The organism is Bacillus sp. ABR (assembly GCF_056172715.1).
Genome location: NZ_JAOYSL010000001.1, coordinates 807116 through 862204, shown reverse-complemented (window position 1 = coordinate 862204; position 55089 = coordinate 807116). Strand labels below are relative to the sequence as shown.

Below are 55089 nucleotides of genomic sequence, written 5' to 3'. Positions count from 1 at the left end.
GTATGATATAACCATAGCTTCTGCAGCATGTTGATCTCTCCCTCAAGTTGTCACTGACCGTCTCATTCAGGTTGAAAGCTTCAGTCAGCTCTCGGTTAACTAAATAAATCTAACTGCTTCGGAGACAGGCTTGAATACGTGATATCCAGCAAATCAATCATCTGCTGTCCATTTGCTGCTGCATCTCCGCCGGAGTTATTATTAAACACGACATAGACATCTTTCGATTGCTGATGCAGGATGTCGAGATTCTTTTTCCACTCTTTTAATTCAGCTTCATTATATAAATATAAATATCTCACTTCACGCCAATTCTCATGGTCTGCTGGGTGAAGCCAGCCCTGTTTATTCCTTCCGTGAAATCGGACCAATGTTTTATCACGGTGTGTAGCTTGTATGACTGGCGGAATGGAGCCTTCTCCGACTTGCGGTTCATCACAGACGGAATGAATCCATCCTTCCTTTTCCATAAAGGATAAAGTCTGCTCATAAAATTCTTCTGAAAACCATGTACGGTTTCGGAATTCGAGAGCACATGGAATATCGCCCATCTTCTCCTTACACCATCTTAAATAGTGGACGTGCTCTTTTTTGCAATCAAACCATGGGGGAAATTGAAATAGGACCATGGCTAGTTTCCCTTCACGAATGAGCGGAGTCAATGAAAGAATAAACGCGTCAAACATTTCTTCCTTCGAAGCAAACGGAATCTCGCCCCTTTGATGTCCAGTCATTCCTTGGTATGCTTTTACAACAAATTGAAAGTCATCCGGAGTATCCTTTATCCACTTTTCATGATTACGCTCAGGCTGAACCGCATAAAAGCTGGCATCTAGTTCCACAATGGGAAACGTTGATGCGTAGTGAAACAGCTTTTGCGTGCTGCCAATTTTCGGCGGATAAAGACTGTCATGATCTCCCCAGCCAGTTAATCCGATATAAATCATGTTTCTCACCTCTTGCCACTTTCATGTATAGACGGCTTCCTCATTCGAAGCCTTGTCTTTTGTGATCCCCATATTTCTGAAAGAAATTCTTCTGTTTACAACATATCATATTTGCTCGTAATTCTGAATGAAGATGACTGGTGGCACGTGATTTTGTCCTGACGCTCTGTTTGTTTGTCATATTAATTAACAACTTTCTATCTAAAATGATTTTAGCTGATAACATAAAATGCATATCAGAGATGTTGACAGTGATTGTCCATTTTTTTATTCATCTTCACCAATAAAGGAGATTGAGTGGATATGAACATAGACGATAACCAGTTTGACATATTACAAAAAATAGCCAGAAATATTCACGAGCCTGTCTATTTGTTTAACCAGTATGGACGTATACTGTATACCTCGAACTCCATGATGACGAGTCCAGAATGGATGCACATTCTCCCCTTTTTTCGAAGCAGGACAACTCATTCTTTTTCGATGATACATGCTAAACAAACCTTTTCCATCTTTCCGATTGATTTAAACGAACAAACATGTGATTACCTGGTCATCCTTTCTTTCATTCACCCGCAGAATAAAGCATTGCATGGGATGATTGCAAAAGCATTGAACGAAATGTCGATTGCTCGTATGAGACAATATGCCGCCCTGCAAACGGCCAAGCGAGCTAGAAATGAGGGTTTTCGCAGATGGATAGAGAGGGCATCGTTTTCCCAGCAAGATCATTTACATTTCGCTCAATCGTTTGGATTAAGTGCCGAATGTCACTATCTATGTATGATCTGTCAGCTTGACCAGCGTAGTGATACCACATGTTTTATGAAGCAGCAAATGGTTTTAGATCAAGTGATTGATCTGCTCGAAAGTGCACTTCCAAATTGCCCATTTCCTGCCTTTCTGTTTGTCAAAGGTGATATGGGTGTTGTATTGATGGAGGAGACTGGCAGTTTGCCTGAGGTTAGCGGCAGTCTCAGCTCTTTTTTAAAACAATTGCAGAAGCTTGTTAAACTGCAAGTGAATCACACCATCTCATTTGGGGTGAGTTTGACCGCCTGCCTAATCCCCCATCTGTCTGAGGGCTACAATGAAGCATTAGAGGCTCTTCAAACCGGACATCTCTCATCGCGGACTGAATATATTCAATTTTATCAGGCGAAGGATGTACCAGATTTACTAAAGCTCATTCCAATAAAGGATATGATCACGTTTCACCAGCTGCACCTACACCCGTTATCTGAACCATCACAAGCAGACCAAAGCCTTCTTCACACCTTATCTGTCTATTTAGAAACCCATTGCCACATTTCAGAAACAGCCAAACGATTGTCGATTCATCGCAACACGGTCATTTATCGCCTTGAGAAGTGTGAAGAATTGCTTCGAATCAGCTTAAAAGATCCTGACGCAACATTGCGGCTGCGCTTAGCCTTCCGTATTCAAAGGTTTCTCACATCCCATCCTGATTGAATTTTTTCTTCCGAAGCTTCATATAGTTTGGAAGAGAAAAATGAGTCTCGAGGAGGGATGACAAATGGATGATGAGCTCCGTCACATCCCGCAGCCCATTCGAAAGGATGGCGCGGGTGCCACCGACTTAGGCCCGCGTGATGTCCTTCGAGATATAGAGAACCCAGATATGCTCGTTCCCCCTAAAACCGATGCCGGAACAATTCCTAATTTAAAATTTTCATTTTCTGATACACACATGCATTTGAATCACGGCGGCTGGTCGAGGGAAATTACGAAGCGGGAGCTGCCTGTTTCAACAACGATTGCAGGTGTCAACATGCGGCTCACACGCGGAGGTGTTCGTGAGCTTCATTGGCATAAACAGGCGGAATGGGCGTATATGATTTTAGGCAAAGCCCGCATCACATCTGTAGATGCAGAAGGGCGAAATATGATCGCTGATATAGAAGAAGGCGATTTGTGGTATTTTCCACCTGGTATCCCGCACTCCATTCAAGGACTTGAGGATGGATGTGAGTTCCTTCTTGTATTTGATGATGGCGATTTTTCTGAATTTGATACATTCACGATCACAGACTGGTTTGCCCATACACCAAAAGATATTCTATCCGCCAATTTTGGTGTTCCTAAGAAATTGTTTGACCGTATTCCGAATAAGCAGCGCTATATGTTTCAAGGCTCACCGCCGGCATCTTTAGAAAGCCAAATGGTATCTGATCCATACGGGAGCATTAAGCCGCCATTTACGCACCAGCTTCTTCGTCAAAAGCCGCTAACGACCTCAGGCGGAACCGTCCGAATTGTCGATTCACAGAATTTCCCGATTTCAAAAACGATTGCGGCTGCACTTGTCGAAGTAAAACCTGGCGGCATGAGAGAAATGCACTGGCACCCTAATAATGATGAGTGGCAATACTATTTAACCGGCACGGCCAAAATGACGGTCTTTGGAGCAGGAGGTACTGCCCGCACCTTTAATTACAGAGCAGGTGATGTTGGATATGTTCCTTTTGGTATGGGGCATTACATCCAAAATATCGGCCAAACGAGCCTTTGGTTTTTAGAAATTTTTAAAAGTGATCGGTTTGCAGATATTTCGTTGAATCAGTGGATGGCCCTAACCCCGCCTCAATTAGTGAAAGAGCATTTACACGTAGATGATGCAATGATTCGTGCGCTTCATAAAGAAAAATCACCTGTCGTGAAATATGAGAGATGATGCGATTTTATTGATAAAAAACCGATCATTTTTTAGATGATCGGTTTTATCATGGTTAACTCTTATCGATACCAAGCTTTTGCTAAATTGTTTTTAAAGTTACTGTCCTTGAATGGTACGTTGGCACTACCAAAGTCTGTTGTATTCAATGCATGTCTTGCTGCCGGCGTTAGATCATCCCAGCCAATTAAAGGCTGCATCCCTTTACCGCTCACATTGCCGCTTACATCCAGCTCGTGGTTCAATGGCCAATTGCTATCATAACCAACCAAAGGATTTGTTCCTAAAATACTTGCGGCACTCGGTGCTGCTTTCTTATATTGCCCATGACCTGAGTAAGCAATCGATTGAACACGCGGGTTGGCTACAGCTGGGTTGTCAATCCAAACGACAATGGATTCCCAGTCATGACGATGACCAAAGCCCGGTGAAGGATTATCTTTTGGGAAATACCAAGCATACATAATTGCCCAGCTGCCATTGTACCAATCTGAACGTGAATATACTTGACCGATATTACTGCTGCATCCACCATTATGTGAACCGCTCGTTTTTAACCCTCTGCTTGTGTTTCCAGTAGCATCTACAGCTGGGAATGGTACACATCCATGCCATACTTTCAAATAAGGCTGAAATTTTTTCGCTGCTTTTTGTGTAACAGTTGTTGGATTGACTTCTCTAAAACCAACTACCTTGTCATGATCAATTTCTGCCGCATGAACTGCTGATGGCACTGCTGTACTAAACATGGTGACGATAAAAAATATAATGGCAAACATAAACTTCTTCATTTTCTATCCCCTTTTCTCTTGATTATCTCAGTTACCTCATGCTGTCGAGATTGATGTTACCATTGTGGAAAAAGCCAATCAATCACTTTTTACACAAAATGTATGTTTTAGTATTTTATTAACAAGTTTTTATTAATCTCAAAGACCTAAATTTATGGATTTCATCTCAGTAAAAGGTGTAAATATTGATAAACTATACTATTCATTTAGATAAAATATAAAACATATACTATTTCTAATTGGAATTTTTCTAGATGTATTTCATTCAATAAAAAAAGATTGTAGATCAACTACAATCTTCCTTGCGCTGCATGAGCATGCTGCACTTTTTTCCCCCACACGATGGATGCAGCGAAACTGACGCAAAGCACCAGTGTTCCAAACATAAAAGGAAACTCAATATTCACATCAAATAATATACCAGCAAGACTCGGTCCGACGATATTGGCAAGGCTCATAAAGGATGTATTGAGACCGCCTGCCACCCCTTGCTGATTGCCTGCCATCTTGGACAGCAATGTATTGAGGGCTGGACGGACAAATGACGTAGCCGATAAAAATAAAATCGAACCTGTAAAGATCAACCAAAAGGACGGCGCAAAACGGCAGGCGATCAGCATGAAAGCCGCACCTAACAGCGCATAACGCACGACTCTCATCTCTCCAAATCGTTTCACACAGGCATTCACTAACGCACCTTGGACAAGCACCCCAGCGAGACCCGCAACCGTAATCACAAAGGCAATATCTTTCGGTGAAAATCCGTGTTTTTGGTCTACATATAAGCCGAAAATCGATTCAAAGTGAATGATCCCGAAATTGAGGACAAAGGCCAATATAAACAAAAAGCCGTACGATGTCTTTAGGGCCTCGATCATTTGTACAAAAGGATTGAAATGAATGTCCTTGTTGAGCCGCGCCTCTTCCTGCTTTTCCTTTGTTAATGTTTCAGGTAAGAATAGCATGGATAACAAAGTAGAAAGGGCGGCAAAGGAACCAGCAATGAGAAATGGAAAAGCGATCCCGTACTCAGCCAAATAGCCGCCTACGCCCGGCCCAATGACAAAACCTAGTGTCATCGCTGCACTGAATAGACCCATTCCTTTCCCTCGGTCCTTTTCACTTGTGATATCAGCGATGTATGCAAACATAGCCGGCATGAGCAAAGCCCCGGCAGCACCGCCTAAAAAGCGAGACACAAACAGCATCCAAAGCTGATCAGCAAAAGCAAAAATAAACTGAGCAATCGTAAAGCCGGCAATCCCGGCAATGATCAATTTCCTTCGTCCAAACCGATCGGTCAGTGCGCCGGCGATCGGCGATAACGCGAATTGTGTGAGGCCTGTTGCAGCGACAAGAAAACCGAGTGTTTTTCCTGTTGCGCCAAAGGCTTCGATGTAACTCGGCATAACAGGTACAATGAGGCCAAAGCCAAGCATGGCAATAAAAATATTGAGCATCAAAATGTATAATCTGCCCATCTTCTTCATACAAAAAACCTCTTTCTGCAAAATAAATGAAAATGATGACAAAAAGGATGAGAACTTCTCCAGTATAGCGATAACCTTATCTATAAGTCTAGTTTTTCAAAAATTAGCGTTCTTTTCCAAATAAAAAAATACCCGCCAGTGGCGAGTATGATGTATCTATTCAGCTTGTTCATAGATAGAAAGAGCCGCCTGAAGCCCTGCTCCGCAATGGATAGACGCACCGTGTTTGATGAGGATCGCTTCCAGACCCGCTAACACAAACAGCACATTTTCCTTTCGGCAGCTGTAGCCCATTGCCCCAATTCTCCATATACGGCCGGCAAGCGGTCCAAAGGAGCTTGCAATCTCAATTCCAAAATGATGGAGCAGGTCGAAACGGACCGCTTCTCCGTCAATACCCTTTGGAATGACAACACAGGTCACAACCGGCATTTTACAATCTGGATCACCAAACAATTCAAGCCCCATCGCTTCAAGACCTTTCATCAAGGCTTTTTCATGATACGCGTGTCTTTGAAAACGTTCAGACAGCCCTTCTTCCAGCACAAGACGAACCCCTTCTCGCAGTGCATAGAGCATCGTTGTCGCTTCTGTATGATGATTTAATCTTCTTGGGCTCCAATAATCCTGAAGCTGGCTTAAATCAAAATAATTGCTTTTGATTGGAGAAATATCGATCTGTTTTTGTAATTCATCCTGTGTCGCAATCCCTTTTTCTACTTTCTTCCTCGATTCAATGACAGCTGCGAGACGGTCATTATATGTAATAGGTGACATGCCTGATGGAACAGATAAACATTTCTGCGTGCCGCCAATCGCCGCATCAATTTTCCATTCGTCCACTTTTACCTCGACACCGCCAATGGTCGCCACAGCGTCTACAATGAACAGCACATCAAGAGCCCGGCATGCTTCACCAATTTGCTTGAGCGGCTGCAATCGTCCGGTGGATGTTTCACCATGAACCATGGCAACGATTTTAGGCTTGACCTGCTTTATTTCTTGGATGATGTCGGCAGGATCAAAAACCGTCCCCCATTCACATTCCATTGTATGTACTTCAGCACCGTAGCGCTGTCCTATTTCAATGAGCAGGTGACCGAAGCGGCCAAAGACAGGCACAAGCATTGAATCTCCCGGCTCAATCACACTGGCGAGCACAGCTTCAAGCCCTGAACGGGACGTACCGTCAATTGGATAAGCCCATTTGTTTTCTGTTTGAAAAAGTGATCGCAATAAGGTCATTGTTTCGTTCATTATGTGTGTAAATGCTGGATCAAATTGACCGAGAATAGGGGTGCTCATCACACGGAGCACTCTCGGGTCTACTTCTACGGGCCCCGGTGTCATTATCGTTCTCGAAGGTGTTTGCAGTTCTTTCACGTTATCAATCCTCTCTCTCCCTTGCTGTCCATCCTTATAAGCCCACTTATACAGGAATGCTCCTAAAATAGCAATCTCTTTTCCTACGAACTCATTACATAAAATTTACGAGAAATCCATTTATTTCTTCATGACAATATGATAGAAATAAAGAGAATACATTCCCTATCGAGGAGGAAATCGAATGAAAAGAACTTTATTTGGAGCTGTGGCCGCCGGAATCATGATATTCGGCACATTCGCCGCTCCTCTGCCTTCAGCTGCAAACGCTCAAGGTTTCAATCTGAATGAACCTAGTCAAACGATCACCTTTTCCCCGTTACAGCTTCAAAACGAAACATCTGCACAACAAACGCAAACTGCCGCCACAAGTCAAATCGATTCCTATTACCAATCTGCTACTGGCAAATCAGGACCCACTCTTAAAAAAGCTTTACACGATATCATTGATGATCATACGCAGCTATCCTACAGCCAGGTTTGGGATGCATTAAAGAAAACAGATGAAGACCCCAATAACCCAAACAATGTGCTGCTGCTTTATAGTGGTGCCTCCCGCTCAAAGCAAGCGAATGGCGGGAATGTCGGCCAGTGGAACAGAGAGCATGTCTGGGCCAAGTCTCATGGCAATTTTGGGACAAGCCAGGGGCCTGGGACAGATCTCCACCACCTTCGTGCGACAGATGTGCAAACGAACAGCACACGTGGAAATTTAGATTTTGATACAGGCGGTAATGAATACAAAGGGGCGCCGGGCAATTTCTACGATAGCGACTCCTTCGAACCTCACAGCCGGGTCAAAGGAGATGTTGCGAGAATGCTCTTTTATATGGCGGTTCGCTACGAAGGTGATGACCGCTTTCCAGATTTAGAATTAAACGACAAAGTGAATAATGGAAGCTCGCCTCTTCACGGCAAAATGTCTGTGCTTCTCAAATGGCACAAGCAGGACCCAGTCGATCAAATCGAACGGAACCGCAATGAGATCATATATCAAACGTATCAGCACAACCGCAATCCTTTTATTGATCATCCTGAATGGGCAAGTGGGATTTGGGAATAAAAAAAGGCACTGCTATGCTACGAGCAAGCAGTGCCTTTCTTTTGTTCAAGAGGACAAACAAGACAATAATCAAGACTCTCTGATTTTTTCTCAAGCTTATAATACATACAGCAGGTTTTCCGGTTGGATGTTTCAAGTAAGCTGTCGTCTAGGTTTAAACTGTGCTGAAATGGATTTTGCTGAGCTCCAAATACATCTCCAGCCGCCTGCTTTAGATACAGATAATCCTCCCGCACGCGCTGCTTCACCGCAGGTTCTTCCGCTTCCCGCATCATGCTTCGATAAAGAGAGTTGATTCGAACCGCTACATTTTCCCATAAAATACGAGAAGAGAGTTTTGATGTGCGGTTCAGCACGTCTAAAAGAGGCGTGACACACTCCGTAAACAGCGCACGTACAACCTTCTCTCTCCACTCATGCCGATCTCCTTCTAGTGGAACAAATGAACACGCCGCCTCATCCACTTCAATTTTCCGATCCTCTCTAAATGCACATGCTGCTGGTGAAAACTGATAGACACCGTCATACAGCGTCATCAAATACAAAGAGGAACTGACGGCTAAATAGGCATACCGCTTTGAAAACATAGAAGCTGCTACCGCAAGATTGGGTGCATGCATCGCTTCCTTTTCAGCTTCTAATAAACGTATGACGGCTGCTTCTGAAAAAAGCGCAGCAAGTGTGCGATCAGATGTCATTGGTCCATTTGTGATGTGTACCCCGAAATCAAGTAATTCTCTCTCAACCCACTCTGGCCTCATATCAAAACCCCCATCTTCTGTTTATCGATTGCGCTGTTGATATAACAAATAAATAAAGAACGGTGCACCAATAGCTGCCGTAAATACACCTGCTGGGACATCTAACGGTAGAAATGCGGTTCTAGCCACAAGATCAGCCAGCATCACAAGAATACTTCCAACAAGCGCAGATGCTGGGACAAGTGCTATGAATGAACGTCCAATGATCATCCGTGCAACGTGCGGCGCCATGAGTCCAACAAATTCAATGCCGCCTGCAAATGCGACTGCAACACCAGCCAATGTCACACTCATCAGGAGAAAGAATAATCGTTTCGCCTGCACTTTTACCCCGAGACCTGTTGCAAGATCATCTCCAAGTTCTTTTACATTCATCGTTCTTGCTAACACCATGACAATCGGTAAAATAATCATCACCCAAGGAAGCATCGCCGTGACGTCTTTCATCGTAGAACCATATAAGCTGCCCGTCAGCCAGATATATGACTTTGTCGTTGTCATCGTATCACTAAGAACAAGCGTAAACGTCACACATGCCTTCATAATGGCAGAAATCCCAATTCCCATTAGGACAAGTGTGATCGGTTTGACCCCTTTTTTCCATGACAGCAAATAGATTAGGCACGATACCGCAAAAGCACCGGCAATCGCCCATAAGGATTGATAAGCAATAGGCACAGTGCCCATCCAAAAGACGATGAACATAATCGCACCAAACGAAGCACCACTCGTAATCCCAATGATGTCAGGAGATGCCAGCGGGTTGCGGATCAATCCTTGCAAAATAAGCCCTGATACCGCAAGGGAGGCTCCGACTAAGACAGCCAGCAGCGTTCGTGGAATCCTCAGCGTATTTAACACAAAGGAATTGCCCTCTCCCTGACCGATTAAATGAAGCAGCACATCCACCGGCTGAATGAACCGGCTTCCCATACTGAGACTGAGAATAAATAAACCAAAGGCAATGGCCGTCAATAAAAGTAAAATCAAAAATGTTCGCTTTGAAAATTGAAATGAAATGCGCCCGCCTTTAGAACGCACTGTATATGTTTTAGCCACCTGTCTTCAACCCCTTGCGCACGAGATAAACAAATAGAGGCGCTCCTGCTACCGCCGTCATGACACCAATCGGCACTTCCTGCGGCATGATCAGAAAACGAGCCGCCAGATCCGCGGCAAGTAAAAGCGACGCCCCCACAACGGCACAATACGGCAGTACCCAGCGGTGGTCAGGTCCGACAAGCTTTTTCACAATATGCGGCACAAGAAAACCAACAAAACCAATTGAACCGGCAACAGCGACCGAACCACCTGCTAAAAAGACGACGAGTACACCCATCGTGATTTTCAGCAGCAATGTACGCTGTCCAAGTCCTTTGGCAATATCATCTCCTGACAAAAGAACATTAATAGAACGTCCTAGAAGCAGCGCCACAATAGTCGCACCGAGAATATAAGGTAACACAGGGATTAACATATCAATGCTTCTTCCAGACACTGAACCAGCCATCCAGAACAAAATACTTTGAATCGACTGTTCATTCACGATTAAAAGACCTTGTGTAAAAGACGCAAACAGTGCAGATATCGCCGCACCTGCAAGGACAATTTTGACCGGCGTCAATCCATCTCTTCCAATGGAACCCAATAGAAAAACGAGCATCCCTGCAATCGCTGCGCCTAGAAAGGCTGTCCACATATAGCCTGTTAACGACTCTGTTGAAAAGAAAACAATCGAAATCACGATAAAAAAGAGTCCACCTGCATTAATTCCTAATAAATCAGGCGCCGCAAGCGGATTTCTCGTCAATGCCTGCATGAGTGCACCTGAAATCGCCAGGCTAGATCCAACGACCGTTGCGATTAATGCTCTTGATAATCTGGATGTCATGACAATCACACTGTTTGGATCCGATTCATCAAATTGAAGAAAAGCATGGATGGTGGCTTTGAGGGAAATTGAGGTTTGCCCAAGGGAAATACTGAGCATAAAAAAGACCAACATCAACACAATGAATCCAGCAAAAAGCAGTGCCTTGCTTGAATCCTTTTTTAATAAACTTCTCATCTAATTCCCGCTTTCAATCTGTTATGGAAAAAAGGAGAAAATGGTATGTTCACATTTTCTCCTCTGTTATGACTTATTTATCAATTCCTAGACGATCGTAAATATCATCAAGCATCATGTTTGCAGCGATAATACCGCCGCCCATGTTCCAAGTGATTTCATCTACTTTATGCACTTGTTTCGCTTTCACTGCATCAAGCTGCTTCCATAAAGGATGACTCGTCCACTCTTTATATGCTTTCTCAACCGCCTTATCTTGATCATCCATGAAGTAATAGATCACATCTGCATCCATTTGCGGAATGCTCTCTTTGTCTGTCAGTGTAATAATGTCTTGCTTTTTATCTTTGACATTCTTAGGTCCTTTAAAGCCTAACTCTGTTAAAATCGACCCTGCGAAACCAGTTTGATAGATTCTAGCATGGTCTGCACGGAAGTTGACCACAGACACACTCATTGGCCAGTTTTTGATGTCTTTTTTCGCTTTTTCTTTGAAGTCAGCGACGCGGTCATCCCACTTCGTCAGCAATTCTTTTGATTTGTCTTCCTGATTTAACGCTTCACCCATCAACTTCACTGTATCTTTAAAGGTGAACACTGTTTCTGTTGCAACAGTTGGAGCGATCTCTTGCAGCTGATCAAAAATTTGCTCGTGGCGGATTTTTGATGCAATGATCAAATCAGGCTTGAGCTTTTCAATTTCCTCTAAGTTTGGCTGTGTTTCCTGCCCAACAATTTTAACATCCTTTAAGTCATCTCTTAAATATTTATACGTAGGTGCTTCAAGCCATGATTCAACAACACCCACTGGTTTAATGCCCATAGCGACTGCTGCATCCGTTGCTCCTTGGTACAGCGTCACAATACGCTTTGGTTTATCCTTAATATTGTCAGTTGAACCGATAGCGCTTTCAACAGTCCTTGTTTTCTCTTTATTACCTGACTTGCCGTCACTGCTATTGCTGCCGCAAGCTGCAAGTAAAACGATGGAGAGCACAACTAATAGCGACCAAAAAGATTTCTTGAACATGTACCTCACCTATCCATTCTATATGTAGTCATTTCGTTTGATAACGATTCTCATTATCACATTATGATTTTATCATAGAAAAGGATGGTGTCAATGTAAATTTTTAATTAAATGGGAGAGTATTGACTAGTTGTTCATACTAAATAGAAGGATTCCACATTTGGATCGTCCTGCCAATCTGTTTTCCCGATTCTAGTAAAATCGACAAATGGGTATGTCCTTCCAGCACTTGATAGACTGATTGTTTTTTGATTGGTTCTTTCGGCAGCTCATGATAGGGGAGAAATGTCTCGACGTCATACAGCTCATCCTTGCTGCCTACAAACATGCCATACGGCCGATCCATCTTCGCAAATTGTTTCTTAGGTGCAGATGGTGTTAAGGCAAGAGATAGATTGACGGTGATAGTCGTTAACAGAAGCGGATCCTGCTCAACTGCCCATGCAGGATAATGAAAACGTACCGCTTCAGAATGACTCATTAGACTCCCTTTTGTCATCGCAGACAGAATGAACTTCCATACTTGAACGGTGGCAAAGGGAATTTGATCAGCCCTTGCAGTACCTGATTTATAGCCAAATTCAGGTGCAATAAAAAAATAACCGTCTACTTCTCTCTTTTTTGGCCAAGACAAGTAGTTAAGCAGCAGGCCCGCTCCCGAAGAATGGCCACAAAGGTAGATGGCACCTTTATGATCCTGTTTAATGGCATCCACAACCTGCGACATATCTTGCCATACATCCGTGACACTAGGTGTATCCCCTTTTTTTCCTTGTGAATGGCCATGGCCTCTTAGATCAAGTAAAAATACATTTACGTGAAAATCATGTTGCAGTGTGTAAGCGATATGCTCATAACCAGCCAAACTATGAGCACCACCGCCATGAATCAAGATCACATTGGCCTGCGTGTTCTTTTCTGATAAAAATGGATAATACGCAAGGCTTGTACCATCATGTGATGAAATGAATTGTCTTTCTGGAATATGTACAGAGGCTGCTTGTTGCATACTTGTAAACGAGAATGGTTCTGTCTTGGTGTGTGTCAATTGATTTCGCTCCTTTAGCCAGAAATGAGAATGACTAAGCCGAATTAGTCATCCTCCTTCCTGCATCCTATTCATTCATATCCTGCAGAGGGAAGGTCTTACTTTTTCTAAAGCATACCATAAGAACATGTCAATAAAGTCGGTGCTTTGTCAAACGCCTTTCATCATACTGTACATCTCTTTATGAATGCACAAAAGACGAACGTCCATCGTTCGTCTTCTTTCCTTACTTCACTTCCTCATGCTCTTGAGCAGCATCTCTTTTGCTCGCGATAAAGAGTGCACAGGTCATAGCAAGAATGGCCAGCGCCCACCAGAAGGTCGATACCGCCTCTTCATGATCAATGATAATTAAACGGATGACTGCTGTGATCCCTATATAAATAAAATAGCGAAGCGGAAAATGAAAGTTGGATTTAAAGTATTTAATAATTAAGGCAATAAACTCAAAGTACATAAAGAAGATCAGCAGTTCCCCAAGCATTCCATAATAGCTTTCTCCTTTGTTGAACAGTGTTTTATAAACAAATTGGACAATGTACCATGTTTCACTGATTAAGAGAACACTTAAAGCGATGGCCAAAAAGAACAGACAGATATTGAGAAGGCCTTGTAAGAGATCAGGTATCTTTTGGAAGTTGTTGAATCGTTTCATTGAGTTGTCTCTCCATTCCAGTATATTCATTGGTTTTCTACATTTTGATGTTCCAAAATCGCAGCACGATGTAGTAAACATCGTTCCTTTCTATCCTTTCAAACTGCCCGTGCATGCGGGTCATCATTCGTTTGATGCTTCGTTCACCAAGTCCATTGCTTTCCGGCGTGACCTTTGTCTCTTTTATCGCATTGCTGACATGAATCTCAAAGATTTCTTGATTCGATAAAAACGTGAGATTGATATCCTTTTTGGGATCTGCGTATTTCCGTAAATTGGACATCACATTATCAAATACTCGGCCAAGCAGCTCGACATTCACATTGATATAGTTGTCAGGCAGTTCTCCTAAAAGATGAACCTTAAAGTTCTCTTGATGCAGAATGGCCACCTGATCTGACAGGAGATCATAAATCACCTCTTTGACTGCAACGGTCTCAAGCTCAAATTCATGTTCTTTATCCAACAGAAAATAGGCAAACAGATTGTCAGACAGATTTTTTAATTGCAGTGCTTTCCCGTAGGCACTCGCTATATATTGATCTTTACGGGTATCCGCTCCAGTCTCTTCTTTTTTCGCAAACTCCAGATTCATCATCAACGACGTCAGCGGTGTCCTCATATCATGGGACATTTCGGTGACCAAGCTGCGGCTCTCTTCTTGCAGCACATCAATGGCTTGAAGCTTGTCTAAAAAGGCTTTTCGCAGATCCTCAATACTTTTGGCAATCATCGCTAATTCATCATGCCCTTTTACCGTCATCTCATAGTCCAGCTCTCCGCCTTCAAGAATATGAATCTCTTGATGAATCGTTTGCAGGTAGCGCAGACTTTTGCGAATGCCAAGAAGAACTATGAGGAGAAATATAAGCGTCGCCCCGAGCAGCTCGAGTGTAAAGGCAAGATCGTGGTAACGAGATGAATAGAAACCATCCACCATGACGCGGCCATTACCGTCGCTAAACTGAACCCGATACGAATGGTGTTCAGCGTACTGGGTCATCCTTTCTTTTCCGTACGCCGATTCATCGGCAGCGGAATAAATAGAGTCATATTGCAGCACTTGATCCTTGAAAATGGTCAAATTAATGTAATTCTCTTTTTTCACCCACTCACCAAACGCTTTTCGATCCGTTGAAGACAGCTCATTCTCAGACACGTAGCGGCTGAATTTTTGTATATACTTGGCTGACTCCTGCTCGTAATACTCGTCTGAACTCAAATATCCATCGATCAAATCATTGGTGATCTTTTGCAGTGTCAAAAAGACAATACCACTTACGATTGCAGCCGCCAAAATCAACAGTGCCAGCTTTTTGGCCAGTGTATATTTACGATGTGGATGTGCCAAATCGATATCCTCTTCCCCATTCAGTTTTGATATATTCAGGACGTGCAGGATCATCTTCAATTTTGGCTCGAAGCTTTCGAATATGCACCATCACCGTATTATTGGAACAATAGAAATAGGGCTGCCCCCACACGCTTTCATAAATATTTTGAGCAGAAAATATTTTGTTTCGCCTGCTCATGAGCAGCTTTAACATCCGATATTCTAGATCAGACAGCTTAATTTGCTGGTTTTCTTTCCATACTTCATTAAATTCTTCACTTACCTTCAGCTTGCCCCCAACAAGAAAGGTCTCTTCCTGCTCCTTTTTTTCCTGATAGACGGTATACCTGCGTAATTGTGCAATGACTCTAGCATGAAGCTCCTCTTCTGAGAAGGGCTTTGTCATATAATCATCCCCACCGGCAAGTAATCCTTCAGTTTTATCGAATGTGCTCGACTTGGCTGTCAGAAATAGAATCGGAACGTTAGATGAGGCTCTTATGTGCTGGCACGTTTCGATGCCTGAGAGCCCAGGCATCATCACATCTAAAATCACCAAATCGAGCGAATCATCCACAAACTTCAATGCTTGCTCGCCATTCATCGCTCTTAGCACCTCATATCCTGCACGTGAAAGGGATTCCTGCAGAAGGTCACCAATATCCTGATCATCTTCTACGACTAATATTCGATGGGTCATGTCTCTCACCTCATGTAATGTGATGCTCTTTCTTTTATGTCTTTACTATATATCATCTAGCTATGTGAAAAGATACAGCATAAACCTTAACAGTTTATGAAGTTGAGCATACGCCATCAATTTGTCACATTTATTTTCAAAAAATTGGATCTTCATAAATTGTTAAGAATTGAGCCGTATATTGATTCATTGTAAGGATCAATGAATTGATCCGAATGACATTTATCATAACAAGAAAAGGAGCATGGATATGAATGCAAACAAAGTAGCACACGGACAACCGATGAGTCTGCGAGAAAGGGTTCATTTCTTGGACATCGTACGAGGATTCGCCTTAATGGGGATTATTCTAGTCAATTACTTTTTGATCGTGGATTCGGCCAAGGGATTTGACATGCAGTCAAATGATGTCTTTCACAATGTGGTGAATTGGTTTGCCTCGGGGAAATTCATTACACTGTTTTCCTTTCTATTCGGGGTTGGTTTTATGATTTTTATGGACCGAGCTGCTCAGAAGGTAGACAGTCCGAACAAGCTGTTTGCCCGCAGATTAACCATTCTCTTAGGATTTGGCCTTCTGCATTTGACCTTTGTTTGGATTGGTGACATTTTGGCCTATTATGCAGTCGCTGGCTTTTTATTGCTTTTCTTTTACAAACGAACAGCCAAAACCATCCTATACTGGCTGATCACACTCTTTGTGATTCAATTGCTCACACCTATTTTCACGATGCTGTTCAATACCATGAACACAGCATCAGGCAAGCCGGATTTTGCTGATTTCGAGCTGACCAGCCACAACAGTCTGACTTATTTAGCATCTATTGGTGATCGGTGGACAGACATGGTCACAATGGCTTCCAGTTCTTTTTCCACCGTCTATTCTATGTTCTTCATGTTTTTACTTGGTGTGTATTTTGTGAGAATGAAGTTTTTCAAAAACATGAAGGCGAAAAAAGCGATTTGGAATCGCATTTGGGTCATCTGTACAATCGCGTTTCTCATCACACAAAGCAGTACGATCATTCTAGCGGTCAATCCTTTTGAAAATACACTCTGGGTGAACATTGCCACTGCTCTGGAACAAAACGGGGGATTCACTGGCAGTATGTTTTATATGAGTACACTTGCGATGCTGTTTCTGCACGTTCCTCAGCTGCGAGGTGCTTTGATGGTCTTTACCAAAGTCGGACGCATGTCACTGACCTGTTATTTGTTTCACTCCATCATTGGCACAATGCTATTTCTGAAATATGGAGCCGGACTTGCCAATCATCTTCAGCCAGCTGGCACGTTCATGATTGGGCTGGGGGTTTATGTATTCCTAGTGCTCTTCAGTACACTATGGTTAAAGCGGTTTAAATATGGTCCGATGGAGTTTATTTGGCGTCAGCTGACGTATGGGAAGGTCGATGATAAATCGAAAACAAGCACAATGCATGTGGCGAAGTAACTGACATCATAGTAGTTAAAAGGAGTGAGAAAAGGCGAACTTTAATGGTTCGCCTTTTCTGTAGTATATTAGTTTTTTGTGATTCAATACTGGTCAATCACTTCTCGCAATTGATTCAAATAACTTTCTTTCAATTCATCTGGGTATTCAATTTTCACATGTTTCCCGAATGACATCAAATAGTGTGTCATATATGATAATTCTTCTTGATTGTACCCACCCACAATATAAGGAATCTGATCAACGATCTCCAATTTCATATTTGGGTAATGATGCTTCAAAAACTTTTCTTTTCCTTGTTCCGTTAATCGACATTTAAATGAGATATCATGATAATTTTTTTCATATTCGAGTTGCAGTTCTTTTAATTCTTCCTTTGTAAATGTGTCTCTGATTTCTTCTTCAATCACCATGTCCTTCATAAAGTCACATCTATAGATGCCCCACTTTTTATTTTGAACATCATATGCTTGAGTAAACCAAATGCCATTTCGATAAAACAACTCAAGAAATTGCAGCCTCATCCATTTATTTTCATATTGAGTGTACGTCAGCTTCACTATTTGATCTTCCATCATCGCCTGTAAAATCAATTCCAAATGATTTTGTTCACTAACTGGTGCGACATTATAATAATGAATCACATCCAAAGTCTCCGTAATCATTTGCTTTCTCTCATCAGACATTGTGGCAAACAGCTTTTGCCGAATTTGTGAGTAGGATTTTTTAAATGGTGTTGCTGACACCAGGTCTAGCGCTTTAAGAGCGAAAAAAATAGCTTGGACTTCTTCTATATTGAAATAAATAGGAACCAATGGAGATTGATTAACCAATCGATATCCTCCGTGTCTGCCATTTTCAACGTAAAAAGCTAAGCCCATTGACTCTAGCTCTTCTATATCCCTTAAAGCCGTCCTTTTAGAAATGCCAAATTCGCATTGTAAATCCTTTAACTGAAAAAAGTGTTTATCATTTAAAAAAATAAGTTCTTGGTTTAATCGTTCTGATTTTTTCATTTGTTTTCCCTCTTAAAAAGGTGACTTCTTTTGTCACCTTTATCATTTATACTCAGCTTATCAAAAGAAAAGGAGCATGTACATGCAAACATTAATTATTAACGCGCACCCAGATTTCACTCATCGAGAAAGTTATTCAAACAAACTGCAAACACTATTTTTAAAACAGTTTAAAGAAAGGTTTCCTCATGAAGAACCAACCATTTTGCATTTATATGGAACTGAAATTCCTCGTATCGAAAAAGAACAGCTGCTAGGAATTTGGGATAAGCAAGCATCCAAACAAGCATTAACGGCTGCCGAAGAAAAAATCGCCGCTGCGTCATCTGCTTTATTGGCTCAATTCAAAGCACATCATCGAATTGTGATCGTGTCACCTGTTCATAATTTCAATGTGACTTCACGAATGAAAGATTATATAGATAATGTCTTTATTGCGAGAGAAACGTTCAAATATACAGAAAATGGTTCTGTTGGTCTGATGACTAACGATTATCGTGTACTTTTGCTTCAAGCAAGCGGCTCAATTTTCACAAATAACGATCGATATACATCTCTGGAATTTTCGCATCATTACCTAAAAGAAATATTCCAAAACTTGATGGGCTTTCAACAATTTCATATTGTCCGAGCACAAGGAACAGCGATTTTAGAGCAAGATGCCATCTTACAATCCGCATCTGATGATATGACGAAAACCTTAGAGGAGTTTTATGCACCTAGTTAACTTCTATTTAATCAAAAAGACCCAAAACGAAAAATCGTGCATTTTTTGATAAAAATCACCTTTTTCGTTTTAGGGTGCTATAAAATCTTTCAGTTGATGTACATCGGCGAGACCCCAAGCACTGCGACTTCATTTCAATTACGACATACTTTATTTATGCCACATTCTCAACTGCTAGTAAGACTATTATTTATAACCAATACTGCCGTTTCACGCGGATGGCTAAGAGGAAAATGATGGCCATACGGAACTAAATCAACCTTACCAAGATGCGATGGAGCAGAATAGCCTTTGTCATACTCCCCCCAAATCATGTGAAGATTATGCTTTGTTGCTTCATTGAAATCACCGTGATCGTTTTTCAATAGTAAATGGCTAAGCTGAACCGTCGTATTTAAAATTCTAGGAGAAGTAAAGCTGTTTCTGATTTTTTCAATATAATGTTCAGGGATGCTCTCCGTCCTTTCAAACAAACCATTACTTAATAAATAACGCTCTATCATTTTAGAAGTTGCTAATTTTAATGTCCATTTGTTCATCCATTGTGGAACATTTAGCGATTTAGCATTTTCTTTAGCAACAGGCGGCTGAAGTAAAGTGATTGAATACTTCTTATCTATGTACCCTTGTCCCAATGCTTCAAGTAAGATAAATGCACCGAATGAATGACCAATGAGATGTGCACCATTTGTCGCTTTCTCAAATAACTTTTTCACTACATTCAAGTAGATATCTAGAAGGTTTTTCTCTCGTTTAAAAGGAGATCGTCCCAAGCCAGGAAGATCCAAGATCCATACAGGTTGACCCGTTTTTTCATGAAGCTCTTGCGCTAAAGGAAATAAATCCTCTCCATCACTCAATAAACCATGTAATAAAATAAACGGTTTCCCTTCTCCTTGTAATTGGTAAAGGGTGTTGTTATCGCATAATGTTCGCTCAAATACATGATAATGCTCACCATGTTGATCCATCATTCGATAATCCAGATCAGCTACTACGGCAGGGATAAAGTTCATGACACTCGTCTTCTTAAACCAATACCCTCCCATTATGTTTTTCACTGAAGCATTTGAAAATGTTCGTTTAGTCATAAAATTGAGTCCATCAGAAGGAATGTTTGTTATTTTACTTACTCCACTTTTCATTATTGTTTTCATAAGCGGCATTGGGACAGAGATTTTGGGTGCCCTCATATTCATACTTTCCGACATCACACTTAATAATTCAGCAATGTTCGGATCGTTCTCTTTGTCTTCAACAAGTGTATATGTTTGAATAGCCGGCTGTTCGATCCTGAGAACCTGCACAATAAATTTTGCAAACTCATCGTTTGAAATCAGTGGCAGCCTATATCCCTTACCTCCAGGAATCACCGGCATGAGCCCTCTTCGTATACTCGTCACAAGCAAACCTAATCCTGCTATCTGCTCTGTACTCCCTGTTTTACTACTGCCGACTATAGTTGGCGGATTAATGACAGACAGCGGATAACCTAGTGCTGTGGCCTGTTGACGGATATAAAGGTCTGCTAAAAATTTTGTTCTCTCATATGGATTTTTGATTTTCAAATAATTGTTTCCTTCTTTAAACACATCAATGGCAATCCTGCTATTTTCATCATCAAAGGGACTCATATAACCGACAACATGAATAAAATGCTGCAAGCCCTTCAATTGATGAATACTTTTAGCTAATTCACCAATATATTTGGCGCCATTTAAAAAGACGGAAGCTGCCTCGTTACTTGTCGCTTGAATATCCATGGGGCCTCCTGCGTGAATCAGCACATCCGTTTTCAACACCATCTCCATATCTTTAGCACTTAGACCTAAATCTACTTTCGTTAAATCACCTTCAATAAAGTGCATCACTTCCTGTTTTAAAATGCCTCTTTCTTGAAAAATACGTGTTGCTTTACTTTTCGACCTCACTAAAAGAAGAATGTTCACATCCTCTTTGGCTAATTCTTCGACTAATTGCTTTCCAATAAAGCCTGTTCCACCTGTTAAAAATACTGTTTTCATATAAAGTCTCCTTTTTAGTACTACTTAGTACTAATTTGATGTAAAAAAAATGCTTCTTTATCGAAGCAAGTTAAATAAATGATCTGCTGTTTTTGTGATGACAGTGGCATCCTTCAATGTTTCTGAAATAAATAACGCTCCTTCAAGATTTGTAATAAAAAGTGATGCCACCTCATCAATATGAATCGTATTTCGGAATTCCCCGCTCTCTACACCTTGTTTCAGTAATAGAGAAACTTTCTTTTGTAATCCTGTGAAAAAAAGACCTATTTTTTCTTTTATTTGCGTGGCCTGTGCAGGACTTTGAATATAAAGAGTAATAAATGGACAGCCGCCCTTATACTCTCTCGACTGAACGCCTTGTGATAATTGCTTTAAAAACAGTTGGATACGATCTTCAACTGAAAATTGGGTCTGAGAAATTACGTCGTCTATTGCAGCTTGATACATGTCAATCCAATAATCAACGACCCCTGCTAATAATTCCTCCTTATTAGAAAAGTGATAATACACATTAGACTTTGACACTTTGCTTACACGTACCAATTCATCCATACTTGTATAAGCAAACCCTTTTTCCAAAAATAATGTTGCAGCTACTTCAAGCACACGTTTTTGATTCATTAATTTTACCTTTGTCATAATTAGAACTATACAGTACTAATTTAAATGTTGCAAGTATTTATGTTCATTTAGAAATAAGTTTGATTCCACAGAAAAATATGATGGCTTTAATGATGATGATATTGGAGGGATGGATCTGACTTCACGAACTAAATACATCTGTCGTTTCATCATGAATGTGAATAAGAGCCATTTGTTGAGGATGAACACTGTATATCTCTCCACATTCACATAAAAAAACACAACGCCATGAAGGCTTAATTAACAAGTGGTATCACTCGAAATTAAATGCCTTCAAAAAGCGTTGTGCATCAATATTCTTTATTAACCAATAGAGCCTTCCATTTCAAACTTAATTATTTTTGGGAATCACACGAAAACATACGTTCTCTTGTTGGTGTGATTCCTGCGGTTTATATTTGTTTTACGTCATATAAAATAATAAGCCGTCATATGTTTGTGGGTGTTTTGTGGGTGTACCCACATAAATATATATTAACGAAGGAAGTGAAATCCATGAACATAAATAAAATAAGATCATTCCTTTATAAAACATCAAAATACTTGGGTGACGTCAATGCCGTTCAAAAAGGGACTATCGGGAAACGTATCATGCGACGTGCTGCGGGTAAAGCATCCGGCAAGCTAATGAAAAAGATATTCAAATAAGATAGTCCGAGGTGGTGATTTCATGAATGATCTTGAGAGGAAGCTATACAGGATCATCTATAATATGAGCCGTTTTAGACGAAACCCAACAATACAGGACCTGAAAAGGAAAACGGGGAAAGATGAAGCATCTATAAGAAAAGCCGTTGAAAATCTAATGTCCCGAAAAGAGCTTACTTGGGATAAAGAGAAAAGAGAATGGCGGTTCTGATTATATTGCTTTTTATGGAATATTAAGTAAAATAAATTTATTATATTGCGGAAACAGGAGGAGAAAACATGATTAGTGTAAAACCATGTGGAGACAACACATTTTCGTATATCCTAGAATCACTCGATAAAGCAACAGGGAAAAGAAAAAGGATTGTTCGAAAAGGGTTCAAAACAAAAAACGAGGCAATGAAAGCAGCAGAAGCAAAATTAAAAGAAATGTAGATTCTGAAAATAATGTTCAAATAAAAAAGAAGCCCCCAAATGGGCTTTTTTTTAATGGAATTTATCATAACCGATACTTGAGGTGTGACCTCTGATAGCTTCATCATGATTTTGTGAAAAGGCGAAATAACCAAGCGTGCTCAAAGTGCCAATAATGATGAGGGTTGCTACTACTGACTTAAATTTCATAAAGGCAATCGCTCCTTTTAATTAATTGTTGGAAGTAAAGAACCTTCTCATAGAAGTTCGACGCCTTGTCCTTATCTCCTACTGTTTTATATCTCCTTGCTGCATCTTTCGATAATTCTTCAAGAATTGCATACATTCCTCTTTTGGTTAAATATTCGGTATCACTCAAGACCTTGTCATAATCATCTTTGACATAAAGCGCCTTATAAAATGTGAACACTTTAAGCATCACGTCATCATTTAATTTTTCAGCCAATTCTATGCCCTGGTTGAGAGCATATAACCCTAAATCGTTTTCCTTCTCATGAAAATACGACCTTACAAGCACGCTTAAAGGATCAAGTATTCTGTTAAAATGCTCATATCCTCGCTCTTTAAAAGCATTGATTGAATCATTTAAATATTTGATTGCGGCAGCTATTTCATCATTGTGGAAATAACTTAAAGCCAAATTATAAAGCGCTGACCCTACTAATCTTTTGGTGTCGCTTTCCGTTGCTTTTTCTAGTGCGTGTTCAAAATGTGGTTTTGCTTTTTCGGGGCAACCCATATCAATATAGTTTAATCCAATGACAAAGGAACATTGTATCTGTCTAACAGTATAAGTTTCTTTTTCTCTATAACATTCTATTGCTTGGGCTATATGGTGCATGGACATGTGGTTTTGTTTCATGTGGTAATAGATTTCTGCCATCTTGAAATTGAACTCGGCCCGTTCAATATCGTCACTGACAAGAGACAGCTTTTTTTCTGCTCGTTTATAGAAGGTAATGGCGTTGAGGTATTCATAATTTTCAAATTCGTACATGCCGTAGAAAAAATTAAAATAATAATCAAGTAAGCCTGTTAATTTCTCTTGATCCCTTTTAATCTTCATTGCTAATTCTCTAAAGTTGGCACGCTCTTTTCCATTCTCCAATGGATTCAAATAATCCAACATTAATTTATGTCGGAACTCCATAAGAGAGAAATATAATAATAAATCCTGGTTTTCCTCCATATTATCGAGCAAAGATTTTATTTCTTCTTTATATGCCTCGGCGTCCGGCACGTTAAATCTTTGAATATGGTAATACCATTCATTGATTTTCATCCCGACATGAGAAGAAAGCACTTTCTCCATAAGACCCTACCCCTTCCTTTATTTTCCCTATAATTACATATATTATCATCTACTTAAATATTCCACACCGAAAAGAAACCGCAATTTCTTTCCACATATGAAAATGAAAAAAGTCGAATCAAGGTTAAATTGAAGGGGGAATTGTCTAAATTAAGGAAATTTTAAGGTAATTCAACTTGTTTCAAATCCCTTTTATATGTACATTTGTAATTAAATACAATGGAAGTAGGTGGTAAATGAATAGTCCTATGACCTCTTTTCGGGCATTTCCTCCAAAAAATTCAATAGCTTAGGCTCATGAATTTCTGAAATTGCAAATTGAATAAAATCTATATCATCAGTGCCAGGGAAACAAAATAGCTGAATACTATAATTAGATGTGTTTTCACCTAGTAAACTGGCTATTTTCAAAGCAATATCAACATTTTTATAATCAACTCGGAAAATAATTTTCCCCCCGGAAATGTGGAAGTCTTGAATTGCATTTTCAGTTTTTTCAGGGTTCACCATTAAGTCAAGAAAAGCCTTCAATTTATTCGCATGTTTAATCATCTTTGTTTATTACCTCCTAGATTTTCTATGAATTATAACTCAAAAATAATTTGTAAGGAAGTGTAAATAGTGTTTAAAAAAATAATCAGTCTTGCTTTAGTTTCTATTCTAGCTTTAACTGTTTTTTCGAGTTCCGTTTCAGCAAGTGAACCAGAAGTCGTTTATGGTGGAAAATATGATTCTGTTATTAAGACATTACCTAACACTTCAATAAGTGAGCTTGCTTTACAAAAGAAAGCCGGGGAAGTTTCTACTAATACAACACAATGGGGACCGGGTGGAACGGCTTCATTAAGTGTAACTGGCGATCGTAGGCATATTTATTGGAGTGTTAAGCCAGAAGCAAAAGGTCCGTGGGTTTTTCATGGTAAGTTAAAGTTAAGATACAAAAGTGGTTATAAAAGAGACGTTCCTATTCGAGGCTTTGGAGTTCCCAAAGTTGGTTTTTCAGGTGTTGTAGATATTAATAAAAACAAAGGCGGAAAAGTTTATTTAACTGGAAGTGCAGAAGATTCCTTCGGAGATAGATTCCCTGTATTACCTGGTTTCTTTGTAAGTTTTTAATATAGTTTTCTACCAAAAAAGCCCCTATCCAATTAAGGACAGGGGTTTAATTGTTCCATGTTTTCTATAGACAAAAGTCTATAGTTTTTTTATTTTAATAGTTTTTCGAGAACGGCTTTTGTCTTCGGTCCATAAATGCCGTCAGCAGCAAGTCCATGCATAAGCTGGAACCGCTTGACCGCATCCGCTGTTTTCGGTCCGTAATATCCATCAACACCGTTGTTTTTTGCCTTTTTATCCGGGTAGTAGTAAACCGCCGCTAGGGCTTGCTGTACGGCTTTTACTGCTGATCCCTTAGTCAAAGGTTTTGTAACTTTTAAAATGCCATTAGGCAGGTTGTATGACTTTTTAGCAGGCTTGGAAGCTGCTGTTTTGGATGGTTCTGCTTTTGTTGGTTTTGCAGTCGGTTTTTTACTTGTGTTAGCAACGGCGATACCGCCTTTGAAGCTGTCCCAGCGATTAAGCAACCTGCGGGGGCATTCTTTCCCGCTCCAATGCTTATGCGGTACAACGTTTGACAATGGAATGCCTTGATCCTGCATTAACTGGCGAATGAGCCATTGAGCGTTTTCTACTGCCTTTTCAAAATTGCCGTCTGCATTTTCACAAATTTCAATGCCGATCGACTTCATATTGCCCTTGCCTCTGCCGTCTCCTGCGTGCCATCCGTTTTCGTTTAACGGTAAATGCTGATAGATCACATTTTCGTCCACAGTGTAGTGCCAGCTCACCGCCGTGCTTGAACGCTTCACAAAATTAGCGTGACTTGCTGCGTTTGCACCTTTTGATGTATTGGCTGTATTGTGGACCGTAATATATAAAGGCTTCATATAGTTGCCTGGTCGATTGTTATTCCCTTTTGAAATGAAGTCTTGAATGATTTTTACCATTGTTCATCGTCTCCTTAAAATTGGTTTTAGTATTTAAAAAAGCCGCCTGGGGCAGCTCTTATTTTGTTAATCCTTTTTGTTGCAGCGCTTCTTTCTGCTTTTGTCCTTTAGATGTCACATAGTTATTTTTGAACCATGCCATAAGCGTTGTCACTAATGTAAAGACCATTGAGAAGGCAAGGTACAATGTGTCAGCCAATGATGTGACTTGGTCCTCACTGATCGGCAAAACAGGTTTACCGACCATGATTAAAAATTGGTTGATTAATGCCATAAAAAGAAGCACCGTACGGATCACAGTGCCTTTGTCGAAATTTGTCATATTCAATTCCCCATTTCAGTTATTTTTGGTTTCTTTCGATTCGATCTAATTTTTCGATTACAACGTCATATTTTTCACTGAATTTTGCTAGTACGTCATTTTGTGCGTCAATTTGTTCGTTTAGCTTGTTCTCACGCTCTTTAGTTGTATTGAGGACATAAAACAACACCCAACAAAAAAGAACCGCAAACGGTCCCTGTGTCATCAAATACTGTGCAATATCCATTTCCATTTTGTTCACCTTCTCCCGCCATAAAAAATAAGCCTATACTTCGTACGGCTCACCTGTGATCTGCTCATATTGTTCGGGTGTGATTCTCCCCGCTGCTACGGTGTTATACACCATTTCTTTTGTCCATAATTCTCTATCATAAAAACCTTTGATTCTTTCAAACCAAATATTCATGATGCGTCACCTACCGCAAGCAAGTAATAAAGCTCGGCTATTTCCTTCTGCATGATCTCCATTTCTGACGGCTGCGGCTTTGGCTGCAAGCTCTCTATATACTCTTTAGATGCTGATTCGCTCCATGTTCTCTCTTTCTCGCTATATTTCGGCAAGTATAACCCTTCTTGCGGGCGTACATCTGTAGCATTTTTCGGAATCTCGTCATAATCACTTATGACATCTTCACCCATGTACATAAAATTTTTGTCATAGTAGAAAATTTGCATTGTCAATCACTCCTTTACCACAATGGAATTTCTTCGTTTATTTCGATTCTTGTCACCTTTGAATTGTCATTTGCGTTTAGCCCATTAAACTTTAATGAGCCATCCACGCCAAGCGTCAAACGTGCTGCTCCGTATGATCCAACTGTTGTACCCCCAAAAACGGTTTCCCCTGTTGGTTTTTGAGCAAAGCGGGCAATGACTGTATCGTTCGCGGGTATGCCCTCGAAAGACCCTCTAAGATGTAAAGAGTTTAAGCGTATTGAGAATAGGAGAGGGTTTCCGGCAAAGTGTTTAGTAACTCCAGTTACCAACGTGACTTGATTCCAGGTGCTGCTTAAATCATCATCCGTCAGCATCCGTTTCCACCCTCTGAACGAACCGTCTGTATGAGTCGTGCCGAACCAATGTAAATTATCGCCGCTTCTAATTATGTGGAAATATTTCCGGTTGTTGCCATTGTCAATGACGTAGATATTAAACCAAGACGAATCTGTTTTGCTCGGCATGTTTACGACGTTTGTTCCGACGGCGTAATAGTAACCAGAAGGTAACGTTAATATGTCCGTACCATTAGGAATTAACTGACTTTGTCCGGTTTCTGACAACATAGACGGGTTAGATAACCTTGACCAACCACTCCATACATTATTATTTAAGTAGTTGGTGTAGATGTTATTGGCGTAATCCGTAGCATATACCCAACCGAAACTTGCTTTACCATTTGTTGTGTCTGTCATGTGGAAGAAACCTCTAAAAGAACGGTGATTCGGCAGGTCTTTTGATCCTGCGATAGCATAGAACGTCCCTTGACCCAATCCATTATTGATAACTTCGTCTAAGATGCTTAAAGAAGTATCCTTAATTGAGATCAATGGCATACCCGTATCGGTAGTTATTTTCTTTTGTTGAAAACCCGCGACAAAGTCTTTCGCCTTTTTCAAAGCTGCTTCTGCTTTATCTTGAGCCCCTGCGGGTGTCTCTGCGTAATCCTCCGTATATTTTTTAGCCGCTGCAAGCGCTTCGTCTACTTTATCTTGTGCGCCTTGTTTGGTTTCAAGCGCTTCGAGATCGTCAAGTTTCTCTTTCATCCTGTCAAGCTGCTCTTGAAGCTCTTTCGTGATCTTATCAATGTTTCCTTGCATATCGTCAGTGCGGTTTTGAATGTCGGTTTCAAGCTCTGCCGCCATGCGTTCTATTTCGGTTTTAAGTGTTTGAAAATCATCAATATAAAATTCCGCTGCCGGGGCAATATCCCGGTCAATTAAGTTGCGCTGAATTTCAAATGTAAATTCGTGAATGGACAAGGCTTGTCCGTTACGATAATACAAATTTAATGACGCTTGGACCTTGCCGAAAATCTTTATCTCACTATTGTCTAAGATGTATTCGGCGATCCCTTCGACTTTATCAACAAGCGTGATATTCCGAATGTTTTTCGATCCATTTGCAAACTTTAGTACGAGTTTTCCGTCAACCGCTGACAATGGAAGTGGCACACCATCTTTACGCAAATGAAATACTAGCTTTGCCGTGCCTATGTCCTGGGTGGAAAAAACAATTTTTGAATCGTACACGCTTTGATCATAGGCGTCAACCACGAAAGGCAGCATGCCATTTTTAAAAAGTTGATTCGTCATGATATCCCCCCTCAAGTAATATTTTCGATTGTAAGTATTGGATCAACGCTATTATCGTTTAATGCTGACACTTTTCCGGCGCCTTTTAATCGGTTGCCGTAATGCTGAATGGATGAACATTTGCTTGTTAAATACAAGCCGTGTCTTCCAGTCTTTCCGTTTGCGGTGTTGTTACGGACGGCGCTGTTTTTCACCCCATCCATAAGCAATATAAAGTCGTATTCATCCCCCCGCTTGCCAGCGTTCAAGATGAAGTTTTTATCCACCTGTACAAATTCCGATTCCCCTGAGACAGATATACCCGAGAAACCGATCTCTTCTAGCGTGTTGTCGTCTACCGATACATAATCGCAATTCCCTTCCTCTATCCGCACGCCGTTACCCTGGATGTCTCGCCCTGTGTTGTGATGGACCTTCCCCCGAGTGCTGCGGGTAATCAGTACGCCGTGGTGTCCAATGTTCTCCATGTTGTTATCATCAATAACAAAATGTTTGACGTCAGAAACATGAATACCGTGCCTTGTCGTGCCGTCAATTTGATTGCCCTTAATGACCACATGATCAATCGTTTGATAGCCTTTACGACCGTACACCTGGATTGCATGATCAACCGTCATATTTATAAATTTGTTGTTTTTTATTGTGTGACGCTTTGTCTTGTTTACTCTGCCAGTCGGATTTCCGTTTTTGTCTTGCGTATAAACAGTGCTGACGCTTGGTAATAACGTTCTAACGCCGCCGGAACAGTTTTCGAATGTGTTTCCATCAACAAACACATCTTGCCATTTGTTGCCTGACACCGCCCATTCTGTGCAATCGTAAACCTTGTTATTGAGGAATCTAATACCCGAATAGAGAACACCATCAGTGCTTGTATGTGAATCTATCGCTCTAGGATAGCCCCCAAGCTCTGCGGATTTTCTAACCGTGCAATTCTGCATAGTAAGGTTACGTGTCGGTGTGTGATCATAAGCGCCAAATGCACCGAAATTACTAGATGAACGCATTAAATCAACTTGAACCGCTGCGGAGAACCATCTATCCCCTACATAATCCGCAAACCCTTCAAATGTCACATTATCAATCAAGACATTTTCATTCCCTGCACAATCAAAAGCATGTCCACCACAAACATTTCTCAATGTGATATCACGCATGATAATGCCGGAAGCATGAGCGAAGCCGAAAATAGAACACTGCTCTTTGATTTCATGCCCCATGCTGTCGATAGCGCCTTGACCGTCAATGATCAAGTTTCCGTGTCCGTTATATGCGGTGAAACTCTCATTTGAATCACCATTTACAAACATGCTGCCAACAAAGCCACGCTTGATGGTTGCCCCTGCCTGTAAAGTGATATGAGTGTTTTTATAAATCCTCACCCGTTCACGCAACGTGTAGCCTCCTGGGGGAATATAAAGCCAAATGGGACGATCCTTTGATAATTCTAGTGCTGCTTGTAACGCCTTTGTGAAGTTGCCGTATTTGTTTAAAAACGGCTGCAAAGACACAATCGAAAGCATGTCATTGACTTTCTTTTCAAATTGATCGAAGTCATATTCAAGACGATCATTTAAAGTCGGATGAATGGTCGCATCAAGCGAAACCCTCCCGTCCACAACCTCTTTTATATCGTTTCCGTCATGATTGACGATCAGATTTACAAGCCGCGACCAATAACTATTTAGCCAATGCGCCACGCTTTTCCCTCTGTGGATGATGTTTGCCGCTTCGTGAGCTTTTTCGCTTGCTTTGTGTTCCTTAATTTCAATATCTAGTTGATTCAATGCGTTTTCTGTGGAACGTGCATTTTGCGATAGATTATCTTCAAACTCTGCATTTTTTCCGATTTTGAATACTTTTAACAAGCTGAATCTTCCCATGTTATCAGCTCCTTTCATAAAAAATAGCCGACGTTTTCCCGTCAGCTATCTAAGTAAAATGAAATATTAATTTGTGCGCCGTTTGGTATATCGGCAGCCGTTGGGCTGATCCTTTGACCGTCTTTAGCAAGCATAATATTCATGCCGCTTGGGTTGGTCGTATCAACGGTTACGCCTGCCGTGATTCCCTTTAGACTTAAATCAAAATCAACGCCCGCCCTGGGGCTTTTCGGTTTTATGTCGATCACAACATCAATATCAATAGTGTTCCCTATCTCATCAATTTCCGCACCGTCAACGCTGCTATCATCAATTGACCAGGTTTTCGTAACGCTTGAATATGACAAGCTCAAATCCTGGGAAACCTTTGTATTGATATTATTCAATTGGCTTTGCGTGCTGCTTGCTATGCTCCTTTGAGCCTCAAGCATTTCTGCTATTTCCTTCTTGATTAAATTCCGCTGCCTTTTCATCTCAACATCTTTTTCTAGTTGATAGTCAATAATGTCTTTACGATAATTCGTCAGCGTGACAGATGGCTTCATATCCAAATTGAGAGGGTTGTATTTGATTTCCTGTACCCTTACCTCTCCTTCAAACAGGATGCCGTATGCTGTATCTGCAATGACTGGAACAATAGCGCCTTTACAAATGTTGTCCTCAATCGCTTCGAGCTTCGGATCATACACTTTTTCAAAATCCAATTCGATAGTCAATTTTGGATAAGGGTCAACTTTCTCTTTTAGAAGTTTTTCCATGTCCTCTTTTTTTGAAATGGAATCTTCGTAAACTGTTTCTGCTACTCTCGGGCGACCATCTACAAGAAAAAGTTTTTCGTCAGGGTGAATATATGTCACAGGTGGGAACATGTACTTTTCATCATTTTTAAAGTTCCGATAAAGTCCAATAAAATTCCCGTTAGGCACGCTCACCCGGAAACCCGTTTTCATTTTTTTCGTGTTCGGGTTTTTGCTGTCCTTTCCCTTAAACGTTGCAACGACCGTATGCTCTTTATCCTCAAGACCTCGGATCACATCAACCGTTTCAACCACATGACTTTCTTTGCCTGTGTCTTTGTACGTGCTGAATGTTTTGTTTGTCTTTTTATCTATGTTGAATGTGATTTTCCCGCCTAATTTCTCTTTGATCAGCTTCACGCTGAAGCCTGTCCCTTTAAACGTAAAAGAAAACGTTTGTCCAACGTCCTCCGCATACATGGCATTTAAATCACTGTTTGTTTTCCATTTCGCCGATTTACTATCATAGCTTTTTGTTTCCTCGCTTGCTGTGTCCTTTTCTTCTTTAACCTTGCCATAACCCTTTATTCGTGTGTAAGACTCGGACAAGCTGCTCTTAACACTAATCGTATTCATATTCGCCCTGGTATCTAGTTTGTAATTGATCCGCTTTTTGATTTCTTTATACACGTAAATATGATCGTTGTTTACATCAAGTTCCACGACAAAAGCCGATATAAGATCGTTCATGAGCTCTAACGACTTTTTCTTGCCGAAACCTTCTAGTTTGGCTTTCAATCCTTTAGCATCCGGCATGATGGTATATGAAAAGCCGCTCCCTTTTAAAGCATGTTTAAGCGCTGTGTCTATGTCTATTTCTCCGCTGATTTCTTCGTCCACCTGGTTAAATGTCAGACGAACAATATACATATGGTCAGCCGTCACATTGCGGAATGACACCCCGTTTTCTGTTTTCTTTTCATCTTCGACAATAATGTACCGTTGCGCTTTATGCTCGATCTCATCTATTAGCAAGACGTTGTCATTTACAAGCATATCGAAAGCAAGTTCAGTTTCGGGTATTTGTAAACACTGAAATGATAATTGCTTTGTGCCGTCTAATTTATCCGAGACTTCGGGTTCTACATGTTCCAAAGGTACTTTATTTGTTGGATCGTGCTTTGACTGTACAAATAATTGATTCATCATTTCACCTACTTATAGTAAAAGCGCAAGACAAATCGTATATCAATACTGGATGCGCCTTCGATCTCAAATGGATTAAAGCCAGGGCGTAAACTCGGAAAGCGCCCAGACGTGTCCGCCATTTTCCCATCAATCAAGACGTATTGTCTTGTGATAATGATTTTTTGCTTTTTAGAAACCGATCCCCTTATCGTTAACGCCTCTTTTGTTGCATCATTGCGTATCTTCACGTCCTTACCTGTTAAAAACAGGGTGACGCTATAATCAAAGTCAATCGGATCAATTGTCACATCAGAAGCGTTGTAGACTTTAAACGTCTTGGACGTAAAGCTATATTTGAGATCGTCTTGACTCGGCAAATTCATGCCGATATGAAAATTTTCACCGCTCAAATTCAAAGGCTTTTCAGTATTAAAGACGGTTTCGCCAAGCCCAAGCCCTGCGGTGAATTCCACATCAACTTCTTTATAATTTTTTCCGTCATCTTTTTCGATTTCTATTTCATCATCACACGTCACCAGGTAACGTATACCGGGCGAAAAAGAACAACTAATGTAATAGGGTTCTTCCCTTACGAGCTCCCTTGTAAGCGCCGCCCTGTATCTATTAAACTGATCCGTGCTTTTTGCTTTAATATAAAATCGTGCTTTGATCTTTCTTTCTTTGAAACGGACTTTTTTCGACGTTTGTTTTAATCCTGGTCTATTTGCCACAACCGCCGTTTGTCGTTCGATTGAAGCCGACACAGGCGTAAATTTTACGCAACGTAAAAAGGGAAGGCGCTCACTGATCAATTGAAGTCCTTCCCCGTAAACATCCGTATAAAATTCATAGCTCAAGTCGCAAACCCTCCCCTACGCTGCCTATTTTTGAGTAAATCCATATTGTACTTGTTTAGTCCCTCAACATTAATCGTGGTGTCTTTCATGGCGATCTGTGTCAACAAACCGATCATTTGATCAAACTTATTTTCTAGCTGCTTAATAGCCTCGGCACTATCATTTTGAACAATCACATTTGTTGAACCTTGCCCCGGTTGCTCGGGCTGATAGCCAACCATTCGATTGGCTTGAGCAAGCACCTGCATAGCTCTGTTTCTTCTGAATTGCCTTAAAGGTAAAATCATTTCACCTTTGTGGACTTCTGCCATATGATTTCGGGTAATGATGCCGCCCTTATCATAGCCAATGTACTTGCCGCCTTTTCTCATGTTGACCAAACCAGGATGCTTGTTGATTCCGCCATACCGACTATTCAAATAGTTGATAGCCGCAAGAACCTGGTGAACAGGGTTTTTAATATTTCCGTAACCTGGTTCTTTGTTTGCTGCAAAGGTAGACGGAATGAATTGCATAAGCCCCTGGGACGGATGCCCCGCTTTTGCGTTGCTGTCCCAATTGTTTACGACTGTAGGGTTTCCGCCCGACTCTTTCATAGCGATTGTTTCAAGCGCTTTTGAAAAAGATGGGGAAATTCCCTTTATCGCAATTGCTTGAGCAACCCACTTTTTGACGGCTGCGCTTCCTCCCTCACCAGGAACAAAACCAAAGTCTTTTATCTTGTTTTTAATAAAGGAAACCGCTTTGTCCTTGATAAAAGAAAAGCTGCCTTTGACGATCTGACCAAAGCCGCCTGCCATGCTCGGGGTCGTAACCCCCATTTTTTGAAGCAATGTATTCAGCAGCTTGCTAGGCTTTGTAATGAAGTCAGACACATCAAGTACCAAATCTTTTACTTTGCCGAAAATATTAGAAATGAAGTTGCCTCCCTTGCCTGTACCATCTTTGTAAAATGGCACGCCATCAAACAATGCTTTCGTTTTAGGTCCCGACAATACCTCGGTTCCTTTAGGAAGGTTCATCATTGTGTCAGTAGAAGGAGACAGCCCCATTTGACCGCCAGGCGTGATAAACAGTTCTTGCATTCCTCCGTCGCCTAGAATGGCGGGTCCTCCTGGATGACCGCCTGTCCCTTTTGCATATTTCGGCGGTGTCCATTCCGGTATTTGATTTTCTTTAGGCACGCCCACTTTACCAAGAACCCAGTTAACGCCACCGATAACACCATTCACAACAAAGGAAAGTTTGTCATTCATTTTATTTGCTAATGCTTTGACGCCTTTTAGCGCCTCCCATGCCATGTTTTTAATTCCATTACCGATTTTACCCGGCAATTTTTTGGCTGCGTCTACAATGTCCCAAAAACGTTTAACCATGCCGTCTTTCATGCTTGTCGCAATAGAAACGGCTTTGTCTTTTAGCCAAGTGACCATTTTCCCGGTGTTTGCAGCGCCATTTTTAAAGAAACCGACAATGCTAGACCACATTTTCGGAAAGATGCCTAAAAGCCCTTTTCCGAGTGATTTCGCAATCCCGAGAATCTTTCCGAAAAAGGAAAGTTGAATAAAATTCCATATCGCTTTAATCGAGCCGAAAAACACGTCTTTGATGCCTTGCCACATCTTGCCGAAGTCTCCAGTCAGCAAGCCCGAGAAAAATTTTATGACGCCTTGTATCACTTGCATTGCGCCCATGACAACGCCTTTAATGTTGCCCCAAACGCTTTTGATAATAGCGATAATGGCGGGCATGACAAATTGGACAACGGACCATATATTTTGTAAGGCTTGTGTAATCACACCGCCGTTTTCTTTCCAAAATGTTCCCCACACTGCGGCAAGCTGTCCGATAAATGACAAGATGCCGCCCAGGGCTTGTTTTACAATCGGGGCCATTGTAACAAATACATTCATCAAAATGCCGCCAATCGCTTGAAAGGTCGGCTGCATACTTTGAAATGAGCTTTTTATACTATCAATCACGCCTTTTACTGTATCTGTAGTGCTAACAATCATATCAACCACGCCAGGCGGGAAAAGCTGCGATAATATGCCGTAACCTTCTAAGCGTTCAGCGCTTCCCTCGCCTTGCAATATGCCCCAAATGCCCGCCATTGCCTGTTTTACTGTATTGCCAGCGCTGGACATTTGTTTCATGATCGGGTCAGCAATATTAAAGGCTTTTTCAAGCATTGTAGCCGCCGCGCCTCCTAACGGCTCTAGCGCTGACAGTGCTTGACGCCCGATCTTTTTAAAGCGTGTGCCTAGATTGTCTTGCAATGCTGCCCCTGCTTCGTCAGCTTTGCCCTTTACGTCACCGATTTTTCCATCAATGCCGCCCAGGGCATACATGGCGTCAGCCTCTAGGTCCTCCCATTTTGTCCCGAAAAGAGCCACGCCGATATTGTTAGCGTCCACCTGGTCTTTCATGCTTTTCAACTCTTTTAAAACGGTGTTTGATACATCCTTGACAGTCCCTTTACCTTTCAAAAACTCTTGCCATACCTTTTGTGTCGGTTTCGACATACTCGCCATTGCTTCATTAGTTGATTTTGAACCGTCTTTGACTCGAATTTGAAACTCTTTCATGACGTCGTTGACGTAATCCAAGTTATAAACGCCTGCTTTTGTTCCATTGACGAGTAATTGAAAATATTCCTGTGCTGAATAACCCATTTTTCCGAATAACGTTGAATACTCGGACAGGTTATCGAACATCTCATTGGAAAAATTCAATCCGTTTTGCGCTCCATACGTCATTAAATCGAACGCATCACTCACAGACACGCCAAAACCTTTCATAAGGTTATTTCCCGCTCTTGCAACTTCATTTACTTCTGAATCAAAAGCATCAGCAAGTACCAGGGCTTTTTTAGTTACGTCCGTAAGGTCCTTGTCTGCAATGCCTCGAATATTTTGTTTAATTTGAAACAGACCATTTCTTGCATCATCCAAATTTTCTCCGAAGCCCTGTGACCACACGTCTTTTGCTATGCCTGTGAGCCTTTTGGCTTCATCACCTGTCAAGCCTAGCTGCGCTCTTAAACGCCCTTGTGATGCTTGTATATCAGCCGTCATTTTTGCGCCAAGCGTGCCAACGGCTGCCGTTAATGCTCCAATGGCTGCCGTACCCGCCACCGCTGCCGTAGCAAATCCGCCCTTTAAAATACTTGAGAGTTTGGAAACCTCTTTACCCGCTGCCGTTACATCATTAGATACATTTTGATGACTGGTTGCTAAATCGTCGGCACTGTTTGCTGCTTCTGATTCGGCACGCTCAAGCCGCTCCACTTGACTTTGTGCAAGCCTTAAAGCATTTTGCATATTGCGGTAACTTGTTATTTGAGAGTTTAAGCGTTGTGCGTATTTCTGCGCCTGGGTTGATCCCTCGCCGTATTGCTCCACTTGTTTTTCATATGCTTGTCTATAGGAATCTACAATTCTTTCTTGAATCTTCAATTGATCCGACAAGCCCGACACCTTACTTTTGCTTTCGCCGAGCTTGTCATCTAATGCTTTAAATTCGGCTGCGGTTGCTTTGGTTGCTGATTGTGCCGTTTTAAGCTGCTGCCTCAAGGCTGTGACGCCTTTGTCAAACCCTGTACTATCTAACGTCGTATTGACGACTAATGAGCCTATCGGACGCCCTTCCGTTGCCATATGGTTTACCTCCTTTCCTCAAAAATAAAAGCAGGCTTAAAAGCCTACTGGTTTTAAAATCTGATCTATTGGAACGCTGCCCGTGCTTTGTCCTTTTCGATTCGCAAGACGTAAAAATCCGTTCAAGTCCATGTTATCTATTTCATGATACTTGTACCCTTCTTTCATCAAATCTTCGTATATATCATCTAATGAATCTAGGTAATCTTGCCACGTTTCCAAATGCTCTATTTCTGAGCTTTCACCGCTTTCTTTTTCAAGCCGTCGTTTCCCTTTTTTTGTCCTGTTACCTGCATGATGACATCAGCAATGGTTTGAAATGTTTCGTCAGACGGGACGTTGTCTAAAAAGTCATCATATGAAAACTGCTGCCCGAATACGTCCACAACATAGGTGATCATTTCATCAAGCATTGCTGTAGCTTCCATGTTTTCTTGTTCTGCTTGAGCTTCCAGTTCAAGCGCTCTTCTTAATTGACGAGCTGACGGCATATCCTTTGTGTACGTTTTTTCTTCTTTTGTTTGTGCATCAATCATTGTTAATTTCAACATTTTAAACACCTCGTATATTTTTTAATGAATCCAGTCTAACCAGGTAAAATAAATTACCTGGCTATTAGAAAACACTATTCTTTTGTTGTGGTGCTTGACGGTGCTTTTGCTGTTCCGTTGTCACCATCAGTGCTAGGGGCGATCCCTTTAAAGACAAAATCATAAAAGCCTTGTTCAGTAAATCCCTTGCTTGCGCTGTGCGCCATGATATACGTCCAACCATCAAATTTCCGGGGCATGAATTGTCCCTCAATTGTCGGCGTAATAAATTCGACTTTATCCTCTTTTGTTTTACCTTCTGTGGATGGAATACCGAATTTGCCTCGCAAAAGTCCCACATACCAAAAACCACCTTTTGTCTTTTGCCGGAACGTGAGGGCAACGAAAGGCGGATCAGTATCTTTTCCGTATGCCTCAAGCCAGCCGCCAATTAATTCAGCGCCTAGCAATTTATTTTTCATTTCTGTTGTAAGATCAGCCACATTTATTTCTAGCTTTGCTTCGCCAACTCCCGAGCCTTCTTGATCAAATACCCCATCATCCCCGTAAAGAACGGCAATTTCCGAGCTTGGTTCTAGCTTGGACTCGATTGCCCCAGGTACATTTATTACTTCGGTTGCTTCTTTGGCGGCGTCATCCTCAAAAACGCCGACTCTAATATCTCTCAATCCTGTTGTAGCCATTTATATCATCCTCTCTATGAAAAACTGATTTCTATTTCTTTATTTGCTCTGTACCGCCTAGCATAGCGATACAAATTTATATCCGGGTCTTTATCAAATGCGGAAGCGTATTGCTGATAGTCAGCCGTAGCCATCAAACGATCAATAATCGGTTGTATTTCTTGAGCTTCCTTGATTGTCCCGGTCCATAAATCTATTTGTATATCAACGCTTATGCCTGTCGCATGATCATCCTCATACGCATTACGATAGCTTTCAAGCTCATTAATACGGATCATTGGGGCTTGGTTTACTTTTTGATCTGTTTCCGGGACGTCCACAAGATAGATTTTTTCATCCGGGACGTAGCTTGTTAGATCGGCTGATCCTGTCAAAATCATTTCTACTTCTTGTATTGGCAGCAGCATCATAGACCGAGCAACCCCCTATAAACACTTTGCATTTTTGATAAAACGAGTTGTTCATATTCATTGATCGTGCGCTCAATAAAACTTTGCGGGCGCTGCTTGATCGTTCCGAAGTTAGTAAAATGCAGCCTATAAGCCGTTTCCTTACCATAGCCAACGGTTGAATATATTTCCCCGTCCTCTCTTGGTTTGGAATAGAAAACATCTGATTTTAAATGCTTCTTGTTGCCGCTATCGCTATCAAATGGCGTGTTCTTTTCCAAGCCATCCGCCATCAGCTTTGCTCCTGCATGAACGGCAGCCTTTTCCGCTTTTACATTTTGACGAGCCATCTTTTCAATAGCTTTATATGTTTCTTCTAAACCATTAGCTTCAAGCGCCATCAACTCACCTTCTTTACAAAGACATTGATCAAGTCTTTGTCCTGCTCGTTTGGCAGAATATCAATGACTTGATAAAGATCGTTGGTCAAGTGGTCCTGTATGTGCATAGCATTGGAAATGGTTGATACTTGTTGATAGCGAATAACATACGTCAAACTATCCTCTAAAACCGTTCCGGCTGTTGATAGCTTCTCTCTTAATTTTTGATCTCGCCGTTCCGCCCAGGTGGTGAAAAGTCTTTCTAATGTGGTCGTGTTCTCCCTGGATATAGGGTCTTTCGTATTTGACTTTTTAACGAAAGATATCGGCGTATTTAATCGTCCATAGTCCATGAAGGGTATTCTCCTTTAAATTGTTGAATGTACGACATAACGCCGAACGGCACTTCTTGTAAATTCTTGTTTGTTGTTGCTGATCTATTTTCATATCTGTGTCCACAAAGCATCATGACCGCATCATCAAAACAAGGGTTATCAATAAAAAAAGCGTCCCTCTCTTTCGATAAGGTGACGCTATCTTTAATATACTTTTCAGCAGCCGCTTTTATTGTTTCTAGCAATTTGTCATCCAGGTCATGAGTGATCCTTAAAGCATGTTTTAATTCTTCAAGGGTCATATTTCTTCACTCCTATTCTGTAGCGCCTGTTTCAACTGGCGGCTTGATTGTTACATAAAAGCCTGCGTTTTTGTCTGCTTGCTTTACGTCGAAACGAATAGCAAGGGAAAGGACTTGACCATAAACCGCATTTTCAACCCACTTCGCAACAACCTCTACACGATTCGCAAATAAGACAGCTCGTTTCAAGTCACCGATAAACATGATCATGTCACCGTCTTTTTTACCGAGCAATTTATCATCAACAACTTTGATCGAATTTCCGATAAGCGCTTTGCCGGAAGGTGAAGAAATGTTACTTTGTAAAATGTATTGACCGTTTTTGTCTTTTAACGTATCTAGGAATTGAAATGCGGATGACGTAGCAAGAACATTACGAGCATAGGCTTGCTTTAAATCAACATTTAAAATCTTTTTAATGTCGTCCGTTCCTGTAACTGTTTTAGCTGTAAACGTCTTTAAGACGCCTGCAATCTTTGTGTTTCTTGTATTTCGTTTTACTTGTTGCAAATGATCCGCTACAAGTGCCGTCAAATCTACGCCTGCATCATCAATTGATTCTTGAGAAATAGCCAATTGACCACGATACGTTTCAACTTTCCATTCAATGTTATTGAATTTTGGGTTTGCTAGCTCTGGGTTTTTCTCAAGTTCCGCAACTGACACAAGTTCGGTTTCTGTGTTTTCCAAAACTGGATATGAACCGGATGGTGCTGTCACATTGACTTTATTAACAAATTCAACTAAGTCAACAATATCTTCCGGCGTTTTCTGCGGTGTTGTAATGACCTCGATAGGAATAACTGCCGCTGCTCCTTCTGTTGTCAAACCGTCCCGGACTTCACCTCTAGTACGCAAGAACGTTTCAAAGCTGCGGCGCTGTTCCTCAATTCCTTTATCCAAGCGAACCTGCGGCGTGCTTAATTGAAGTGATCTTTCTTCGCCTGTTTTTCCTCCTCGTGCCCCTTCTGTGATTTCTTCCGTTTCCATTCCTGCCAATTCTTCTAATTCTTTTAGCTTTTCTGTCATTGTCTCAATCTCTGCTTTTAAAGAAGTGATTTCATCTTTAATCGTTTTTGCTTCTTCAAGGTTATCTTCTTCGGCCCGCTTCTGCGCCTCTTTGATTTTTGTATTGATAGCCGTTTGTTTTTTTGTGATCTCTGAACGCAATTCTAGAATTTTCTCTTTTAACATGTGTACATGCTCCTTTTCCAAATAAAATAAGCACCCGCAATGTACGAGTGCTTTCTAAAGACTTAATTTAATTAGATCAAGCTCTAACTTGATTTTTTCTTTTTCTAAAAGGCTGCTTTGATGCTGTTTTAAATGCCGCTGTGCGATTGATACGTCAGTATCTTCATAAGCCGGATAAGTGACGATAGAAACATCAGTAATACGTGAAATGTTGTTTAAGCTCCTCAACGGCAGCCCCGATTTTTCATCTCGTTTAAAGCTGTCGCCATTTTTGGCAAGGTGAAAGCCGAATGAACAATTTGAAACGTTGCCAAGTCTCAAGTTTTCATATAGATCGTTTGCGTATTGCGTGTTCGGCAAAGACAATTCAAATCGCAAGCCAATGTCATCCACAGATAATTTCAATGTTCCGGCTTTGGTTCTTCCTAGAATCTTTGACGGATCGTGGTCAATAAGCGCCCTTACATCTGACATATCAGCATTTTGCAGCGCTCGTTTTTCAATGGTTTCGATAAAGCCGCCCAGGTTGTGGCTGCGTGTACCAAATTTCAATGCATAGCCTGTGATCATCCTGCCTTTATCGGTTTCTTCTGTCGCCTTTAGCGAACCTTCCTGAATGGCTCTAATCTCCTTCTCCAATATCATCACCCCCTTTATCGACCGTAGGAATCGGAAGCCCCTTCGCCTTCGCTTTTTGGATTTCGTCCATAATGTCAACATCTACATAGTTCAAACTCATAAAGCGCCTATCTCCATTTTCAATAGGCGCAATCCCGTATTCTGCTAATGCGTCGTTTTGCGAATAAATGCCGTTTTGAAGTAATGCAATGACATTTTCCCGCTTTGTTTTAGCGTCTGTTTCCTTAAATCGTCTTGCATCAAACTGAAAACGTTTGGTCCTGCTTTCCGGGTAAAAAAGCATTTTGAAATTTAACTCCGCTGTAATGGCAGCAAAGTAATTTGAAAGCGTATTTGTCAAATAATCCAGGTTCGCTTGTTCTAGTGAAGTGTTCACTTGCTCGATCCCCAACTTATGAGGCGGCAACCCGAACACTTTCGCAATTTGTTTGGTTGAATGCGTGTAATTATTGACGATCTCAAGAACCTTCGTACTGATTTCAAGCTGCTTAAATTCTTCGTTTTCGCTCAAGACCGCTATTCTTTGTTGATTCCTAGCGCCGGAATTGACCTTCTCAAATTCTTTACGGAGATTTTCTCTTGCTTCGGGTGATGGTATGCCTTTTTTCAGGTTTACAATGCCGCTCAAATTTGTGCCACGTCTGAAAAAGTCCGTGACAAGCCTTTTGCCTGCCTCCTGGCTTTCCAGTTCGTGCTTGAGACAGGATAAGAGGCTCTTTCCGTTTACCCCATCCAGTGAGGAAAACTTGATATGCAGCACGTCAGTCGGTTTCAAAATAGCTTCTTTTCCGTCAGCAGGATAATAACGATAAACAATATCGTTCCGTCCCTTTATTTGATCAACCGAGACTTCGCTATTTAACATGTGAATAAGCTCCCAGGGCGTGCCGTCTTTATCCCGTTTGATATAAGCAAACGATTGACCATTAAAAAGCGCATTAGCAACAAGAATATATTTGAATGAGTACCCCGAGTAATATTCGTTTGGGCGCTCGTTGATAAGCTGAAACAGGTCACTATCCTTTTCTTCTATTCCGTTGTTTCTGATCATGATGGGACTTGCTGCTATGTCTGACGACAAAACGTGAACCGCTGTGAACACATCACTATTTTTAATTGCTGTTGCTGGCACATAGCTTAAACCATCTAAGCCCACCAAAATTTCATTAAATTCCCTTTGTCCTGCGCTTTGTTGATTGATTGATCTAAAGAACGCCAATTTCCTCTACCCCCTTTCTGTTTCATGGTTGAGAAGAATAGCAACAAAGACTAGCAAAACGCCACTAGCCGCAATCCCCAAAATCATCCCAACCATGTAAACGGCGGTATTGATAAGGATTAGCCCCAACAAAAACAAAAGAGTATGAAGGTTCAATGATAAGAACCGCCATACTCCCTTGATGAAACGATTAAATTGTTTTGGCACTGTTTCCCCTCCTTCTATATACCAAAATCTTCACTTTGGTAATATGCGTCCCAATCTGTAACGTTTTGCTCGTAATGGTACATTGCTTCTGTATATGCATTCATAACGGCAGCGATTGGGTCAATTTTTTCCCGGTTCAAATCCTTGTCGATCTGCACCGTATCATTGACCTTTTTCAAAATGGCGTTGTTTATTGCTAGGTTTAGCAATGGATTGTTTGTATGAAGAAGACGCTGATCCATGACGTTGAGTCTAAAGTTTTTCGTTGGCTCTGATAACGTCCTTACCCCTTGTCTTACTTCAATAGCAGGGTATCCGTAATGTTCAATTTCATTGAGGAATAATGAAATGTTATATGGATCATAAAAGATGCCCTTCACTTGCAAATCATTTTTCGTTATGTGATCGACCATGTAATCAATCACTTGTTGTAAATTAATGATGCCGGACTCTTTGTCTGTTATTGTGCAATACCCTTCTTGCTCAAGCCGCTTGTAGTCAATTTTGTCACGCTGTATCTTGTTTTCTAAACCGCCTTTACGCCCGACAAACGAATGACTATCAACATAAAAGTTTTCCTCGGCATCCTCTAAAGGATAAATAAAACCGAGTGAAGATAAATCTTCCGACCTGGACAAATCCACACCGATATAAACAGGCTTCCCGTATATATCCGGCTTCTCCTCAACGGCGCAATCTTTCCAATCGTCACCGTTCAATAAACTATCTGACGAAGCAGAACGCCACAAATTAAAGTTTTTAACTAGCGTCCCGTTCAAATCATCTTTTTCCTGGGCTTCTTTCAATTTTTTGCGTAAATTCTTAAGCAATTTCTTTTTCATACTTTCAACTTCAAGCAACGGGTTACTTTTTATCCAAGTGCTTTCGTCGCTTATCTCTTTTTCGTCATCTTGCTCATAGACAACCGCAAAATAGTTTTCGTTCTCTTTCTTCCCGCTCAATATATCCGTTACATACGGATATTCTTGTGCATACATAGGACCATTTAATTTAAAACCCGCTGTACTAATGATCAAGATAAGCCCCTGGTCTTGCTGACCTTGTGATGACTCTAAAACCTCAATCATTTTTGTATTTGTAGCCGTGTGAAACTCGTCAAGAATGCCAATCAAGACATTTAAGCCGTCAAGGTTATCTGTATCACGAGATAATGGCATGATGATGCTATCCTCTAGCAAAAAACGGATTTCATTTTGAATGATCTTTGTCATTTTCTTAATTTGTTTTGATTTCTTCCGCAACTTTTTAAGTTGCATGACAATCATGTTAAAAACCGCTTTTGCTTGTTTACGAGAATTAGCCGTCGTGTAAATCTGTCGATCGTATCTAGGCGCATCACCGAAAAGCAATTCATATAAAGCTATACCAGCCACAAGAACGGATTTACCGCCTTTACGTGCCATACTGATATATGCTTTTGTAAAACGTCTATATCCTGTTTCTTTGTCTCGCCAGGCAAATATCATATAGACAATGAATTTTTGAAAGAGTGCTAATGACGTAGGTTTTCCCGTTGAAATATCCGGCAGCATTTCAAGAAACTTTACAACCTTCGCCCCTTTTTTCGGCTTGTACTCGTATGAATAGTTAGGGTCTTTTGATTTTTCAAGATCCCGCAAATGTCTTTTACAAGCCTGGATGACTTTTTTACTTGCTACAATTTCCCCGTTTACTACTTTTTTAGCGTAAAGAGTACCGGGGTCATTTTTAATCGTCGTCATCCTGCCTCATTGCCTCAAATATATCGTCTTCTTCGCTGTCATCACCTAAACCGACTAGACGCAATCGGGCATCAAGCGCAAGACCAAGTTGTCCTGCAATGGCTCGAATCTCTTTCGACATTTGCATCATGATTTCAATAGACGGGTTTTTCTTTTTCACTTCAAACCCCTTACTATTCACTTCAAAAACGACTTGTCCCTCTGCTGCCACATCATCTAGTGCCTGTCGATACTGTGCGTAACTATTACAGTACATAGCCAACAAAGTGCGATCCAGTTCTGAAATAGGCAGCTCGATAATATGCGGGTAAATTCTGATCCATTCGTTTTTTGCCATTGTTGACAGCCAATAAGGCGGGTTCTCTTTCAATGGCGAAATGCCTTTCAATTTTTCTTCATGCTGCTGCCGCTGCTCTCGTTCTTCATTTGATATTTGCCCTTTTAATGTGTCCGTCAATTGTTTTCTTCTCGCCAATAAAAACCACCACCTTTCAGCAAAATCCAACCTATTAATTTTAGGCAATCAAACAAATGAGTAAAATCGCTCTATCTCAACGCCTATAAAGGATCGAGCCATTTTATGAATGAGTGAAAAACCGCAAAAAACGGGAAAAATCAAAACTCCATTTCAACACTTTTTTTAAAGTTGAGGGGACGCCGATTTCTAGGAATCAAAAAAGCCCACCCCGTTCATTGTCGGGGGGACTTAAATCAAAATAAATAAAATGAAAATGTCATCACTTCTTAAATGTCACCTGGTTATGATGAAACTGACAAAGCACTTCAAGGTTGTTTAAATCATTGCGCTCTATATCGTCATGAAATACCTCTCTAAGCTCTTTATGCTTATGATGGACCACTAACCTATTGGACATGTTTACACGTCCTTCTGCGGCACACACAGCACATCTGTAATGACTCTCACGCTTCTTTGCTTCTCGAAGTGATTTCCATTCTCTGCTTTGATAGTATTTGTAATGCGCTTCGTTCTCCCTGTTGTATCTCACATCTTTGTTGTATTGCTTATCAGCATAGCCCTGGTGTTTCATACAGTAGCGTTCGGTCCAGTCTATATATTCCCGGCAGGCGGGAACGTTACAACGTTTCAAGGGCATCACTAATTACCTTCACTTATAAAAGACTCAAGCGTCTGACAAAGATGAATGTTAAGGCTGTTTTCATTTTTGTTGTTAGTTCTTCGGTCAAATTCTTTTTTCGCCTCTGAATAATCTTCATAAAACTCTAGGTAAGGGTCGCAATAATCCGTTAAGACCACATAGCCCGATTTCATAAGTCCACACTCTCCCTTTTTATTTGATCTAAGCCGCCCCTGTTTGTTAGCCGCCATTGTTTTTGTAAACAGACAGGGACGCTTTACAGCAAATAGAAAAACACCGCCATGAAAGACGGTGCTTTGATTATTATTTAATATAAAATTCGCTAGTGTAGAACGTACCAATCGTTTCAACGTGGTTGCCCTGCTTGTCATATCGTTCAGCATCCACCTTAAATCGGTATGTCCCTTTTTTGTTTCCAAATGATTCCTTGATACTGAATTCATCAAACAACTTTTCGCCTGGGTTGAGTGGATTCGGGGAATTGGTTTTAATCGTTTCCCACTTACCATTAACCTTGCGCTGCGGAATAAGGTTTGGACCTGCGATATAGTCATTGTCATTCTTGACAGCCACACGCACGACCTTGTCCTCTCCTAGAATATGATTGGCTTTTGTCGGATTAGCCGACACTCCTTTTAATGACGCCATGTAATTCAACTCCTTTTAATATTTGCGCCTCTATCCCATTCCTCAAGACGCTTGCGACTACACAACCAAAATCCCAAAGGCAGCCGTTCCCAACAAATAAAAAAGCACTGCAATTATGCAATGCCATGTTTTAAATGCTCTTGTACAAGTTCAGCAGCTTTAGAAAAGGAAATATCTTTAATGCCAGGAAAGGTAAACTCAGCTAAAAAAGAAGCTTGATTCTCAAGCACGACTTCAGCTTGAACGGTAATAGTTACATTTTGTTCATAAACGAAAGTGCCTTGTTCGTATAGTTTCGTTTCATGCCGCTCCATTCTATGAACGGTAATCTTCAAATCAATTACCTCGCTTTCTCTCTATCAAACTATTGATATGAATTACTTCAATAGCATTCTCCTTCAACCATTGAAATTCATAGCAATTGATTATTGGATTTCGGTAATAGCCCGGCAATAAAATTAAAATTGTTTCGCTAGGATTTACCCCGTCTAGCTTTGCCGGATTCATTGAAACAAATTGCGTATATTTATATTGTGGGAATTTCTTTTTCAAATCTTTCCATAGCGCTCTTGCATGCCTTGTGTTTATGCCTACGACAAAAGCACTTGTACGTTGTTTCGCACATTCTTTTAAGAGTTCCAATGCCATCCCTCCATATAAAAAGCGACCTCCAAAATGGAAGCCGTTTTATCAATCTATCGCATAATACAATATTACAACCTTTTTTCTGTCATGCTGCGCCAACATCACGCCAAAAACACGCCAGTTTTCCGCCAATAAAACGCCAAAATAAAAACACCTCTAAACGGGTGCTTTATATACAACTTCATTGAGAGCGTAAGCAAGATCAAGGAATGTCTTTCCTTTCAACCGAGTATATGACCTTTCACTCATGCCGATCTCGTTGTAAACTTGATAGTCAAAAACAGGTTCTTGCTGCATGTAACGTTTAATGATTATTTGTCTCTCGTTATACGGAAGACGATTGACCGCTCTTTGCACCTTCTCAAGAAAGGCATTTCGTTTCTGCTCCCATTCAATACGTTTAAGAGCTGTGCTTTCAGTGGACGAACGGAAGGCGTTGGTAGTAGCGGGCGGCACTATGCTGAATCCTCCTGTTATTTTCGGCAGCATATCGTCCGGGACTTGAAGAAGATATAAGCGGTAGTTGTCGAGAATCCTTTCAACTCTTTTTCTCGTTTCCTTTTTATCAATTACAGGCGGTTCACCCAACATCAGCATATCCCCTTTCTCCCGCTCTCAATTCTGCTACCTTTTGAGCGATCTTTTTTCTTGCCCTCTCTATATGTTTTTGGACTGATCCTTTTGCTATCCCATAAAGTGCGGCGCATTTGCTGAAAGATACATTGTGACCAACAACGGTTATGAATATCTCTTTTTCCTTATCCGTCAGCGTAGACAAGACATAATTGAGTAAATCCAGTTCATTTTCATTTACTTCAAATGGAGCGGGTTGGGGTACATGATATTTTGAGGAAAAGGCGTCAAGCAATCCGTTTTCAGCAAGTATTGTACGTTGATAATATGAGCGGCGATCCACATCACGTCTTGCCCCTGGTTCTCTTTCTGTTTCCATCCACTCGACCGCATATTCTAAGTCATAGATCATTGAGCGGTAAATTTTCTTTTCTCCTTCGTCTGTAGATGCTGCCAAACTTCTTTTAGTTTCTTTTAACGTTGCTTTATATTCCTTGATTAAATCTTTCAAAATACCACCCCCTTTTATTTGCTTTTAAATGCCCCGCCACGCCCTCTTTTATATGTTGGGCGGTAAATACCCATAAGCTCTCTTATTTCTTTTTCTGAAAGCTCCTGCGTGTGATTTCGAGTACGTTTGTTCGTAGGAACGTCAGTTCTTTTTATTGGCATAGATTTATAACCCGCTTTTATAAAAGCAGCTCTCAACGTTTTCATTTTGGTTGCTCCTTTCTGAAAATAAAAAAAGGGACACCAATCACACAGCGCTTATGCTGTTATGATCAGTGTCCCCCGGCTTTCCGGTAGAACGGTTTTATTTACTTGAATAACTCGCCTTCATTGAAGCTAACACGAGTTACTTTGTTGTCATGTGTAACGATTTTTGTTTCACCATGTGGCGGCAGCGGTGCAGATTTCAATATGCCATTAGATAAAACAAAAACTATAGGCTCTTTTCCTGTGTCAAAAGTCTCAATATCTATAATTTTACTTGGAATGTCTTGTAATCTCAAGTCTTTCATTGCCTCCTTAATTTATATGCATGATCGCTAAAGCGGACAGCGATCCGAACACAATATAAAAGATTAGTAGTCGTTTAACGATAGCAAAATCCATCAATACCCCTCCTGCTGCCGCAAATGATTGACGGCGTTCTTTTTCATGTACGCATCTTCTATTTCCTTAGGGGTAAAACCAAGTGCTTTTCCTAGCTCGTTAAATCCATTAAAGATTTTTCTATAGTGGTGATAAGCCATACCAAGATCATCAATCTCCGTAAATAGGAAGGCAACGCTTTTGAAGACACCTAGAAACGCTTTTTCAACACTCACTTCTTTGATGATTCTACTCACTAAGTTCACATTACAAATACGTGATGAATAACCAATACTATTTCCAATGCTCAATATAAAGTGCAAGCAGTCCACGTATTCTTCTAAGAGTGGGTTTTTTGTTCCCGTTGTTCCCGTTCCATTGCATTCATCACATTTGATGTATTCGTGACCGCCGTTGCCTTCAGCATCTTCTGCGACCCATTCGTAATTTATATCGCCAGTTCCCATGCAAAGGAAACACTGTATCTTTTTTTCTGTGCATGGCTGCTGGTCATTGCTCCAGAACTTAAAGCCGCGCCACTCGTTAGCGCATTCCGCTAGTTCCACCTGCAAAGCCAAGATAAGGCCGGGAAGAAGGTCTTGACCTTCTAACCCTTTTTCTTCAATGATTTTCCTGTCTAACTCCGCTTGCATTTTAAACATTTTTAACATTTTTAAAGGGTGCATTTTTATTTCCTCCTAAGCCTATAAGCTCTCGTTTAATCAAAATTCTTGGGGAACGTTCAACAAATATTGCTTTTCTAGTTCCTGGTCATTCATTTTCTCGTAAAACTCCCGTGAATACCCTCGCCCGATAACGGTTAGCCATTCAATAAAAAATTGTCTTTGATCTTCTGTCAATCGCTCTTTCTCATTGTTCATATGCCCGATTCCTCCAATTGAATTTTTGTATGATAGTTCTTCAAATGCTCATTCATTCTTGAATGAAATTTCGGTTGTAAGTAAAAGAAAAGTTTTTCTTCTTGATCCGTCATTTTTATCACTGCCTTTTCGTAAACAAGGAATTCGATCAGCAATATCAAGGCGTATTGATTGAGCTTTATCGCCTCTGCGTACCAATCTTTCACCGTCATGAAGGACCATGATCCAAATTGACGAATTTTCCAAATTCCTTGATGAAAGCCAGTGATACCGTACCTACTGGACCATTCCGTTGCTTTGCTATGATAACTTCAATTATGTTTTTGTTCTCTGACTCTTTGTCGTAATAATCATCACGATAGAGGAAACCGATAACATCAGCATCTTGCTCGATCTGCCCCGACTCTCGAATGTCTGACATCATAGGGCGTTTCTCCTGGCGTTGCTCGACACCCCTTGAAAGCTGACTCAATGCTATGACAGCAATGTCCAATTCCCTTGCCATTTGCTTGAGCATTCGGCTTATTTCTCCGATTTCCGCTTGTCTATTTCCTCTGTGGACTGGATTTCCGACGATCAATTGCAGATAGTCAATAATGATCATCATATCCTTGCCTTCAAATTCCCTTTTCATCTTGCGTGCCTTCGCCCAAATGTCATTAACAGTCATTCCAGGTTGATCAAATATTCGTAAAGCTGCATTACCTAAGACTCCGTTCACTTTGCTAAGACTGTACCACTCATCAACGTTTAAATTACTTGCTCTAATGGATTGAGCGTTAATGTTGCCTATGCTAGACTGCATTCGTTTAATTAACGACTTGCGACCCATTTCAAGCGAGAAGATGCCAACCACTCCGCTCTTATTCATATTGATTGGACTTTCCATAAAGTTTTTTGCAACATTCAAACAAAAAGCGGTTTTCCCTACAGATGGACGAGCAGCAATAATAATTAATTCTTGTCGCTGAAAACCCGACGTCATTCGGTCCAATTCAGTAAAGCCGCTAGGCATACCAGTTACATCACCTTTTGGCGTTTCTAACTCTTGATAGATTTCAACTAAGTCATTATTGATAGACCCGTCGTCGTCTGTTCCTGTTGCATCCTCTAAACTCATGAGAGAGCTTATACCCTCTTGTATAGTTTGACTCGTATCGTCGCTGTTGGAAGATTCTTTAAGTTTGACACCAACTTTCGCAATCTCTCGCTTTTTCCAATAATCAATAATTAGATTTTCATAGAATGCTTGTTTTGCTGTAGTGATTGAGGCGTTCATCAATTCGGTTAAGTATTTTCTTCCACCGATCCCCTTTAGGTTTTCTCGCCCCATATGCTCAATAACTGACACAATGTCAATAGGATCGCCGTTTTTATCAAGCTCTTGAAAGGCTTTGTAAATGGATTGGTTTTGCTGTCGATAGAAATGAATTGGCTTGAGCTGTGAATATTTAATTAAGTCCGGTTCTTGTAAGATTGCGCCTAGATATTGTTGTTCCGCTTCGTCGTTGAAATAAAATATGCTTCCTGTCATGACGGTTCACCTATTCCAAGTACCTTTCGTATTGCTGCTTTATGCTGCTCGATCTGTTCTAGTTCTTCTTGGGTTGGTTCAGCCTTGTCCAGTTCAGAAAGATAGTTTTGAGTTTCCTCAACGTTCGGTATGGCTGCGGACCGATCTGATCTTGATTCTTTCGCTTTGATTAGATCAGCAACTTTAGGCGGAAACTGATTGTATTTCACATAAACGATCAAATTCGCCTCGATCCGCTCGTAATTCTCGGGCTTTAAGATTCTTGCCCATGCATCTAGCTTTGTTTGATCAAACTCAAAATGCTCATAATATGTCTTGATTAGTTTAAGTAGCTCTAATGTCTCTGCTTTAGTCATCAGTCAAATCAAACTCCTTTTCATTCACAGCCGCTTTTCTCTTTGCTGCTTCTCTTTCGCTTTTAATTCTTACGGTCAATTTATCGAATTGCTTTCTAAGGCTTGCAGGACTCAATATATTTGATTTCCAAAAGTTATCTTTTTGCGTCCAGTTAATCAAATACTTCACCTGTGCATCTGTCCGCTTGTCGATCTGCCTAATCAACCTAAAATCACTCGCCCATTTTTCCAGGTTCGGTTTTTTAGCTTGCGGATTATTTTCAAGTATTTTTTTATAAAGCAAGTTGGCATTCTCCATGTCACAAGGTTCGTACTTGTGACGAGAATTATTTATCTTCTTTTCATTCTTATCATTCTTTACATTCTTGTTTGTGGTCATTTGATGGTCATTTGATGGTCTTTTGATGGTCAGACTGTTGTCGTTTTCGGAAGCCCCATCTTGATAAATAGCCCAATTATCAATGCTTACAATGCTGAATTTGTTGGTCTTTTTTATTGTCAAATATCCCATTTCTTGAAGCTGTTCCAACCAACGAAAAATTGTCTTTTCTCCCTTTACCCTGTCCTTAGATTTAAGACCGGTATTGTACATGTCCATCAAAGCAAAACGACCTGTCACAAAATCACCTGGCTTTAGCTTCACTTTTTGTCTACCCACTATCTGATCATGTTCCGTATGCGAAGCCTCTGTTAGACATATTAGCCATAACCTTAATAACTGCGGATCATTGAAAATTGGGTTACTTCTAATCTTCCTATGCAACTTGATCCAACCGACCATTTAAATCACCTTACTTTAGAAAATTTACATTTTGTCTGTATGCTGCTTCACCCATCAAATAGCGGAAACCTTCTACAAATCCAGTTACATAAGCATCTTCAATTTCAAGACTGGCTTTTGCTGCGTGAGCGGCATCTAGGTCGTTCAATAGCTTTACAAGATCGTTTGCATGAGATAACAATCCTTCTAATTTCTCGTACAAATCATCTACGTTCTCTTGCGTCCGTAAAGTAGCATCAGACCATTCGATCTCTGTTCCTTCCGTTTCATGAATTGTTTTGGCAGCAACAAATTTTAAGACTGATACCATGCCCGCATCATAGAAATGAGCCTCTTTTTCGTCTTGACGTCCGACATGCTGTAACTTTGCTCTTACTTTAGTAACGGTTGCAGGTGTACCCATTAATTTCATTTGAAAAATCCCCTTTTTATCTAAAATTTGATTATTGTATTTTTTTGTTAATCGTGTTAAAGTCGAATCAATATGGGGAAGCTCCTACACTTCCCGTACCTTCCTTACTTGCAACTACCCTATAATGTACAAGTAAGAAAATTGACTGATCCCGAGCGGATCAGTTTTTTATTTTCCTTCTCTATCGCCGCTCCACAATGCATCAGTACGCCCTATAAAATGTTCGCAAGCTCTGCAATACGCTTTTGAACCTCCATAATGTAATATCGAATCATACATTGCGCTTTGATCTTCTTCCAAATCTCCATTGGAATTGTAATAAACGGTAGCTGACCCCGTAATCCTTTCTTTTGTAAAAAATCCCGTTTCACTCTTGCAACTTGGACAAACGATTTTATTTGTCATGCTTGTACCTCCTATAAATCTATTTAATGTGATGAAAAGCATAAGCGGCTTGACTCCTTATTCTCCGAAAAAACCGGCAATAATGATGATGCTAATAAATGTTAGTAATATGAAAATGCCTTGTCCCGTTGAATCTCTTTTTGCTACAATCAGATTCCCTTGAATGCTCAAGTCATCATTTTTTTTGACTAACATAGGAATGACAAAATCGGGTACTTTTAGATGAGTCGCTGCGTCATCAATATGCATTGTTTGGTTTTTGCAGGCTTTGACGGTATGCAACAACTCGATATGTTTTGGTAGACTCACAGTTTTTCAGCCCCCCAATTACCCGTACGGAAGGTTGGTGACGGTTTTAATTCCTCCCGGTAAATAATTGGATGCTTTTCTATATACGCTTCGAGTTCTTCTTTTGTCATTTTCCATACCTTCACCGGACCATGTGCATAAGGATTTTTTGTATTTTTGTCCATTTTCATTTCCTCCTATCAAAAGCGGATTTATAAATATTTAATTTGCGTCTTTCCCCACTTTCGGGGAACAATCGAAACTTTATCCCCTGGATTGTTCTTTCAGCCAAGTTATTAAAAACTGTTCGCATTCTTTTGCAGGAAAAAGCCATTTTGTGCCGACTCGATATTTTGGAAACCTCGAATCGTAAAAAAATGTTTCTTTGATGAAGTTGAGACTCATGTTTGTTTGCTTACACAATTCTTTTGTGTCCCAAAATATAACCCTATGTTCAATCGCTTCAAGTCGTTTTGAAAGCTCTTTGGAAACCTGTTCTTCTAAGAGGTTTTGATCAATTTCAAAAGTGATCATTAATCCCATCCACCCCTCTCGGATATCCCTAATATTTTGCAAATGTGTTTAGCGTGTTCTTGTGCTTTTCTTCCTGTTTTTTTACCGTTGATGATGTCACTGATATAAGGGGCAGACACACCTAACATTTCTGCTAACTGCTTTTGCGTCATACCTTGCACATACATTTCCGACTTAACTCTAGCGGCTGTGAGAAATTGCATTTAAAATCTTGCCTCCTTCCAAAAAATATAAAAAGCTAATTAATTAGCTAATTCTTATTGACCTTTTTATGCGTATAGTTTAATATATACCCATAGCTAAATAAGACTTTAAAAAGCCTGTAATTGTACATTTCATTGCTCCCCAGCGTCTAAAATGTATTTTTCGTAGGTCATATTTTTTATTGCCTTTTAGCTAACTAATTAGCTTATGTCACCAATATTAAACTATAAGCATAAATTAATCAAGCTTTTTTATGCTTAAAATTTAATTTTGTTTGACTAGCTCATAAGGATGGTTGATATGACGGTTTTTGACATAGTAAAAGAGTTATGCAACGAAAGAAAAATTTCTATTAATGATTTAGAAAAATCGCTTGGTTATTCAAAAAACACTTTATACAGGTTAAAAACTCAAACACCCGGTGCTGATAAACTCCAAAAAATTGCTGATTATTTTGACGTGTCAACGGATTACCTTTTGGGACGCACCGAAGTTAAAAGAAATGTTGATTTAACGGAAAAAGATGAGAAGGACATACAAAAGGAATTGCAAAACATTATAAACGGACTTGAAGGAAATAGTTATGCTGCCTTTGACGGTCAAACTATTGATGATATGGAAGAAGAAGATAAAGAGCTTTTAATCGCAAGTCTCGAAAACACTTTGAGAATAGCAAAAAAAATAGCAAAACAAAAATACACTCCTAAAAAATATAGATAAGGGATGATATTTTAAATCATGGGCGACATTACTGAAACTGTTTCAAAATTAAAAAGCAAATTTAAG

At 40.6% G+C, this 55089-nt stretch carries 74 protein-coding genes (2 of these 74 only partly in view); 11 read left to right on the top strand and 63 right to left on the bottom strand.

The window, feature by feature from the left end:
- Nucleotides 1–29, bottom strand: partial view of a bifunctional metallophosphatase/5'-nucleotidase gene (locus OIT90_RS04370; RefSeq protein WP_474892290.1) — the start only. Its footprint begins 1345 nt before the window's first position; 29 of the gene's 1374 nt are visible here — the first part of the coding sequence; the start codon lies at nt 27–29; its stop codon lies beyond the left edge, outside the window.
- A gap of 66 nt (nt 30–95) precedes the next feature.
- Entirely contained in the window at nt 96–947 is an 852-nt protein-coding gene (locus OIT90_RS04365) for a DUF72 domain-containing protein (RefSeq protein ID WP_474892289.1), read from the bottom strand.
- A 303-nt stretch (nt 948–1250) separates the two neighbouring features.
- Here OIT90_RS04365 and OIT90_RS04360 point away from each other — a divergent pair, with 303 nt between their 5' ends.
- Together OIT90_RS04360 and OIT90_RS04355 are read left to right on the top strand one after the other, a co-directional pair.
- The gene (locus OIT90_RS04360; protein ID WP_474892288.1) at nt 1251–2420 is read left to right on the top strand and encodes a PucR family transcriptional regulator; all 1170 of its coding nucleotides are present in this window, start codon (nt 1251–1253) and stop codon (nt 2418–2420) included.
- A 64-nt stretch (nt 2421–2484) separates the two neighbouring features.
- The gene (locus tag OIT90_RS04355) at nt 2485–3642 is read left to right on the top strand and encodes an oxalate decarboxylase family bicupin (protein ID WP_212039724.1); all 1158 of its coding nucleotides are present in this window, start codon (nt 2485–2487) and stop codon (nt 3640–3642) included.
- A 62-nt stretch (nt 3643–3704) separates the two neighbouring features.
- Here the strand turns inward: OIT90_RS04355 and OIT90_RS04350 are convergent, their stop codons facing one another.
- The 3 genes from OIT90_RS04350 to OIT90_RS04340 form a co-directional block, all read right to left on the bottom strand.
- Complete coding sequence (locus tag OIT90_RS04350; protein ID WP_260774777.1) at nt 3705–4433, bottom strand: NPP1 family protein; 729 nt, start codon at nt 4431–4433, stop codon at nt 3705–3707.
- 290 nt (nt 4434–4723) lie between these two features.
- A complete protein-coding gene (locus OIT90_RS04345; RefSeq protein ID WP_474892287.1) occupies nt 4724–5923 on the bottom strand; it encodes an MFS transporter in 1200 nt (399 codons plus the stop codon).
- 156 nt (nt 5924–6079) lie between these two features.
- Nucleotides 6080–7273, bottom strand: coding sequence for a pyridoxal-phosphate-dependent aminotransferase family protein (locus tag OIT90_RS04340; protein WP_281733658.1), 1194 nt, complete (start codon nt 7271–7273; stop codon nt 6080–6082).
- 217 nt (nt 7274–7490) lie between these two features.
- Here OIT90_RS04340 and OIT90_RS04335 point away from each other — a divergent pair, with 217 nt between their 5' ends.
- Nucleotides 7491–8369 (top strand): endonuclease I family protein, encoded by an 879-nt coding sequence (locus OIT90_RS04335; RefSeq protein ID WP_474892286.1) that lies wholly within the window; start codon nt 7491–7493, stop codon nt 8367–8369.
- Between the two features lie 17 nt (nt 8370–8386).
- Here the strand turns inward: OIT90_RS04335 and OIT90_RS04330 are convergent, their stop codons facing one another.
- The 8 genes from OIT90_RS04330 to OIT90_RS04295 form a co-directional block, all read right to left on the bottom strand.
- The gene (locus OIT90_RS04330) at nt 8387–9130 is read right to left on the bottom strand and encodes an IucA/IucC family C-terminal-domain containing protein (RefSeq protein ID WP_151284726.1); all 744 of its coding nucleotides are present in this window, start codon (nt 9128–9130) and stop codon (nt 8387–8389) included.
- A gap of 21 nt (nt 9131–9151) precedes the next feature.
- On the bottom strand, nt 9152–10189 hold the full coding sequence (locus OIT90_RS04325) for a FecCD family ABC transporter permease (RefSeq protein ID WP_039181233.1): 1038 nt from the start codon (nt 10187–10189) through the stop codon (nt 9152–9154).
- Nucleotides 10182–11198, bottom strand: a complete 1017-nt coding sequence (locus OIT90_RS04320) for a FecCD family ABC transporter permease (RefSeq protein ID WP_034282660.1) — start codon at nt 11196–11198, stop codon at nt 10182–10184. The genes OIT90_RS04325 and OIT90_RS04320 overlap by 8 nt, the downstream gene beginning before the upstream one ends.
- Before the next feature lie 73 nt (nt 11199–11271).
- Complete coding sequence (locus OIT90_RS04315; RefSeq protein ID WP_039181238.1) at nt 11272–12228, bottom strand: ABC transporter substrate-binding protein; 957 nt, start codon at nt 12226–12228, stop codon at nt 11272–11274.
- A gap of 139 nt (nt 12229–12367) precedes the next feature.
- Entirely contained in the window at nt 12368–13276 is a 909-nt protein-coding gene (locus tag OIT90_RS04310) for an alpha/beta hydrolase (RefSeq protein ID WP_474892285.1), read from the bottom strand.
- 226 nt (nt 13277–13502) lie between these two features.
- Nucleotides 13503–13931 (bottom strand): phosphate-starvation-inducible protein PsiE, encoded by a 429-nt coding sequence (gene psiE, locus OIT90_RS04305; protein ID WP_039181241.1) that lies wholly within the window; start codon nt 13929–13931, stop codon nt 13503–13505.
- A 37-nt stretch (nt 13932–13968) separates the two neighbouring features.
- A complete protein-coding gene (locus tag OIT90_RS04300; protein WP_474892284.1) occupies nt 13969–15282 on the bottom strand; it encodes a HAMP domain-containing sensor histidine kinase in 1314 nt (437 codons plus the stop codon).
- Nucleotides 15263–15964 carry a response regulator transcription factor gene (locus OIT90_RS04295; RefSeq protein WP_341040805.1) on the bottom strand — a complete coding sequence of 234 codons (702 nt, stop codon included), beginning with the start codon at nt 15962–15964 and terminating at the stop codon, nt 15263–15265. Before OIT90_RS04295 ends, OIT90_RS04300 begins: the two co-directional genes overlap by 20 nt.
- 250 nt (nt 15965–16214) lie before the next feature.
- On the opposite strand from OIT90_RS04295, the gene OIT90_RS04290 reads away from it, so the two are divergent.
- Complete coding sequence (locus OIT90_RS04290; protein WP_474892283.1) at nt 16215–17417, top strand: DUF418 domain-containing protein; 1203 nt, start codon at nt 16215–16217, stop codon at nt 17415–17417.
- Nucleotides 17418–17500: 83 nt separating this feature from the next.
- Here OIT90_RS04290 and OIT90_RS04285 read toward each other — a convergent pair whose 3' ends face one another.
- Nucleotides 17501–18433 (bottom strand): helix-turn-helix transcriptional regulator, encoded by a 933-nt coding sequence (locus OIT90_RS04285; RefSeq protein ID WP_474892282.1) that lies wholly within the window; start codon nt 18431–18433, stop codon nt 17501–17503.
- Nucleotides 18434–18515: 82 nt separating this feature from the next.
- Between OIT90_RS04285 and OIT90_RS04280 the strand changes: the two genes are divergently transcribed.
- Nucleotides 18516–19160 (top strand): FMN-dependent NADH-azoreductase, encoded by a 645-nt coding sequence (locus tag OIT90_RS04280; RefSeq protein ID WP_474892281.1) that lies wholly within the window; start codon nt 18516–18518, stop codon nt 19158–19160.
- Nucleotides 19161–19327: 167 nt separating this feature from the next.
- Here the strand turns inward: OIT90_RS04280 and OIT90_RS04275 are convergent, their stop codons facing one another.
- Together OIT90_RS04275 and OIT90_RS04270 are read right to left on the bottom strand one after the other, a co-directional pair.
- Nucleotides 19328–21184, bottom strand: a complete 1857-nt coding sequence (locus tag OIT90_RS04275) for an alpha/beta fold hydrolase (protein ID WP_427369172.1) — start codon at nt 21182–21184, stop codon at nt 19328–19330.
- Between the two features lie 57 nt (nt 21185–21241).
- Nucleotides 21242–21808, bottom strand: a complete 567-nt coding sequence (locus OIT90_RS04270) for a TetR/AcrR family transcriptional regulator (RefSeq protein ID WP_058838126.1) — start codon at nt 21806–21808, stop codon at nt 21242–21244.
- A 516-nt stretch (nt 21809–22324) separates the two neighbouring features.
- On the opposite strand from OIT90_RS04270, the gene OIT90_RS04265 reads away from it, so the two are divergent.
- From OIT90_RS04265 to OIT90_RS04255, 3 genes are all read left to right on the top strand, one after another.
- Entirely contained in the window at nt 22325–22477 is a 153-nt protein-coding gene (locus OIT90_RS04265; protein ID WP_034325207.1) for a hypothetical protein, read from the top strand.
- Between the two features lie 22 nt (nt 22478–22499).
- A complete protein-coding gene (locus OIT90_RS04260) occupies nt 22500–22688 on the top strand; it encodes a hypothetical protein (RefSeq protein ID WP_474892280.1) in 189 nt (62 codons plus the stop codon).
- Between the two features lie 68 nt (nt 22689–22756).
- On the top strand, nt 22757–22912 hold the full coding sequence (locus tag OIT90_RS04255; protein WP_080769795.1) for an Arm DNA-binding domain-containing protein: 156 nt from the start codon (nt 22757–22759) through the stop codon (nt 22910–22912).
- A gap of 51 nt (nt 22913–22963) precedes the next feature.
- On the opposite strand, the gene OIT90_RS04250 is transcribed toward OIT90_RS04255, so the two are convergent.
- The 3 genes from OIT90_RS04250 to OIT90_RS04240 all read right to left on the bottom strand — a co-directional run bounded on the left by OIT90_RS04250 (nt 22964) and on the right by OIT90_RS04240 (nt 24776).
- A complete protein-coding gene (locus tag OIT90_RS04250; RefSeq protein WP_167753087.1) occupies nt 22964–23101 on the bottom strand; it encodes a hypothetical protein in 138 nt (45 codons plus the stop codon).
- Nucleotides 23091–24224 (bottom strand): response regulator aspartate phosphatase, encoded by a 1134-nt coding sequence (locus OIT90_RS04245; RefSeq protein ID WP_474892279.1) that lies wholly within the window; start codon nt 24222–24224, stop codon nt 23091–23093. Before OIT90_RS04245 ends, OIT90_RS04250 begins: the two co-directional genes overlap by 11 nt.
- 246 nt (nt 24225–24470) lie before the next feature.
- Nucleotides 24471–24776: a hypothetical protein gene (locus OIT90_RS04240; protein ID WP_474892278.1), complete on the bottom strand. Its 306-nt coding sequence runs from the start codon at nt 24774–24776 to the stop codon at nt 24471–24473.
- Nucleotides 24777–24845: 69 nt separating this feature from the next.
- On the opposite strand from OIT90_RS04240, the gene OIT90_RS04235 reads away from it, so the two are divergent.
- Nucleotides 24846–25340, top strand: a complete 495-nt coding sequence (locus OIT90_RS04235) for a hypothetical protein (RefSeq protein WP_474892277.1) — start codon at nt 24846–24848, stop codon at nt 25338–25340.
- An 89-nt stretch (nt 25341–25429) separates the two neighbouring features.
- On the opposite strand, the gene OIT90_RS04230 is transcribed toward OIT90_RS04235, so the two are convergent.
- The 44 genes from OIT90_RS04230 to OIT90_RS04015 all read right to left on the bottom strand — a co-directional run bounded on the left by OIT90_RS04230 (nt 25430) and on the right by OIT90_RS04015 (nt 54302).
- The gene (locus OIT90_RS04230; RefSeq protein WP_474892276.1) at nt 25430–26230 is read right to left on the bottom strand and encodes a peptidoglycan recognition protein family protein; all 801 of its coding nucleotides are present in this window, start codon (nt 26228–26230) and stop codon (nt 25430–25432) included.
- 58 nt (nt 26231–26288) lie between these two features.
- A complete protein-coding gene (locus OIT90_RS04225) occupies nt 26289–26552 on the bottom strand; it encodes a phage holin (protein WP_474892275.1) in 264 nt (87 codons plus the stop codon).
- Between the two features lie 19 nt (nt 26553–26571).
- Nucleotides 26572–26784, bottom strand: coding sequence for a BhlA/UviB family holin-like peptide (locus OIT90_RS04220; RefSeq protein WP_073206560.1), 213 nt, complete (start codon nt 26782–26784; stop codon nt 26572–26574).
- 33 nt (nt 26785–26817) lie between these two features.
- Nucleotides 26818–26958 (bottom strand): XkdX family protein, encoded by a 141-nt coding sequence (locus tag OIT90_RS04215; RefSeq protein WP_076840382.1) that lies wholly within the window; start codon nt 26956–26958, stop codon nt 26818–26820.
- The gene (locus tag OIT90_RS04210; RefSeq protein ID WP_474892274.1) at nt 26955–27227 is read right to left on the bottom strand and encodes a hypothetical protein; all 273 of its coding nucleotides are present in this window, start codon (nt 27225–27227) and stop codon (nt 26955–26957) included. The genes OIT90_RS04215 and OIT90_RS04210 overlap by 4 nt, the downstream gene beginning before the upstream one ends.
- Before the next feature lie 14 nt (nt 27228–27241).
- A complete protein-coding gene (locus OIT90_RS04205) occupies nt 27242–28864 on the bottom strand; it encodes a BppU family phage baseplate upper protein (protein WP_474892273.1) in 1623 nt (540 codons plus the stop codon).
- Between the two features lie 11 nt (nt 28865–28875).
- The gene (locus tag OIT90_RS04200) at nt 28876–30747 is read right to left on the bottom strand and encodes a right-handed parallel beta-helix repeat-containing protein (protein WP_473449089.1); all 1872 of its coding nucleotides are present in this window, start codon (nt 30745–30747) and stop codon (nt 28876–28878) included.
- Between the two features lie 41 nt (nt 30748–30788).
- Nucleotides 30789–32690 carry a phage tail protein gene (locus tag OIT90_RS04195; protein WP_473449092.1) on the bottom strand — a complete coding sequence of 634 codons (1902 nt, stop codon included), beginning with the start codon at nt 32688–32690 and terminating at the stop codon, nt 30789–30791.
- An 8-nt stretch (nt 32691–32698) separates the two neighbouring features.
- Entirely contained in the window at nt 32699–33529 is an 831-nt protein-coding gene (locus OIT90_RS04190) for a phage tail domain-containing protein (RefSeq protein WP_473449094.1), read from the bottom strand.
- On the bottom strand, nt 33526–37188 hold the full coding sequence (locus OIT90_RS04185; protein WP_473449096.1) for a phage tail tape measure protein: 3663 nt from the start codon (nt 37186–37188) through the stop codon (nt 33526–33528). Before OIT90_RS04185 ends, OIT90_RS04190 begins: the two co-directional genes overlap by 4 nt.
- A 36-nt stretch (nt 37189–37224) precedes the next feature.
- Nucleotides 37225–37410 carry a hypothetical protein gene (locus tag OIT90_RS04180; protein ID WP_254806144.1) on the bottom strand — a complete coding sequence of 62 codons (186 nt, stop codon included), beginning with the start codon at nt 37408–37410 and terminating at the stop codon, nt 37225–37227.
- Nucleotides 37411–37415: 5 nt separating this feature from the next.
- Nucleotides 37416–37736 (bottom strand): phage tail assembly chaperone G, encoded by a 321-nt coding sequence (gene gpG, locus OIT90_RS04175; protein ID WP_251190912.1) that lies wholly within the window; start codon nt 37734–37736, stop codon nt 37416–37418.
- Between the two features lie 77 nt (nt 37737–37813).
- Entirely contained in the window at nt 37814–38422 is a 609-nt protein-coding gene (locus OIT90_RS04170) for a major tail protein (RefSeq protein WP_473449098.1), read from the bottom strand.
- Nucleotides 38423–38436: 14 nt separating this feature from the next.
- On the bottom strand, nt 38437–38829 hold the full coding sequence (locus tag OIT90_RS04165) for a hypothetical protein (protein ID WP_473449115.1): 393 nt from the start codon (nt 38827–38829) through the stop codon (nt 38437–38439).
- Nucleotides 38829–39212 carry an HK97-gp10 family putative phage morphogenesis protein gene (locus tag OIT90_RS04160; protein ID WP_172881283.1) on the bottom strand — a complete coding sequence of 128 codons (384 nt, stop codon included), beginning with the start codon at nt 39210–39212 and terminating at the stop codon, nt 38829–38831. The genes OIT90_RS04165 and OIT90_RS04160 overlap by 1 nt, the downstream gene beginning before the upstream one ends.
- Complete coding sequence (locus tag OIT90_RS04155; RefSeq protein WP_473449101.1) at nt 39212–39544, bottom strand: phage head completion protein; 333 nt, start codon at nt 39542–39544, stop codon at nt 39212–39214. Before OIT90_RS04155 ends, OIT90_RS04160 begins: the two co-directional genes overlap by 1 nt.
- Nucleotides 39526–39828: a head-tail connector protein gene (locus OIT90_RS04150; protein WP_144531689.1), complete on the bottom strand. Its 303-nt coding sequence runs from the start codon at nt 39826–39828 to the stop codon at nt 39526–39528. The genes OIT90_RS04155 and OIT90_RS04150 overlap by 19 nt, the downstream gene beginning before the upstream one ends.
- 12 nt (nt 39829–39840) lie before the next feature.
- A complete protein-coding gene (locus OIT90_RS04145; protein ID WP_282833794.1) occupies nt 39841–41022 on the bottom strand; it encodes a phage major capsid protein in 1182 nt (393 codons plus the stop codon).
- Between the two features lie 54 nt (nt 41023–41076).
- Entirely contained in the window at nt 41077–41667 is a 591-nt protein-coding gene (locus OIT90_RS04140; RefSeq protein ID WP_282833793.1) for an HK97 family phage prohead protease, read from the bottom strand.
- Nucleotides 41645–42880, bottom strand: a complete 1236-nt coding sequence (locus tag OIT90_RS04135) for a phage portal protein (RefSeq protein ID WP_280149904.1) — start codon at nt 42878–42880, stop codon at nt 41645–41647. The genes OIT90_RS04140 and OIT90_RS04135 overlap by 23 nt, the downstream gene beginning before the upstream one ends.
- A 6-nt stretch (nt 42881–42886) precedes the next feature.
- Nucleotides 42887–43087, bottom strand: coding sequence for a hypothetical protein (locus tag OIT90_RS04130; RefSeq protein ID WP_172881279.1), 201 nt, complete (start codon nt 43085–43087; stop codon nt 42887–42889).
- A gap of 14 nt (nt 43088–43101) precedes the next feature.
- Nucleotides 43102–44829 carry a terminase large subunit gene (locus OIT90_RS04125; RefSeq protein WP_474892272.1) on the bottom strand — a complete coding sequence of 576 codons (1728 nt, stop codon included), beginning with the start codon at nt 44827–44829 and terminating at the stop codon, nt 43102–43104.
- Complete coding sequence (locus tag OIT90_RS04120; protein ID WP_076840365.1) at nt 44816–45304, bottom strand: phage terminase small subunit P27 family; 489 nt, start codon at nt 45302–45304, stop codon at nt 44816–44818. The genes OIT90_RS04125 and OIT90_RS04120 overlap by 14 nt, the downstream gene beginning before the upstream one ends.
- A gap of 262 nt (nt 45305–45566) precedes the next feature.
- Nucleotides 45567–45944, bottom strand: a complete 378-nt coding sequence (locus tag OIT90_RS04115; protein ID WP_269195426.1) for an HNH endonuclease — start codon at nt 45942–45944, stop codon at nt 45567–45569.
- 2 nt (nt 45945–45946) lie between these two features.
- Nucleotides 45947–46297, bottom strand: a complete 351-nt coding sequence (locus OIT90_RS04110) for a hypothetical protein (protein ID WP_282833787.1) — start codon at nt 46295–46297, stop codon at nt 45947–45949.
- Entirely contained in the window at nt 46251–46595 is a 345-nt protein-coding gene (locus OIT90_RS04105; protein WP_061418874.1) for a hypothetical protein, read from the bottom strand. The genes OIT90_RS04110 and OIT90_RS04105 overlap by 47 nt, the downstream gene beginning before the upstream one ends.
- Nucleotides 46596–46708: 113 nt before the next feature.
- Nucleotides 46709–46930, bottom strand: a complete 222-nt coding sequence (locus tag OIT90_RS04100; RefSeq protein ID WP_474892271.1) for a hypothetical protein — start codon at nt 46928–46930, stop codon at nt 46709–46711.
- A 1-nt stretch (nt 46931) separates the two neighbouring features.
- Nucleotides 46932–47243, bottom strand: coding sequence for a hypothetical protein (locus tag OIT90_RS04095; RefSeq protein WP_474892270.1), 312 nt, complete (start codon nt 47241–47243; stop codon nt 46932–46934).
- 153 nt (nt 47244–47396) lie between these two features.
- On the bottom strand, nt 47397–47831 hold the full coding sequence (locus OIT90_RS04090) for an ArpU family phage packaging/lysis transcriptional regulator (protein WP_474892326.1): 435 nt from the start codon (nt 47829–47831) through the stop codon (nt 47397–47399).
- Nucleotides 47821–48324 (bottom strand): sigma factor-like helix-turn-helix DNA-binding protein, encoded by a 504-nt coding sequence (locus OIT90_RS04085; RefSeq protein ID WP_474892269.1) that lies wholly within the window; start codon nt 48322–48324, stop codon nt 47821–47823. Before OIT90_RS04085 ends, OIT90_RS04090 begins: the two co-directional genes overlap by 11 nt.
- A gap of 14 nt (nt 48325–48338) precedes the next feature.
- Nucleotides 48339–48530 (bottom strand): hypothetical protein, encoded by a 192-nt coding sequence (locus OIT90_RS04080; RefSeq protein ID WP_474892268.1) that lies wholly within the window; start codon nt 48528–48530, stop codon nt 48339–48341.
- A gap of 101 nt (nt 48531–48631) precedes the next feature.
- On the bottom strand, nt 48632–48835 hold the full coding sequence (locus tag OIT90_RS04075) for an XtrA/YqaO family protein (protein WP_425286585.1): 204 nt from the start codon (nt 48833–48835) through the stop codon (nt 48632–48634).
- Between the two features lie 93 nt (nt 48836–48928).
- A complete protein-coding gene (locus OIT90_RS04070; protein ID WP_474892267.1) occupies nt 48929–49594 on the bottom strand; it encodes a dUTP diphosphatase in 666 nt (221 codons plus the stop codon).
- 36 nt (nt 49595–49630) lie between these two features.
- Nucleotides 49631–49789, bottom strand: a complete 159-nt coding sequence (locus tag OIT90_RS04065; protein ID WP_474892266.1) for a BH0509 family protein — start codon at nt 49787–49789, stop codon at nt 49631–49633.
- Nucleotides 49786–50001 carry a hypothetical protein gene (locus OIT90_RS04060; protein WP_474892265.1) on the bottom strand — a complete coding sequence of 72 codons (216 nt, stop codon included), beginning with the start codon at nt 49999–50001 and terminating at the stop codon, nt 49786–49788. Before OIT90_RS04060 ends, OIT90_RS04065 begins: the two co-directional genes overlap by 4 nt.
- Entirely contained in the window at nt 49998–51323 is a 1326-nt protein-coding gene (gene dnaB, locus OIT90_RS04055) for a replicative DNA helicase (protein WP_474892264.1), read from the bottom strand. Before dnaB ends, OIT90_RS04060 begins: the two co-directional genes overlap by 4 nt.
- Nucleotides 51320–51679, bottom strand: coding sequence for a hypothetical protein (locus OIT90_RS04050; RefSeq protein WP_474892263.1), 360 nt, complete (start codon nt 51677–51679; stop codon nt 51320–51322). Before OIT90_RS04050 ends, dnaB begins: the two co-directional genes overlap by 4 nt.
- Nucleotides 51672–52460, bottom strand: coding sequence for a Replication protein O (locus OIT90_RS04045; RefSeq protein ID WP_474892262.1), 789 nt, complete (start codon nt 52458–52460; stop codon nt 51672–51674). The genes OIT90_RS04050 and OIT90_RS04045 overlap by 8 nt, the downstream gene beginning before the upstream one ends.
- 10 nt (nt 52461–52470) lie before the next feature.
- Nucleotides 52471–52872 carry a DUF6809 family protein gene (locus tag OIT90_RS04040; protein ID WP_474892261.1) on the bottom strand — a complete coding sequence of 134 codons (402 nt, stop codon included), beginning with the start codon at nt 52870–52872 and terminating at the stop codon, nt 52471–52473.
- 168 nt (nt 52873–53040) lie between these two features.
- Nucleotides 53041–53277: a hypothetical protein gene (locus OIT90_RS04035; RefSeq protein WP_172881595.1), complete on the bottom strand. Its 237-nt coding sequence runs from the start codon at nt 53275–53277 to the stop codon at nt 53041–53043.
- A 57-nt stretch (nt 53278–53334) separates the two neighbouring features.
- Entirely contained in the window at nt 53335–53586 is a 252-nt protein-coding gene (locus tag OIT90_RS04030) for a hypothetical protein (RefSeq protein ID WP_106032419.1), read from the bottom strand.
- On the bottom strand, nt 53583–53750 hold the full coding sequence (locus OIT90_RS04025) for a hypothetical protein (protein ID WP_243173007.1): 168 nt from the start codon (nt 53748–53750) through the stop codon (nt 53583–53585). Before OIT90_RS04025 ends, OIT90_RS04030 begins: the two co-directional genes overlap by 4 nt.
- Before the next feature lie 79 nt (nt 53751–53829).
- Nucleotides 53830–54099, bottom strand: coding sequence for a group-specific protein (locus tag OIT90_RS04020; RefSeq protein ID WP_474892325.1), 270 nt, complete (start codon nt 54097–54099; stop codon nt 53830–53832).
- The gene (locus tag OIT90_RS04015) at nt 54099–54302 is read right to left on the bottom strand and encodes a helix-turn-helix domain-containing protein (protein WP_034317533.1); all 204 of its coding nucleotides are present in this window, start codon (nt 54300–54302) and stop codon (nt 54099–54101) included. The genes OIT90_RS04020 and OIT90_RS04015 overlap by 1 nt, the downstream gene beginning before the upstream one ends.
- Before the next feature lie 301 nt (nt 54303–54603).
- Between OIT90_RS04015 and OIT90_RS04010 the strand changes: the two genes are divergently transcribed.
- A complete protein-coding gene (locus tag OIT90_RS04010; RefSeq protein ID WP_099681833.1) occupies nt 54604–55023 on the top strand; it encodes a helix-turn-helix domain-containing protein in 420 nt (139 codons plus the stop codon).
- A gap of 18 nt (nt 55024–55041) precedes the next feature.
- Nucleotides 55042–55089, top strand: the beginning of a protein-coding gene (locus OIT90_RS04005) for an ImmA/IrrE family metallo-endopeptidase (protein WP_474892260.1). It continues 399 nt past the right edge of the window; 48 of the gene's 447 nt are visible here — the first part of the coding sequence; the start codon lies at nt 55042–55044; its stop codon lies off the right edge, out of view.

What these genes read in the sequence shown, in the direction of transcription:
- OIT90_RS04365 (WP_474892289.1), bottom strand. Translation starts at nt 947, where the DNA reads ATGATTTATATCGGATTAACTGGCTGGGGAGATCATGACAGTCTTTAT.
- OIT90_RS04360 (WP_474892288.1), top strand. Translation starts at nt 1,251, where the DNA reads ATGAACATAGACGATAACCAGTTTGACATATTACAAAAAATAGCCAGA.
- OIT90_RS04355 (WP_212039724.1), top strand. Translation starts at nt 2,485, where the DNA reads ATGGATGATGAGCTCCGTCACATCCCGCAGCCCATTCGAAAGGATGGC.
- OIT90_RS04350 (WP_260774777.1), bottom strand. Translation starts at nt 4,433, where the DNA reads ATGAAGAAGTTTATGTTTGCCATTATATTTTTTATCGTCACCATGTTT.
- OIT90_RS04345 (WP_474892287.1), bottom strand. Translation starts at nt 5,923, where the DNA reads ATGAAGAAGATGGGCAGATTATACATTTTGATGCTCAATATTTTTATT.
- OIT90_RS04340 (WP_281733658.1), bottom strand. Translation starts at nt 7,273, where the DNA reads ATGACACCGGGGCCCGTAGAAGTAGACCCGAGAGTGCTCCGTGTGATG.
- OIT90_RS04335 (WP_474892286.1), top strand. Translation starts at nt 7,491, where the DNA reads ATGAAAAGAACTTTATTTGGAGCTGTGGCCGCCGGAATCATGATATTC.
- OIT90_RS04330 (WP_151284726.1), bottom strand. Translation starts at nt 9,130, where the DNA reads ATGAGGCCAGAGTGGGTTGAGAGAGAATTACTTGATTTCGGGGTACAC.
- OIT90_RS04320 (WP_034282660.1), bottom strand. Translation starts at nt 11,198, where the DNA reads ATGAGAAGTTTATTAAAAAAGGATTCAAGCAAGGCACTGCTTTTTGCT.
- OIT90_RS04315 (WP_039181238.1), bottom strand. Translation starts at nt 12,228, where the DNA reads ATGTTCAAGAAATCTTTTTGGTCGCTATTAGTTGTGCTCTCCATCGTT.
- psiE (WP_039181241.1), bottom strand. Translation starts at nt 13,931, where the DNA reads ATGAAACGATTCAACAACTTCCAAAAGATACCTGATCTCTTACAAGGC.
- OIT90_RS04295 (WP_341040805.1), bottom strand. Translation starts at nt 15,964, where the DNA reads ATGACCCATCGAATATTAGTCGTAGAAGATGATCAGGATATTGGTGAC.
- OIT90_RS04290 (WP_474892283.1), top strand. Translation starts at nt 16,215, where the DNA reads ATGAATGCAAACAAAGTAGCACACGGACAACCGATGAGTCTGCGAGAA.
- OIT90_RS04285 (WP_474892282.1), bottom strand. Translation starts at nt 18,433, where the DNA reads ATGAAAAAATCAGAACGATTAAACCAAGAACTTATTTTTTTAAATGAT.
- OIT90_RS04280 (WP_474892281.1), top strand. Translation starts at nt 18,516, where the DNA reads ATGCAAACATTAATTATTAACGCGCACCCAGATTTCACTCATCGAGAA.
- OIT90_RS04275 (WP_427369172.1), bottom strand. Translation starts at nt 21,184, where the DNA reads ATGAAAACAGTATTTTTAACAGGTGGAACAGGCTTTATTGGAAAGCAA.
- OIT90_RS04270 (WP_058838126.1), bottom strand. Translation starts at nt 21,808, where the DNA reads ATGAATCAAAAACGTGTGCTTGAAGTAGCTGCAACATTATTTTTGGAA.
- OIT90_RS04265 (WP_034325207.1), top strand. Translation starts at nt 22,325, where the DNA reads ATGAACATAAATAAAATAAGATCATTCCTTTATAAAACATCAAAATAC.
- OIT90_RS04260 (WP_474892280.1), top strand. Translation starts at nt 22,500, where the DNA reads ATGAATGATCTTGAGAGGAAGCTATACAGGATCATCTATAATATGAGC.
- OIT90_RS04255 (WP_080769795.1), top strand. Translation starts at nt 22,757, where the DNA reads ATGATTAGTGTAAAACCATGTGGAGACAACACATTTTCGTATATCCTA.
- OIT90_RS04250 (WP_167753087.1), bottom strand. Translation starts at nt 23,101, where the DNA reads ATGAAATTTAAGTCAGTAGTAGCAACCCTCATCATTATTGGCACTTTG.
- OIT90_RS04245 (WP_474892279.1), bottom strand. Translation starts at nt 24,224, where the DNA reads ATGGAGAAAGTGCTTTCTTCTCATGTCGGGATGAAAATCAATGAATGG.
- OIT90_RS04240 (WP_474892278.1), bottom strand. Translation starts at nt 24,776, where the DNA reads ATGATTAAACATGCGAATAAATTGAAGGCTTTTCTTGACTTAATGGTG.
- OIT90_RS04230 (WP_474892276.1), bottom strand. Translation starts at nt 26,230, where the DNA reads ATGGTAAAAATCATTCAAGACTTCATTTCAAAAGGGAATAACAATCGA.
- OIT90_RS04225 (WP_474892275.1), bottom strand. Translation starts at nt 26,552, where the DNA reads ATGACAAATTTCGACAAAGGCACTGTGATCCGTACGGTGCTTCTTTTT.
- OIT90_RS04220 (WP_073206560.1), bottom strand. Translation starts at nt 26,784, where the DNA reads ATGGAAATGGATATTGCACAGTATTTGATGACACAGGGACCGTTTGCG.
- OIT90_RS04215 (WP_076840382.1), bottom strand. Translation starts at nt 26,958, where the DNA reads ATGAATATTTGGTTTGAAAGAATCAAAGGTTTTTATGATAGAGAATTA.
- OIT90_RS04210 (WP_474892274.1), bottom strand. Translation starts at nt 27,227, where the DNA reads ATGCAAATTTTCTACTATGACAAAAATTTTATGTACATGGGTGAAGAT.
- OIT90_RS04205 (WP_474892273.1), bottom strand. Translation starts at nt 28,864, where the DNA reads ATGACGAATCAACTTTTTAAAAATGGCATGCTGCCTTTCGTGGTTGAC.
- OIT90_RS04200 (WP_473449089.1), bottom strand. Translation starts at nt 30,747, where the DNA reads ATGGGAAGATTCAGCTTGTTAAAAGTATTCAAAATCGGAAAAAATGCA.
- OIT90_RS04195 (WP_473449092.1), bottom strand. Translation starts at nt 32,690, where the DNA reads ATGAATCAATTATTTGTACAGTCAAAGCACGATCCAACAAATAAAGTA.
- OIT90_RS04185 (WP_473449096.1), bottom strand. Translation starts at nt 37,188, where the DNA reads ATGGCAACGGAAGGGCGTCCGATAGGCTCATTAGTCGTCAATACGACG.
- OIT90_RS04170 (WP_473449098.1), bottom strand. Translation starts at nt 38,422, where the DNA reads ATGGCTACAACAGGATTGAGAGATATTAGAGTCGGCGTTTTTGAGGAT.
- OIT90_RS04165 (WP_473449115.1), bottom strand. Translation starts at nt 38,829, where the DNA reads ATGCTGCTGCCAATACAAGAAGTAGAAATGATTTTGACAGGATCAGCC.
- OIT90_RS04160 (WP_172881283.1), bottom strand. Translation starts at nt 39,212, where the DNA reads ATGGCGCTTGAAGCTAATGGTTTAGAAGAAACATATAAAGCTATTGAA.
- OIT90_RS04155 (WP_473449101.1), bottom strand. Translation starts at nt 39,544, where the DNA reads ATGGACTATGGACGATTAAATACGCCGATATCTTTCGTTAAAAAGTCA.
- OIT90_RS04150 (WP_144531689.1), bottom strand. Translation starts at nt 39,828, where the DNA reads ATGACCCTTGAAGAATTAAAACATGCTTTAAGGATCACTCATGACCTG.
- OIT90_RS04145 (WP_282833794.1), bottom strand. Translation starts at nt 41,022, where the DNA reads ATGTTAAAAGAGAAAATTCTAGAATTGCGTTCAGAGATCACAAAAAAA.
- OIT90_RS04140 (WP_282833793.1), bottom strand. Translation starts at nt 41,667, where the DNA reads ATGATATTGGAGAAGGAGATTAGAGCCATTCAGGAAGGTTCGCTAAAG.
- OIT90_RS04125 (WP_474892272.1), bottom strand. Translation starts at nt 44,829, where the DNA reads ATGACGACGATTAAAAATGACCCCGGTACTCTTTACGCTAAAAAAGTA.
- OIT90_RS04115 (WP_269195426.1), bottom strand. Translation starts at nt 45,944, where the DNA reads ATGCCCTTGAAACGTTGTAACGTTCCCGCCTGCCGGGAATATATAGAC.
- OIT90_RS04105 (WP_061418874.1), bottom strand. Translation starts at nt 46,595, where the DNA reads ATGGCGTCATTAAAAGGAGTGTCGGCTAATCCGACAAAAGCCAATCAT.
- OIT90_RS04095 (WP_474892270.1), bottom strand. Translation starts at nt 47,243, where the DNA reads ATGGCATTGGAACTCTTAAAAGAATGTGCGAAACAACGTACAAGTGCT.
- OIT90_RS04090 (WP_474892326.1), bottom strand. Translation starts at nt 47,831, where the DNA reads ATGTTGGGTGAACCGCCTGTAATTGATAAAAAGGAAACGAGAAAAAGA.
- OIT90_RS04080 (WP_474892268.1), bottom strand. Translation starts at nt 48,530, where the DNA reads ATGAAAACGTTGAGAGCTGCTTTTATAAAAGCGGGTTATAAATCTATG.
- OIT90_RS04075 (WP_425286585.1), bottom strand. Translation starts at nt 48,835, where the DNA reads ATGAAAGACTTGAGATTACAAGACATTCCAAGTAAAATTATAGATATT.
- OIT90_RS04070 (WP_474892267.1), bottom strand. Translation starts at nt 49,594, where the DNA reads ATGCACCCTTTAAAAATGTTAAAAATGTTTAAAATGCAAGCGGAGTTA.
- OIT90_RS04065 (WP_474892266.1), bottom strand. Translation starts at nt 49,789, where the DNA reads ATGAACAATGAGAAAGAGCGATTGACAGAAGATCAAAGACAATTTTTT.
- OIT90_RS04060 (WP_474892265.1), bottom strand. Translation starts at nt 50,001, where the DNA reads ATGACGGTGAAAGATTGGTACGCAGAGGCGATAAAGCTCAATCAATAC.
- dnaB (WP_474892264.1), bottom strand. Translation starts at nt 51,323, where the DNA reads ATGACAGGAAGCATATTTTATTTCAACGACGAAGCGGAACAACAATAT.
- OIT90_RS04050 (WP_474892263.1), bottom strand. Translation starts at nt 51,679, where the DNA reads ATGACTAAAGCAGAGACATTAGAGCTACTTAAACTAATCAAGACATAT.
- OIT90_RS04045 (WP_474892262.1), bottom strand. Translation starts at nt 52,460, where the DNA reads ATGGTCGGTTGGATCAAGTTGCATAGGAAGATTAGAAGTAACCCAATT.
- OIT90_RS04040 (WP_474892261.1), bottom strand. Translation starts at nt 52,872, where the DNA reads ATGAAATTAATGGGTACACCTGCAACCGTTACTAAAGTAAGAGCAAAG.
- OIT90_RS04035 (WP_172881595.1), bottom strand. Translation starts at nt 53,277, where the DNA reads ATGACAAATAAAATCGTTTGTCCAAGTTGCAAGAGTGAAACGGGATTT.
- OIT90_RS04025 (WP_243173007.1), bottom strand. Translation starts at nt 53,750, where the DNA reads ATGGACAAAAATACAAAAAATCCTTATGCACATGGTCCGGTGAAGGTA.
- OIT90_RS04020 (WP_474892325.1), bottom strand. Translation starts at nt 54,099, where the DNA reads ATGATCACTTTTGAAATTGATCAAAACCTCTTAGAAGAACAGGTTTCC.
- OIT90_RS04015 (WP_034317533.1), bottom strand. Translation starts at nt 54,302, where the DNA reads ATGCAATTTCTCACAGCCGCTAGAGTTAAGTCGGAAATGTATGTGCAA.
- OIT90_RS04010 (WP_099681833.1), top strand. Translation starts at nt 54,604, where the DNA reads ATGACGGTTTTTGACATAGTAAAAGAGTTATGCAACGAAAGAAAAATT.